We start from the raw sequence: 57,466 nt of genomic DNA, 5'->3' as shown, positions 1-57,466 counted from the left end.
GCCGGATGGTCGGTGAAACGGCTGGCATGTACGCCTCCGTTGGTCGCCAACGCGCCGTCCTCAAGCCGGGCAGTGTAGGACACCGTGCCCCAGTCGCCCTCCCGGGCAAGCTCGGCCACCACTTCCTCACACTCGCCCCGAACGACCAGGTCGACGCCGAGCTTGCGCAGGGTCGGCGCCGGCGTGGCCGAGCCGTGCGGTCCGACCGCCACCGTTCGGCCGCCGCGTCCCGCGACGTGAGCCAGGAACTCCGCTGGCACGCGAAGTTCGGGCGGAGCGCATCGCCAGAACAGGTAGGTGGGCGCCGTCGTCACCACCGACATGTCAGGAGCGAAGGCGGCGACCCGCTCCGCCAGCAGCGCGTTGTCGAGGTTCTGCAACTGCCCGTCGAGCATCAGGACCTCGTGACCATCTGCCTCCAGCAGCGCTTTGGAGTAGCCGAGTTCCAAAGGCAGATGCGGCTGCCGGCAGCCGAAATAGATGCTGTGCGCGTATGTCCAGTGCGGATTGACCAAGGCGACTTTCATGCGACGTACCTCGTGACTTCCGCTTGCGGCGTGAGACGATGCTGACGCAGCCAATCGGCAAGGTCGCGAATGCCATCGCGCCACGACACATGGGCCTTCCAGCCCAGCGCGGCTTCTATCTTGCGGGTGTCGGCGACGAAGAACGGTTGGTCGCCGGTGCGCTCCTGGTCGTAGCGAAGTGTGACCTCGTGGCCGGTCATGCCGGCGATCTCTGCCAGAAGCGTGCGCAGGCTTACGGCGTTTCGTGGCCCGCCGCCCAGGTTGAACGCCTGGCCCTTGAACTCGCCGATCCTGGCCAGCACGCCGCGATAGGCGGCCACGGCATCGGCAACGTGCAAGATGTCGCGCACCTGCCTGCCATTGCCGTAAATGGTGATCGGCCGGCCGCGGAGCGCGCTCAGCAGGAAATGGGCAACCCAGCCCTGGTCCTCGGTGCCGAACTGGCGCGGACCGTAGATGCAGCTCATGCGCAGCACGGCGGTCGGCAGGCCGTAGGAGTTGGCGTAGTCAAGCACATACTGGTCCGCGGCACCCTTGGAGCAGCCGTAGGGCGTGCAGAAATCAAGGCCGATCGTCTCGTCGACACCGCTGGTGGCGATCGTCTCGTCGCAAGGCTCGTAGCGATCGTCCACTTCCCTCACTGCAATCTGCGGCAGGCCGCCATAGACCTTGTTGGTGCTGGCGAAGATGACTGGGGCGCCAGTGCGGCGGGCCGCTTCGAGCACATGGAACGAGCCCCGCAGATTGATGTCGAGGTCTTCTCCAGGTTGAACAAGACTCGTGGTGACCGCTGTCTGTGCGGCCAGATGGAAGATCGCCTTGGCCGGGGCCAGAGCCGCAAGCATGGCGCCGGCGTCGCGCACGTCCACCGTCTTAACCGTGAGGCGGCTACCATGTTTTCCCGCAAGCCATTCGAGGTTCTGTTCGACGCCCGGCCGGCTTAGATTGTCGACAACCAGCACCGGCTCGCCATCCGACAAAAGGCTGTCGGCAAGGTTCGAACCGATGAAGCCGCTGCCGCCGACTATGGCCACCGGCGCCATGCGCGGATGCTGCGTCATGATACCAGCCCCCGCTCTTCCAGCTCCCGCTTCATGTCGGCGCCGCGGTCGACTGCGCCGGTGTTGCGAACCCAGATAACGAACTCGTCGAGTGCGTTTTCCAACCGGTGCCGGGGCTCGAAGCCGAGCAGCTCACGTGCCTTGGAAATGTCGGCGAAGCAGTTGCGGATATCGCCGGAGCGCGCCTTGCCGAGAATCTCGGGCGAGCGTCCTGACTGTCCCATCGCCTCGGCAAGCAGGCGCGCGACCTCGCTGATCGGGTAGGCGTGGCCGCTGCCGATGTTGATCGCGTGCCCGGCCGCCTGGCGCTGTTCCAACGCCAGCCGGAAGGCTCGGGCGACATCGAGCACATGGACAAAGTCGCGCTTCTGCCGGCCGTCCTCGAAAATCATCGGTCGCTTGCCGTTGGCAAGCCGCGAGGCGAAATTGGCGAGCACCCCGGTATATGGATTGGACAGCGCCTGCCCGGCGCCGAAGACGTTGAACAGGCGCAGCGCCACCGCGTCCATGCCGTAGGCTTGGCCGAAGATAAGCACGGCGCGTTCCTGCGCATATTTGGTCAATGCGTATATCGACGCGAGATCGGCCTGTTTTTCCTCGTCGGTGGGGATCGGTGAAAGCCTTTCGCCTTCGGCCGACAAGGGATCCCACTGGCCGCTCTTGATCTCGTCCGGCCTGCGACGTGCATTGTCGATGCGCCGTCCGTCCGGCGTTTCGTAAAGGCCCTCGCCATAGATGCTCATCGAAGACGCCACGACGATGCGTTCGACCGGCCGCTTGATCAATGCCTCGAGCAGGGTTGCGGTGCCGAGATCGTTGGTGCCGACATAGCGCGCGATCTCGTACATGGATTGCCCGACGCCGACCTCCGCCGCCAGGTGGATGACGGCATCGACATCGGAGACAGCCTCGGCCACCGCGTCCGGGTCGCGGACGTCACCCTTTATCAATTCGCTGCCGGCGGGCAGGCTGATCGCCTCGGCGCCATGCACCTGTTCCAGAAGGACATCCAGAACACGCACCGTATAGCCATGTTCGACGAGTTCCTGGGCGACGTGGCGGCCAATGAAGCCGCAGCCCCCCGTAACCAATACACGTTTCACGATAGCTCCCTTGCAGAGTAGGCGTTGGCGCCCCGAACTGCCGGGCAAAAGGTTTGTTCCCTGACTTCAACAAAGTTCCTTCCCGTTGAGGGCCAAAATGGGCGCCGTCTTCCCTTCCGGCACCGGGAACAATGCCGCATTTGCGCTGTTAGGCCGCCAATCAACCTGCACCGAGAAAGGGAACCGGCATGTCCGAGGCCAAGACGACCACCAATCACGATGAGATCCGCAAATGGGTGGAGGAGCGCGACGGCCATCCGGCCGTGGTGCGGACCGGAGGCAAGGGCGGCATCCTGAGGATCGACTTCGGCGAGCCCGAGGAGACGCTTGAGCCCGTGGAGTGGGACGAGTTCTTCCGGATCTTCGACGAGAATGACCTCGCCTTCCTGCACCAGGACAGAGCGGGCAGCGGTGGAACCAGCCGCTTCAACAAGTTCGTCGAGCGCGGTTCCAAGGGCTGAGCCCAAGGCCGCCCCGACAGTTTCGGAAGCCCGGGTCCCGGCAACACGTCAGGAGTGAGACATGACAGAGAAATCCAGGACAGCCGGTGCATCCCGGCGCCGCGTGGTTGGCGGCATGGCCGGCGGCGTGCTCGCGGCGATCACAAATCCGGTCCAGGCACAGCAGGCGAGCGCCGCCGCGGCTTCGGCTCCGGCAGGCCCGGTTTCGAAACAGGATCCGACCAAGCAATATCCCCAGCCGCCGTTCAAGGCGCAGCAGCAGGAATGGCCGGGCCTCGCCGGCAAGATGGAGCCGCGTCCAGACCTTAGCAGCCGCTGTCGCGATCGTCCTCGATGGCCGGATCGGCGACCTGATTGCAACGTATGTCGCCCTTGCCATGCCATGTCAGCGCTTTCATGGGATGCTCCTTCATCCGAACCTGCGCTTTTCAGAAATGACAGCTTTCCAGAAATGTCATTGGCGTGTCGCCGGGCTCAGCTTCTGCTGGCTGAGCCGGGTTCGGCCACGCGGCGATGCCGCTCGGCCAATATCCCTGCCGGCATGAAGCGGGAGCCGGCGACCTGCATCCTGTTGGTCCAGCCGCTAATGACCTGTTCTTCGCCGGCCATCAGGGCGTCGTAGCCGTCCCTGGCCACGTCGGCGGGATTGTCTTTCTCATCGGTTCCGATTTTCGTATCCATCATGTCGGCGCGTTCAAAAAAACGGGTCTGTGTGGCGCCTGGCATCAGCAGCGTGACCGTGACGCCGCTGTGCTTCAGCTCGTGACGAAGCGCGATCGCGAACGAATCGATGAATGCCTTGGTGCCGTTGTAGATGGCCTGGAAGGTGCCGGGCATGAAGCCCGCGATTGACCCGGTGAACAGGATCCGGCCGCGGCCCCGCCTCACCATCCGGGGGGTAAGTCGGTGCGCGAGGTGGACCGTGCCGGTGACGTTGGTGTCGATGACGCGGCGCACCTTGGCCCAATCCTGATCCACGAAGCCTCGGCCCAGCCCGCGTCCCGCGTTGAGGAACAGCAGGTCAATGTCACGGTCGCCGATCCTCGAGATCAGCTGGTCAATGCCGTCCTCGGTGGCAAGGTCCGCTTCCACCGCGTCGACGGCGACACCTCGAGATCGAAGCGCCTCGCCGACCTCCTCGATCGCCGGTTCATCGGCGACAATGACGAGATCATAGCCGTCTTTCGCGCACAGTTTCGCAAGTTCCTTGCCGATGCCGCTCGAGGCGCCTGTGACGACGGCGAGTTTCGCGTTTCGCATTCTGTCCTCTCGATTTGGAGTGTTGGCCAACCTGAAGTGCTTGGCCGAACAAGCAGCTGGCTCGAATGTTCCAAGCAACTGGAAGAGACACGCGGATCGTCTATGTGACGGAACCAATTTGGCCACGGCTGTCCCCGCGTCGGTGGGGAGCGCGGCCGTGGGGCTCTTTTCCGACCTGAAACAAGAAACTGAGCGAGGGCCGGTCAGGAGCCCGGCACAAAATCTTCCTGCCGGTGGAACATCGATCGGTGTCGACAGTTTTGTCCCGCCTCAGACACCGCGTCCCGATGTCTGTTGACATCTGTGGGCCACAGCCGACGGCCAGGTGCCACCGATATTCTCGCTGCGGTTTCAGGGCGGCTTGGGGCCGCCTTTCGCCGCGACAACTCTTGGTGAGCGTGCGCCGACAAACGACGACAGGAGCCAGTCATGAAACACCAGACACTCGAACAACTGGAATCAATAGCCGACATCACACCGCTTGCCCCGGTCCCGCTGACGACCAGAGCGCAGCGAATGGAGCGTTGGGCGGAAGTGCTCGACCAGCATCCGTCCCGTTGCCTCGCCGCGCTCTCTGGGACCGAACATCTGCACCCGGCGGTGCGGGAAGAGGCGCGGGCGGCTGGATCGCCGCTTACCGTTGCCTTCGAGGACCCGCTGCTGCGTGCATCCGGCTTGAAATCCGACACGTACGGAGAAGCCAAGCGTTTCTTCGAACTGTCGGATTGGGAATTGCACGACATCGTCTGCAGCTGCCATGTAGGTACAATGATGCAGGCAAACTGGGTTGCAGGCCGGGTCCGCAGGATTGTTGGCGGGAACAGGATTGTCGCTTGGCTGAGACGGCTGATGGTGAATTGACGTTTTCATGCGCCGCATGATTGAGGCTGCAACGGCACAGGTGACAGGCATGGGCTAATTGAGCAGGTCGGCGGCTTTATCGGCGGATATTTGCAGCAGGTAATTCAACCATCGTTCCGTCGAGATATCAGCAGGACGATCCCCGACTTCGCGGATGGCGAGTTCCAGTGTCGTTTCCACCAGCCGGTCCGCGGCACTGGCATCGCCAAGCATCAGGCGCGCTGCCAATCGAAGTTTGGGCAGCAGCGACAGGACATCGGCAGGTTCGTCGATTTGATCCTGTCGGGTCCCTGCGGGGAAAAGCGCCGCGATGATCTTTCTGCGATCGGCTGACTTCAAAAGATTGGCGGCGTGCTCAAGGCGGGAAGGGATGACGTTGCGGTCGTGGGCACTGAAGAAGACGAAGGGAACGCCACGTTCGACCAGGCGGTCGGCGATGGGAAAGACGGGGGTTCCATTCAAGTCTATGTCCAGTACGGCGGCATCCGCCTGCTCGGCATAAGGCCGGGCCTGCACAACGCTTTGGGCTGGCCCCAGGATGGTGGCCCCGAGCCCGGAGAAGTAACGCGCGAGGTCGTCGGCGACGACGAATTCGTCCTCGACGATGAGAACCTTCGCGCCGATAAGAAACTGCACCTCGGCCCTCCCGTTTAGGTCTCAACAGGCCTCGCCGGGACATCCAGCAGGCGTGTCACCGGATGACGGCACTGTAAGGACGGTAGCTTGCTGCCTGAGCGTTGATACCCTCGGTCGATTCAACGCCGCGCACCATGCGAGGTTCCAATTCTGTTGCAACGCTTCGGCTCAACCCGGCCTCCCTCGAACCCTGTGGCCCGCATGGGGAAAGCTGTGGCCGGACTTCAATCGTATGGACCACCGCGGGACCAGTCGCACGCAATGCTGTCGCCCGACATGGCTAAGGTGAGCTACGGCTTATGAAAAATCTTGCGCCTAAATTTCTGGCAGGCGCGAGAAAAAACGCATAGGGTAGCCTGCTGTCGCTGCCGCCTTATCTACCTTTGGGCTGCTCAGAGAAAGACGGCTTTCATGTCGCAAAAACCGAGACACCCCATTGTCGGCATTGGCGCGTCCGCTGGTGGCGTCCCCGCCATGGAAAGCTTCTTCCGAGGCCTGCCCGAGGGTTCCGGCATGGCTTTCATAATCATCACCCATCTCAGTCCCGAAAGGGAAAGCCTGCTCCACGAGGTGCTGGGGCGATACACCAGCATGCCGGTGGCGGTCGCGAAAGACGGGGTAGGAGCGGAGCCGGATCACGTCTATGTCATGCCGCAGAACGCCGTCCTGTCGATCAAGGACGGCACGTTGAAGCTCCATCAAACCAATGTGAGCAATCGGGAGCGCAAGCCCATCGACGTCTTCTTCAGCGCTCTGGCCGAGGACCAGGGCGAATACGCGGTCGGCGTTATTCTGTCAGGTGGCGACGGCGATGGAACCCTGGGCGCCAAGATGATCAAGGAGCACGGCGGCTTCGTGCTGGCTCAGGCCGGCGACGGCTCTGGCCCCCGCAACCCCGACATGCCGCAAAGCGCCATTTCCAGCGGCGTCGTCGATATTGCCGTTCCGGCGGAAGAGATGGGTGAGAAGCTCGTCGATTTTACACGCGGCTTCGGCGTGCTCGATCTGTTGAGCGAAGGCGACGGCAAGGTCCCGGCGGAGCACACCGACCGCGCCCGCGAGGAAATCTACGGCATACTGCGCGACCGCTCCGGCCACGATTTCTCCGGATACAAGACCAAGACCTTCATTCGTCGGGTCAAGCGGCGCATGCAGATCAACCAGATGAAGTCCATGAATGGCTACATTGACCTGCTGCGAAAGGATCCGCGCGAGGTCACGTCGCTGTTTCGCGACCTGCTCATCAACGTCACCAATTTCTTTCGCGACGCGGAAGCCTTCGATTCGCTGGAGCAGAAGGTCATTCCGACCTTGTTCGAGGGCAAAACCGCTTCCGACACGGTCAGGGTCTGGGTTCCGGGTTGCGCCACCGGCGAGGAGGTCTATTCGCTCGGCATCCTGCTGCGCGAGCATATGGACAAACTCTCGATGGTGCCCAAAATTCAATTGTTCGCGACCGACATCGATGAACCGGCGCTCACCGTTGCGCGCGCGGCACGCTATCCGGCCAACCTGCTCGAGGGCGTCTCGGAACAAAGAAGAGACCGCTTCTTCGTCCATGAAGGAGGCAGCTTCGTGCTGACCAGCGAAGTGCGTGAACTCTGCATCTTTTCGCCGCACAGCGTCGTCAAGGATCCGCCGTTTTCGCGCATGGATCTGGTTTCATGCCGCAATCTTCTGATCTATTTCGGGCCCGACGTTCAGAATCGGGTTCTCCCCATCTTCCATTACGCCTTGAAACCCGGCGGCTATCTTTTTCTTGGTACGTCGGAGAGCGTAGGCCAACACTCCGACCTCTTCTCCACCGTCGACAAGAAGCAGCGCATTTTCAGGGCCCGCAAGGACGTCGTGCCGAAATCGCGCCTTCCGCTGCTGGTAGGCGAGAACGTCAAAGGCGCTCACCTCTTCTCGGACGGAAGGATGGGGAAGGGCAGCGAGATCGGCAATGGCGCGTTCCGCCAGTCCGTTGAAGCGCAGGTCTTGGACCGCTATGCGCCGCCGCATGTGGTCGTCAACGCCGAAGGTGACGTGGCCTACTATTCCGCGCGGACCGGAAAATATCTCGAAGCCGCTCAAGGCATACCCAGCCGCCAATTGCTGAGCATGGCGCGGCGGGGGCTCCGGCTCGATCTGCGGGCGGCCTTGCGCGAGGCCGCCGCAGGCCGTCAAATCGTCATGCGCGAACACATCGCCATGGATGGCGAGGACGAGCGGGTGCAGTTGGTCAACATCATCGTCGAGCCACTGTCCGAACAGGGCTCGGGCGAGACGTTTTACCTTGTCCTGTTCCAGCCGGTCGGTCCGTCTCGCGACAAGGCCGAAGCCCAGCTCGGGAGTCAGAGCCCAGACGAAATCGCGCATATCGAGCGCGACCTGCGCGACACCCGCGAACGGCTGCAATCGACGATTGAAGAGTACGAAACGGCCTTGGAGGAGGTGAAGTCCTCCAACGAGGAACTGGTCTCGGTCAACGAAGAAGCCCAGTCGACCAACGAGGAGCTGGAGGCCTCGAAGGAGGAGATGCAGTCCCTCAACGAGGAGCTGAACACCATAAATGCTGAGCTCACGAACAAGATCGAGGAGCTCGACCACGCAAACAGCGACCTGAAGAACCTGTTCGAGAGCACGGAGATCGCAACCGTGTTTCTCGACCGCGATCTGGTGATCCGTACCTTCACGCCCGCGGCGTCTGCCTATTTCAACCTGCGCGCCTCCGACGTCGGGCGTCCGCTTACCGATCTGTCCAGCCAGTTGGATTATCCGGAAATGCACAACCAGATCCGGCGCGTGTTCCAGACGGGCGAGCCGATCGTTCATCACCTTGCGCGCGACACGCAGGGCCGCTTTCACATGGTCCGGCTCGTTCCCTATCGTGACAAAGACGGCCGCATCCAGGGCGTCGTGGTGACCCTCGTCGACGTCACGACGCTGGCCGAGGCAGAGGAGCATCAGAAGGTGCTGATCTCCGAACTCAACCACCGCGTGAAGAACATGCTGGCGGTCATTACCAGCATCGCAAACCGCACGGTCGAGAGTTCCACCACCAAGGAAGGTTTCGCAACAGCCCTGCTCGGCCGACTCAACGCGATGGCACGCGCCTATGGCGTGCTCTCGCGGGAGAACTGGACGGAGGTTTCGCTCGGCGAACTGCTCGCTCAGGAAGCAGCGGCCTTCGATCCGGAACGCTTCTCGCTCCATGGCCCGGCGCTTAAATTGAGGCCCCAGCAGGCTTTATCGATCGGCATGGTAATGCACGAACTCGCCACCAATGCGACGAAATACGGCGCGCTGAACAAGGAAGGCGGTGGGGTTGAGGTCGAATGGTCGGTGCATGAGCAGACACTTCAGCTCATCTGGCGCGAGATCGGAGGGCCGCCCGTCACGGAGCCGAAGGAAGGGGGCTTCGGCCTCTCCCTGGTTAGGGGCGAGATAGGCTATCGATTGGGCGGCACGGCTGAAACATTTTTCCATCCGCAGGGTTTGGAGGTGAGGATCTCGTTTCCGCTCGACCAAAAGGCCTGAACGCGACGACCCAATTGCGCATTCTTATTGTCGAGGACGAGTGGCTGATCGCCGAGGACCATGCGGCGATGATTAGAGCCGCCGGACACCTAGTCGTGGGACCGGCCGCTTCGGTCAAGGCTGCGATCGATTACATGGAAGGAGAAGAACTCGATGCCGCGCTTTTGGACGTTCAACTGAGCGGCGAGGTAAGCTATGGGCTGGCAGACACACTGCGTGAGAAAGTCATACCGTTCGCATTTGTGACCGGTTATTCCCCCTCCGAGATGCCGGCCCGATTTGCAGGGGTTCAGGTGCTGCAAAAACCTGTCGTGCCGGCAGTGCTGATCGCAGCGATCATGACACTCTTCGACCAGCAGTCCGCGGGAAAGCAGGAGGCTGGCTAAATGGATGGGAATTCCTGACGGTCAAACGTCCTTGCTCCCGTCCTTCGGTACGACCTTCCCGCTCCGGATTTCACGAGCGCGTCATTTGACGCGCTCTGTCCTTATTTCCTGCCTGGGCCGCTGCCCGATCCGGCCCGCGGCGGTCCGTTCGACGGCAACCGACTCCCATTCCAGCGACAGAGAAGACCCGGAGCAGGTCCTTCGATCGCCGAACATTCCAAGGACGCCAGGGCCACGAAGGGTGGTCGGCAACCTGGAACTTATGTGAGGGACCGACGCGAAGTCGATCCGGTCGTCCGGCACGCTTCCGGCTCGCCGCGACACCTCATGCCTCGACACCTCATCAAGAGATGGAACAGGGTCCAATTGAGGCCCGCCTGATCCCGGCGGGCCTTGCTCGCGCGTATCAGTTCCTGCCTTGGCCGGCATTGGCACACGGGCTACTTATTGCAATTCTGCATGTCCGACGTGGTATTGCCGCTGGCGGTGTTGTTGTCGGTGTCGCTGGCGCCGGTGTCCTTGCAACGGTCGGTCATTCCGTTGGAATTCGTCGTCGAATTGGTGGCATTGGTATCGGTAGTGCCGGTGCCGGTGCCGCTGCCGGTGCCGGTTCCAGTGCCCGCAGTGGTGCCGCCGGACCCAGTGTTTGTCCCGGTGCCACTCCCGGTGCCGTTGGATTGCGCCATGGCCGAAGTCGCAAGGATGATGGCAAATACCGATGCTGAGAGAAGTTTGATCATTGGGGTAGCTCCTACGTTGATCGCTCGATTGCGACATCGACCCAACCTTGATCCATCGGGGATGTTCCAGACAAAATTGGGATCGACATCGGGCCCGTTACCCTGTCCCGGCTGCCTCAGAACCATCAAGGCCTGCTGTCTTCGTCGTACAGGCGTTCCGTGGCCTGCTTGCTCGCCTGACGCTCGGCGGGTCCCCGCCGCCGCCGCATGAGCAACACAAAAGCGAGCAGGATTGCCAGCAAAACGGGGCCACCAGCTACGACGACCAGCCAAAGGTTACTCTCCAACATCGGGGCATCTCCTTACATTCCGGCCATGGCGGTTTGCATACCGGCCATGGCGGCGAGACGTGACACGCTCATCGAGCGCTATTCGTCGGCCCGCTGCCGGGGCTTATTGGCGGCTGTCGATCCGCGCTCGATGCGGCCTCATCCCTGAAGCGCGCCTTTCCCAACAGGCTGGGGCGTCGAATGTTCCAATTCCGACAACGGGCGCGCCCTCCGCAGCTGTGTCCTTTTACGTGCACACATCCAGGCCCCGTGCCGGCCAACGGCAAGCTCGACATGCGCGTTGTCTTCGCGCCGCACACGGCGCCCAAGGCGAAGGAGTTGAGGAATTGCGCGTCCATTGCGGGCGCTGCGGCGAAGCCGGTTGGCAATCAGCAGAAGGCGCAGGCCGTGGCGCCGGTTGCGCTGCCGCCGCCGACGGCCAGCAATGCGGGCGGCCTCGCCGTCCAGGCTTCGGGCGTGCCGACCCAATGCTCACCGAAGGCCGGAACTTGCGAGTTCGAGGTCAAGGTCACCAACACCAGCCCCAACCCCGTGACCGGCCCCTTGCGGGTCATACAACCTTGGCGGTCGGCACGCAGACCCAGGCAAAGAACCAGCCGTCATCCAGCAGCCTGCCGCCGGGACTGACGTGCCTGCCCGAAGGGAACTCGATTGCCAGCAGCCCGAACTCACTCTGGCGCCGGGCGAAAGCCGCACCATGCGGGTGCCCGGCCCCATTCCCTTCACGGACAAGCGAGGCGAGCTGGCTGGCGTGCCGCGATCCAACGGCAGCACTTGCCGAGCTACAGGCGCAGATCGCGGCAGGGTGATCGGGATCTACGACCCGGAATGAAAGCCGGAGGAGCAGTCGCAAAAGCGCCGCGGCCGCCCGCCGACGGCCATGAGCGCGAAGGCGCGTACCCAAATTCTGTACATTGACAGGACATCCACAGAGCCAGTCGGGACCCGTGAGCTTGGACAGGAAGTCTACACATCGCTCGCCCGGGGAGAGACGGGGCCGGGAATTGTTGCGGGCCTCTGCGTCGCATGCATCGCTCTCGTCGCCGATGCACTGCTGAAATCCGGTGCGGCTCGCGCCGCCAGACACGAGGGAGGGATGCATGTCTGAAGTCCGTCGCCTTTCGGCTAACGGCACTGCCCGCCAAGCGCCTGTTGCGCTGGAAGCAAAGGGGGTTTGGAAGGTGTTCGGCTCCGGCGCCAAGACCTTTGGTCGGCTCCCTGCGGCCGAACGCACCCCAGACGCGCTGGCGGCGGCCGACGTGATCGGCGCGGTGCAGGATGCATCTTTCCGCATTGTCCGCGGCGAGGTATTCGTCATCATGGGGCTATCGGGATCGGGAAAATCCACCCTTCTTCGTTGTCTCACCCGGCTGATCGAGTCCACCGAGGGCGAAATCCGCTATGATGGCGAGAATATCCTGGGGCTTGACGAGAAGTCGCTGGTGGAGCTTCGCCGTCGCCGCATGGGAATGGTGTTCCAGCATTTCGCGCTGCTGCCCAACCGGACCGTGCTCGGCAATGTCGCGTTTCCGCTGGAGGTCCAGGGAATGCCGCGGGTCAATGCCGAAACCCGCGCGGCCGAACTGATCGAAACTGTCGGGCTCAAGGGCCGGGGGGATCGTTTTCCCTCGGAACTTTCAGGCGGCCAGCAGCAGCGCGTCGGCATTGCCCGATCGCTGACCACCAATCCGGAATTCTGGTTCCTGGACGAGCCGTTTTCAGCGCTCGATCCGCTGATCCGAGCGGACCTCCAGGGCGAGGTGCAGCGGCTTCAGCAGACCCAGACACGCACGGTGGTCTTCGTCACCCACGATCTCGACGAAGCGATTCTCCTGGCGGACCGGATCGCGATCATGGAGGGCGGGAGGATCGTCCAGATCGGCACCCCGGAAGAACTGGTGATCCGGCCAGCGACCGACTATGTCCGCCGTTTCGTCGCCAAGGTGTCGCCTGCGCGGGTGGTTCGCGTGTCCTCTCTGATGGCACCCGCCGATGGAGGCAATGCCACCGCGGGTGTCAGGGCCGATGCGACGATCTTCGAGATAGCGCGTGAACTCGTCGCAGCAGAGGGGCCATTGCCTGTCCTGAATGTCGGCGGCAGTCAGGTCGGATATTTGGACCGACAGCGGGCGCTCGCAACACTTGCCGCAGGTGCCTGACTGTTTGCTCTGGCCGTAGGGTGCGTCGCCGACCAGAGCGTGCTTCGAAAGGGGTATATAAAGTTGGCGCGCATGCCCGCGGAAGGGCAGGGCCAAGACCATTAATCATAAGCTGTGCGATAACCGGATTTCCGGTTATCGCACAGCTCAGCAAACCACCTATTCTGCCGAGGCCTTTGCAGCCGGGGCGAAGAGCCCGGCTTCGTCAAGGATTCGACGGTACTTAAGGAGATCGAGCGCGAAGTCGCTGCGATATCTGATGATCAAGGCCGCGCGCCGCTCCGGATCCGATGTCGCATCGATCCCGCCAACTACAGCCGCAATCCTCTCAGAGAGCTGACGGAGCGCTTTCAACTCGTCGGCTTGATCCGCGAGGGCGCGAAGGTTGGCTGAGGTCGATTGGCCGATGCCTACCGGGACGGTTGGGCCAAGGTCAACGTACCCTTCGGGCAATGTGCCCTTCAAGTTTCGCACGGCCTTGAACTGGATGGCGTCGTAGATCTGGTCAACCGCCTGCTTGGCTCCGGCAACACGCGTTGGATGATCGGTGTCGGCCGCGACGTGCGGAAGAAGCTCGAGCTTGCCAGGAAACCGCTCGCTCAGCGGCAGATAGGGTACGAGAGGCCCCCGCAATGTGCCGTTGTCCGCATTGCTGAAGATGTCCGCATCTATCGAAGCATAGCTCACCTTGCCCGCCAGCAACGCCGCATCGAGGGCATCGATATCCACGAGCTCGCCGCGATCGTAGTTGATGAGCACCGCCCCGTCGGCGAGCCCGGAGAGCACTTCATGGTTGACCAGACCGGCATTGCTGAACTTGCCAGTTGACGCATCGAGGCGGCCAAGGCCGACATGCACCGAGAGGACGTTGGCGTCGATCGCTGCCTTCACCGGGCTGTCGGCGTATTCGAAACCCTCCGCTTCGATCCAGTCTCTATGAGCTTCACGGGCGTATACGCAAACGCGCATGCCAAACGCCTTCGCCAGCTTGGCCACCTCCCTGCCGATGTTGCCGTATCCCAGGACGGCGAGTTTCTGCCCTTCGAGTTTTGCTGTCGGGAAGTCCTTCAGGTCACGCCCCGTGTCGAAATTCCCGGCCACCGTCCTGCCATGCAGTTCATCGACCGGAAGATTGGGAACGACCTTGATAAGGGCCTTCATGACCATCTGGGCCGTGGCGCGGCTGTTGATGCCCGGGGTGTTCATCAGCGGCGCGACACCGCCGACACCGTCAGGGCCGCCCCACGAGGCAGAGCCCATGTTTCCCGTTCCGGCGCCAATCCTCACGCCGCCAAGCGGAAACACCGACTGCTTGGGAATGAAAGTGGCCGCCGTGATCAGGGCATCGTACTCTCCCTGGGCCGTACATCCCAGAAGCTCGGCTTCCGTGCTTAGCCCCGGCTGATAGAAGAAGTGGATACTCCCTCCTTCCAGTGCGCTTCGATCCTGGAGCGGACCAAAGTGGAATTCGCCTCCCTTCTCACGGATGTAGGCCGCGATCTCACTGCAGTCGGGCGAGCCGTCCTTCCCCATTCGCAGGCCGAGCAAATCGGCGATCAGGACCGTGTAGGCGCGCTTCGGATCATCTTTCCTGGCCAAGCCGTCGGCGGAGGCGGCGCGGTCGAACCGCTCGCCTTGCGCCGCGAGTTCCTCTTCGAGGACGGCGATCTTAGCCCTGCGGTAGGCATAGGCGAGGTTGTCGAGAAGAAGGCGGACATCCTCGGCATCGCGGATGCCCCCGATCCATGCCCGGTAGTCGCCAGGCATGCCAGGGAATGCGTTCACATATCGGGCAGCGTCCAGGCCCTTCTCGTGTTCGCCATTCACGTGCGTAATTCCCTCGTAGCCAAGAAGCTGCTTCGAGCGTGCAATGATCCGGGCGTGGATCTGCTTGTCGGCGATATCGGGGTCGTTGACTTTCAGAAGAACGACGGCCGCCCCGCGCTTTTCGGGCTCTTTGACGGTGAAGCTCAGGAGGGAGCTGTTGTCGATCCAATCCGAGATTACCCGGCGGTTTTCCACCGAGCGGCGGTTCATGTCGCTTGCCGATCCGACACGCTTGGCAGTTTGAAGAAGGCCGAACGTGGTTTCAGCGAATGCGAGCGCGCTGTATGTGTTGATCACTCCGCCGAGCATGCGGTGCTGGCCCGCGTCGTAGAAGGGGCCGATCGCCCACGACCTCTTTCCGCTGATCGGGAGCTTCGCGTCGACGGGCGGTGCCAGCTTCAGCTGGCGGGGGATAGCCCATGCAGGGTCGTTCAGGTTGTCCTCGATGAGCTTCAATGCCTGGGGGGTGAATGAAATGACGAAGTACCCTGAGATGCCGCCGATCGCTTTCTGGAACGGCATGAACACGCAGCACTTCGCGAGGACTTCCCGCACGAGATCTTCGCCCCAAGGCATCGCCCCGAGCATGGACGTTGCGTCGAACACGGCGTGGCGGTTTTCAGGATCGCCATCGAGCCACTTCAGAAGTTCCTCAACCTCGGATCGGCTATAGGAGTTCGCGCCCGTGGTCTCGTGCCCGACGCCGACGAAGAGAGTCGTCCCGAGAGCCTCGAGCTCGGCCGCAGCAGGGATCGACCCTTCGACGGTCGCGAACTGAATTCTGTCGGCGCTGCCGTTCTTCGCAAACTTCTGGAGTTCGAGAACCTGCGTCGCCCAGGACTGCCTGAAGAATCCAGCGCCGTCGGACTCGGCGGCTTCCGGCTTCGTAGTGTCGACATAGACGCGCTGCTTGGCGTCGTTCGGGTTCATGAGATGCAAGACCGCGACCGTAAAGCCGCTGTGCCCTCCACCTAGTCCCACGGCCATCGGATTCTGCTTCGGAAATTCGAAGTATTGATGGATGGAGCGCATCATGTCGGTTAGAATCTTGTCTGCCGGATAGCCTCGATGCATGCTGCGGCCAATCTCAGCCGTCGTGAACGGACCAAGGTCGTTGCCCTTGTCGTCGAGCTTGCGGTAGTTGGCCTCCAACCAGGCATCGAACTCGACCCGACGCAGCCTTCCCGCAACCTCGTCGATGGTCGCGTCCGTAATAGGACCCACTCCGAAGAAGGGATTCGACGGGGCCTTTGGGGGGCCTGAGCGAGTGATGTTCCTCTCGCGGTCAAGTTGTTCCTTCATCTCAGCAATAGTCGACATGCGGGAGCTATCCTCTCTGTGAGACCCTGTTTGTGCTCGCAAATGCGCGGTTCGTGCCGGGTATTACCGTGCCAACAGCGCACCACGTTTCGCGGCGGCATGGATACCCGTCTGCTGGCGGATGCGAGCTAGATCGTAAATGTCCGTTTGTGGCTGCGATGCTTGCGACAATCACACCACCAGTTTGAGACATCTGCCCGGATTCTTTCGCCGGGTCGCCTGATCTGTGATCAGCGACCGCCCATCCGCTGGGCCTCGCCTCAGCTCGAACCCGCTGACCTGTACTTGCTGGGAGGCTGGCCGAACGTCTTGTGAAAGAGTCTCGCGAAGTGCGAAGCATTTTCAAAGCCGACCTCGATCGCAATCTCGATCATCGGAGCTCTCGTCTGCATGAGAAGCTGCTTTGCTCGTTCCAGACGGACCCTCTTATAGGCGTTTGCCGGAGATAGGGCCGTCTTGTCTCTGAAGAGACGCTCGAGTTGCCTTCGGGACAAGCCGATCAACCCGGCCACTTTGGCAATGGAAATCGTGTTTTCTACGTGGTTTTCCATGATAATGAGTGCCGCCTTGAGCCTAGGGTCCTGGCAGTCAATGAAAGGGGGTCGGCGGGGCTGGATGTCGATGGCCGAGCGTGCCTTTTCGATCTGCAATACTTCAAGCGCATTTCTCTCGGCGTCCCGGCTGATATGCCGCCTGACGATTGACGCCGCCATATCAGCCGCGCTGCTCCCACCGGCACAAGAACCCCTGCTGCGGTCAAGGTTGAAGAGCCGATCCGCCCTGACCTCGTGATCCGGGAAACGCTGGCGGAAAGCCTGGAAGTGAAGCCAGCTTACACAGGTCCGATGGTGTTTCATGAGGCCAGCTTCAGCCAGAATGAATGTTCCCGTGCAAATACCAATCAGTGGAACCCTCTTGGCTGCGGCATTCTTGAGGTAGCCGATCGTGGGGATGTCAACCGGGTATTCGCAGTTCAGAAGACCGCCGACCACGACGATGTAGTTGAATTGACTGGGGTCAACGAAGTCGGATGTCGGCGCGACCTGAACTCCGCAACTTGACGTAACCAGATTTCTCGTGCTGGCCAGCACCTGCCAATCGGCCCGCACCCTGCCGGATTTATCCGACTCGTCGCTGGCCAGTCTAAGGGTGTCGACGAAGAGCGCGAATGCGGAAAGAGTGAACGAACGGGCCAGGATAAAGCCGATCTTCAGTCGGTCGATTCCGGGAATTTCATCCGCTGGTTTCATTTTGCGCCTGATCTTTTCTTACTTGGCCGACAGCGCCCTGGCTTCTCGAAAGAGTGCTTTCGGGCCAGCGCCGATCGATCTACCGACTGCGGTCGTTCCCGGATGGTTCACAACGATTTGACAGTCGAAATGTGCGCACCATTGCATTACGCGTCGGATAACATCGGATGGTACCCCCCAGCTTTGCGTCCGCCACTGCATCATGCGTCGGTCCCAATCTATTTGAGCTGGAAACCGTGGGCCAGGGGATCACGATCATCCACGAATATGGTGTTGTGGCCGATGATCCGTGCCCAGCCGCCGACGCTCGGCCGAATCCCTTTGAAAGGTCCAACATCAATCTCTGCCTCAACACGGCCCTCGAACACCGTGCCAATCAGGCTTTCCTGGCGGAAGGCCTGGCCAACTTTCAGGCGCCCCTTGCCATGCAGTTGCGCCATGCGCGCCGACGTTCCCGTACCGCCCGGCGAACGGTCGATCGCCTTGTCGCCATAGAACACCGCGCCACGGCCATCGGCATCGCTGCCCGAAGGCCTGTCGCACCAGATGGCGTGATGCACGCCGCTGATCCTCTCGTCCTCGGGATGGACCGGATTGCAGACGGGTGCCAAGGCGTCGCGCAGACGCCGACTGAGGTCGATGATGTCGCTCGCCGACATGCCGTCCAACCCCTGCCAAAATTCCTGCGGCTCGATAACCGCGTAGAAATTGCCGCCGTAAGCAATGTCGACGACGAGCGGGCCGAGCCCTGGAACATCGACGCTGACATCGGCCGCATGGAGATAGCTCGCGACGTTGAACATCCGCACGGACTCTACGAACTCGCCTGGCTTCTCATACTGGATATCCACTCTTCCCGCCGGTGTCTCGATCGAGAGCCTGCCCGGGACACGCGGCGTAACGAGCCCCTCTTCCAGAGCCGCGGTCACTAGGCCGATCGTACCGGCGCCGCACATCGGCAGGCAGCCGCTGACTTCGATGAAGATGACGGCGAGATCGCAGTCCTCGCGGTATGCGGGATAGATGATGGCGCCCGACATGATGTCGTGCCCGCGCGGCTCGAACATGAGAGCCTGGCGGATCCAGTCATGCTCGCGCATGAACAGCTCGCGGCGCTCGGCGATCGGGGCGTGTGGCAGCAAGGGACCGCCGCCGACGACGAGCCGAACCGGATTGCCGCATGTGTGGGCATCTATGCAGAAGAAGCTGCGGCGCATGATCTTACATTTCCTCCCCTCAGGCGGTCTTTGCCGCGCCGGGTGCGCGGCTGCGCTGCAGAGCGCCCCTCGAAAACCTGTCAAGGAAGATGGCGATTGCGACGATCGATAGACCGGCCCGCAGGCCGAGGCCCATCTCCATGCGGGTCAAACCACGGGTCACTTCCGCGCCGAGGCCACCCGCGCCGACCAGTCCGGCCAGCACCACCATCGCCAACGAGAGGAGGATGCATTGGTTGAGGCCGACAATGAGGGTCGGAGTCGCGGATGGGATTTCGATCTTGAAGAGAATGGATCGCGGCGAAGCGCCCGTGGCCTGCCCAAGTTCCAGCAGGTCTTTCGGAACCTGGTTGAAGGCGAGCGTCGTCAGGCGCAGCATCGGCGGAATGCCGTAGACGATCGTGGCGATGATCGCCGGAACGCGGCCGAGGCTGAAGATCATGACCGCCGGGATGAGATAGACCCATGGCGGCACGGTCTGCATGATGTCGAGCACCGGCCGGATCGCGGCCTCGAACTTCTTGTAGCGCGAGGCCATGATGCCGAGTGGGAAGGCGGCCGAGACTGAGATGATCACCGCCACCGTCACCAGCGCCAGCGTCTGCATCGACGCGGCCCAGAAGCCGGCTAGCAGGCAGAAGGCAAGTGCGATGGCAGTGACGATCGCAACCCGGATGCCAACGAGAAAGAAAGCAAGCGCCACGGCCACGACGATCGTCACATAGGCAGGCGGATAGAGCAGGGCGGCCTCGATTCCGCTCAAGACAGCCTCGATCAATCTGGCCACGGCATCGAAGAACGGATGGAAATTGGTGTTCAGCCAATCCACGGCGGGGGCGAGGTAAGCCCCCGGCGAAAAGCTGGGCAGAGCGAAATTCATCTTGTGACTCCCTTGGCTCGGCGGGCTGCGCTCTGCGTGAGCCTGTCGAGCACCATGGTCAGGATGACGATGGCGATCGCGGCATTGATCGAGGTGGCGATGTCGAGCGTGCGCACGGCCGAATAGATTGTCTCGCCGAGACCGCCCGAACCGACGATGCCGGCGATGACGACCATGCCGAATGCCATCATCAGGCTCTGGTTGATGCCCGCCATCACGCTTGGAATGGCGAAAGGAAGCCTGATCTTCACGAACATCTGCCACGGGGTCAGGCCGGTCGCGTGTCCCAACTCCACGAATTCGCGTGGCGTCATGCGGATGCCGAGCGCGGTGAGCCGGATGGCCGGCGGCATGGCGACGATGAAGGTGGCGACGAGCGCGGTCGCCGGCCCGTAGCCCAGCAGCGCGATCGCCGGCAGAAGGTAGATATAAGGCGGCAGGGTCTGGATCAGGTCGAGTATCGGCTCGAGGAAGCGATCGAATGCACGCACGAATCCTGCCACGATGCCGATCGGAATGCCGAACAGCAGCGCCAGCATGGTGGCGGTGATCACCAGGGCGAGCGTGCTCATCGTTTCGGCCCAGAGACCCATCACCGCGCACAAGACGAGGGCAAGACCGGCGAGCACGCCGGCGAAACTGTTGATCAACCGCCACGCGACCAGCGCCGCGACGATCGCGATCACATAAAACGGTGCGAGCTGCAGCAGCCAGAGGACTCCGTTATAGGTTCCTTCAAGCACTGCCCTCAGCGTTTCGAACAGCCAGTCGCCATTGTCGCTGATCCAGCCGAGAGCCGTGTCCGTCCAACTGTCGAACGTGTCGGTTATGGTCGAGATGTCCATGATGCTCCTCCCGAGCTATGCAGCGACCAGCTCTCCGGTGGGCTTGCCGGCGACACCACGCAATAAGCCGCGGATAGTGACGATGCCGACGACAGTCCCGTCCTCGACCACAGCTACCGCATCGCGATCGGACTGCGTGGTCAGATCGATGAGCTCACCGATGTCGGCTTCGGGTGAAGTCCGGGGAAGCGCGTTCACGTCGCATTGCGGCTGCGCGCTTTTGAACTCGCTCACGGGCACCATCACCGAGTGCGCCTTGACCAGATGAATCCTGGAAATGCCCGCGACGAAATCGGAGACGTAGTCGTCCGCGGGTTTGGTCACGATGTCCTCGGCCGTCCCGATCTGGACGATGACGCCGTCCTTCATGATGGCGATGCGGTCGCCGATGCGGATGGCTTCCTCGAGATCGTGCGTGATGAATACCGCGGACTTGCCCAGCGACTTGGTCAACTCGCGGAACTCGTCCTGCAATTGGCGGCGGATGAGCGGGTCGAGCGCGCTGAACGGCTCGTCCATGAGGATGATTTCCGGGTCGGCCGCCAGCGCCCGGGCGAGGCCTACGCGCTGCTGCATGCCGCCGGACAGTTCCGAGGGATAGCGCGAGGTCCAATCGGCAAGCCCAACCTTTTCCAGCGCCGCGCGGGCGATTTTGTTTCGCTCTTCCTTGGCAATGCCTCGCACCTCGAGGCCGAAGCCGGCATTTTCGAGGACCGTGCGGTGCGGCAGGAGCGCCACGCTCTGAAAGACCATGCCGATATTCCGGGCACGCATGTCGCGCAGCTCGGCGGCATTGAGCTTCGCAATCTCCTTTCCCTTGACGGTGATATTGCCGAGGCTCGGCTCGATCAGGCGATTGAGCAGTCGGATCAGCGTCGACTTGCCGCTTCCCGAGAGGCCCATGACGCAGAAGATCTCGCCGCGGCCGACCTGGAACGTGGCATCGGCGACGCCGACCACGCAGTTGAATTCCTGCAGCACCTGCTTCTTGGAAAGCCCGCGCTCCAAGATGGCTTTGACGGCGGCTGGCGCGCGGCTCCCGAAAACCTTCCACACGGATTTGCAGTCGACGAGAACTTCGTTGGGGGCATTCAAGGCAGTGTTCATTGCATTCCCCATCGGCCACAAATGGCCATCGTGTTTTGAAGGCGGGCAGCCGGTTCGGCGGCCCGCCATGCCAGCGTCACTCGCTCTTGATGTTTTCCCAGCGCTTCAGGAGATCGGCATGAGCTTCAGTCCAGGCCTTGACGGCTTCATCCATCTTCTTGCCGTCGCTGACCGCTCCGTTGATCGCGGTGATATCGGCGAGCGGCACATAGACTGAGGCGATGACCTCGCGAGCATGCGGATGGTCAGCCGAGAAACCCTTCCTGGCGATCCAGTAATAGCTCTGCGGCGGCGGGAAGACACCCTTGGGGTCCTTCAGGAACTTCACCGGAAATTTTTGCATCATCCAGGACGGCTCCCAGATCGTGACGGCGATCCATTCCTTGCGATCGATGGCCGATTTCAGGGCGGCCGTCATGGCGGCCGTGCTGCCTTCGACCAGCTGCAGCTTCAGGCCGTAGTCCTTCACCGCCTTGGCAGCGTCGCGCATCAGGCCCGAGCCAGGTTCGATGCCCACGATCTTGCCGCCGAACTTGTCGGCGTTGTCGTTCAGCTGATCCGTCGAATCGATTGTCACGTAGTTCGGCACCGCAATGGCCTGGTACAGGCCGTGCGACACCGGGGAGACCTTCTCGAGACGCTTCTTGTTCTTGTCCCAATAATCCTGGGCGACATAGTCGGTCTGCGAGGCGAGCAGTTGAATGTCGCCCTTGGTCAGCGCGGCGTAGGCGATGCCCCATTCGGAGAAGTCGACCACCTTGACAGTGTAGCCTGCGTCTTCCAGCACCTTCTTGGTGATGCCAGTGATGGGAGTGAGATCCTCCCACGACATCGTCCCCATAGTGATGGTCTTTTCCTCGGCCTGGGCCGAAAACATGGTCATCCCGACCATCGCGGCAGCGCAGAGCGCTTTCCACAACGTCTTCATGTTCCTCACTCCTTAGTTTTCGTTTCCATTCCCATTTTGAAGACTTTGCGCCTGCTCAGCCTTCACATTGCGCGGCCAGAGCTCATCCCTCGCGGCCAGCACGCAATTCCTGCAGTCGGATCACCGTGTTCACGCCCAGCCACGTAAGCGGCTCGGGGGGAAGCCGTGCGGGCTGAGGCTGATCCGAATATCTGTCGAGCATGCCCGAGCGGGTGCCGGTCGCGAGGTCCGCGGCCATGACGCCAGCGAGCGTGCTTTTGACGGTGCCAAGGCCGTTCTCGCAGCACGCCGAATAGAGGCCTTCTTCGATCTCGCCGAAGGCGGGCACGTGATTGCGGCTGAGGCAAAGCCTCCCGGCCCAGACATATTCGAACGGCACGTCCTTGAGGTCCGGGAACCTGGCATTGAGCGATGCCCGTTGCTCGGACGCGATCCCGTCCAGGCGTTTTTCGCTGACCCGGACGGGCCAGTCATAGGTGAACCGGGTGCGGATCACGATCCGCGAGAGGCCGTCGCTGCTTATCTTCCTGACGGTGGCGCCCATCGGGTCGGCGGGAAGCAACGCCCACCGGTCCTTTCCCGTCGACTTCGCGGTGAAAGGGGCAGTCATCGACGCATAGGTGAAGATGTGCATCAGGCGGCCGCGGAAGTAACCGAAATCATCGATATGGCCGTTGACGCCGAGGATCACTTTCGGCGCGGTGACGCTTCCGGTGCGCGACACCGCCTTCCAGGCCCCCGCAGCCCGGGTGAGCTTGAGCACCGGCGAATGCTCGAACATGTCGACTTTCGAGGCCAGTCCGGCGGCGAGCCCGCGGATGTAGTCGGCGGGCTGGATCATCACGGCGCCGGGCGTGTAGAGGCCGCCGAGGTAGTAGGACGATCCGGTGATCTCCCCCATCTCGTCCGAACTCAGCAAGCGATGCTCTTCGCCGATCGCCTTGAGCGAGCGGCCGTAATTGGCATTGAGCGTCATGCCGCGCTCGGTCGCCGCCGCATTGATCTTGCCCGACGGATCGAAGGTGCGCGCGGACATGCCGTATTCCGCCGCCGCCTCGGCGGCGAAGGCGATCGCGAAACGGTTCTCGGCGATCTCCGCCTTTGTTTCGGCCTCGCCGGCGACGGAATATTCGCCCGACGACAAATTGTGCGGGGTGTCGATCATATAGCCGGAATTCCGGCCGGCGGGGCCTTTGGCGATCTCTCCGGCTTCCATGAGCACGATCCTGTCGCCGGGCCGCAGTTGAGCCAGCCGCCGCGCGGCGGAAAGGCCGGCGAAGCCGCCACCGATGATCAGCCAGTCCGCCTTGATATCGCCGTCAAGCGTGCGGACAGGGAAGCAGCGCCTGCTGATCGCCTCCCAGCCCGAGGTTCCGGATTCAGCCGGAAGCCGCTTGACGACGAGATCGCTCACCGGATGGTCTCGTCGACGGAACGGTCGGAGAGATCGATCCAGACCGTCTTCAGCTCACAGTAATTGTCATGCGCGAAGACCGACTTGTCGCGCCCGCCGAAGCCGGATTCCTTGTAGCCGCCGAACGGCGTGGTTGCGTCGCCTTCACCGAAGCAGTTGACCGTGACCACGCCGGCCCGAATTTCGCGCGAAAGCTTGATCGCCTTGCGCAAGCTTGCTGTGTAGACGGATGCGGTGAGCCCGTAATTCGTATCGTTGGCAAGCGCGATCGCCTCGGCCAGCGAATTGAAGGTCGTGACCGAAAGGATCGGCCCGAATATTTCCTCCTGGAAGAGGCGGCTCGCAGGTGTCACCCCGTCGACGACGGTCGGCTCCATGTACGCGCCCTTGTGCGTGGCACCGCCATGGGCGATCGAGAGCTTCTCGGCCTTCACGGCGGCGAGGAAGGACTTCACCTTCTCGAAATGGTTCTTGCTGACCAGCGCACCGATGCGATTTTCCGGGTCGAGCGGATCGCCCATCTTCCATTCCCGCATGTAGGCGCCGATGCGCTGCAGCAGCTCGTCCTTGACCTTGGCGTGGACGATGAGCCGCGACGTCGCCGAGCAGTTCTCGCCCATGTTCCAGAACGCGCCGTTGACCACCTGCTCGGCGACAAGGTCGAGGTCCTCGGCATCCTCGAGAACCACTGCAGGGTTTTTGCCGCCGCATTCCAGCACGACGCGCTTGAGGTTGGAGTCGGCGGCGTAGCGCAGGAAACGGCGGCCTGTCGGCGTCGATCCGGTGAAGGCCACCATGTCGACGCCCATATGCATACCGATCGGTTCGCCCACGTCCTTGCCGCCGCCGGGGACGACATTGAAGACGCCGGGCGGGACGCCGGCCTCATGGGCGAGCTCGGCGACACGCAGCGTGGTCAGCGTCGTCTCCTGCGCCGGCTTGACGATCACCGAGCAGCCGGCGGCCAGCGCCGGGCCGATCTTCCAGGCCAGCATCAAGAGCGGAAAATTCCAGGGCAGGACACAGCCGACGACGCCGACCGGCTCGCGCACCACCATGGTCAGCGCCTTAGAGCCGACGGGCGCGGTGTTGTCGTAGAGCTTGTCGATCAGCTCGGCGTGCCAGCGGATGGTATGAATGGTATCGGGAACATCGACCGTCTGGCATTCGCGGATCGGCTTGCCGCTGTCGAGGCTTTCCATGACCGCCAGCTCGTGGCGGTTGCGTTCGAGCAGCTTGGCGAACTTCAGCAGCGCTGCCTTGCGCTCGCCTGGCGCGAGGTGCTGCCAGCGCCCATCGTCGAAAGCCTCCCTGGCTTTTGCCACGGCAAAGTCGACGTCACTGGCATCGCACGCGGCGATCTCGGCGAGAACCTCGCCCGTTGCCGGATTGGTCGTCTTGAAGGTCTTGCCGGAATTCGCCGGACGAAACGCCCCGTCGATGAAGGCGTTGGTCGGGAATTGCAGCTCCGCGGCGAGTGCCTTGTATTCGGCGGCGGTCAAAGGCTCATGCATGGTTGGCTCCCGACGTGATCTGGGCGACCGTGCGCTTCAGCGTGGCGACGACAGTCTGCAGGGATCGCTTTTCTTCAGAATTCAAAGGCCGCAGCGGCGCGCGCACGCCGCCTGTCTTCAGGCCGATCAGCTCGCATCCGTGCTTGATCGACTGGACGAACTTTCCGCATTCGAGGAAGTCCATCAGCGGCAGCATCGCGCTCATGATGGCGCGGCCCTTGTCGAAGTTCTTTTCGAGCACGCAGGCCTCGTAGAGCGCGACATGCTCGCGCGGCAGGAAGTTCGAGCCGGCGCAGACCCAGCTCCTGGCGCCCCAGGCGAAGAATTCCAGCGCCTGATCGTCCCAGCCGCAGGAAAGCGCGATGTGCGGAAACTTGCGGGCTAGCCGGTGGAGGTTGCCCATGTCGCCGGAGCTTTCCTTGATGGCGACGACGTTCCGGGACTTCCCAACGCGGGAGAAATACTCCTCGCCCATCATCACGCCCATACGAGCAGGATAGTTGTAGAGCATGATCGGAAGGTTGGCCGCGCGGTCGACGGTGAGCGCATGCACCGCATTCTCGCGCTCCGTCGGCAGGGCGTATGGCGGTGAGGATACAAGGATCGCGTCGGCGCCGATCTCCTTCGCCGACTTGGCGTATTCGACCGAGTCCTCGGTCCTGATGGCGCCCGTGCCGATGATCAGCGGAAGGCGGGTGCCGATCACTTGCTTGGCGTAAGCGCCGAGATCGAAGCGCTCCTGCGCGGTTTGGGCATAATATTCACCGGTCGATCCGCCGACGATGATGCCGTGCACCTTGGCTTCGATGAGTGACTCCAGAACGTCCGCGAAAGCGGCGTGATCGATTTGACCGTCCGGGCCGAGCGGAGTGACCGCCGGCGTGTAGATGCCCTCGAATTTCAAGACAAATCTCCATCGTGGAGTGGCCATTTCCGACCAAAGCGTCATTCAGCCAAGGGGGAACTGTCTGCGAACTCTCCGGTGAGAATCCCCAGCGCCCGAAACCGGTCGATCGCATTTGATGCCGCGCAGGATTGCACAGCGGAGAGCCGGAGTCAACGGATTGTATTATTTGAGTACACAAATTTTATACGGATAAAACACACGCGACAGAAGGTGTGAACCGGAGCGCCGTCCGGAGAAATGCGACAGCGGTCCTGCCGCTGGCAAAGCCGACCAGCCCGCGAGGAGAGAACCGCTCGCGACCGAGCCGGCGTGTCAGATCAGAACTGAAGCGCGAGGTGCGCCTTTAGGGACCGGCAGACGTGCCTTGTGGATGCTGAGGCAACCTTCGCGAGCAAGGCCTGCCATACCCCGACCGACAGGCCAGACGAGCTATGAAGCGGCAAAGGGCCGATCTGAAAATCGCGGCGATGCCGTCAGTTATCGCCGACCAAGGCATCTGCCTTCATGCCCTGTGGCGCGATGAACATCTCCATGTTCTCGCGTGACAATTCCCAGTGTTCGAACACCAAGTCGACGACGGCATCCTCGTCATGACCGCTGATGGCCGAGATGAAACAATCGTGGTGTTCGACTGCAATTCTGAGGCGCTTGCGCATGTCATCATTGCGCGGGCGGAAGAAGGTATGGCCGATACGGGCATGATCGATCAGCAGGCGGCCGAGGCTGGGCTGCAGATAGACGTTGCCGGACATCTCGCCGATGATCTCATGAAACCTGTTGTTCTCGACCACCATGGAAAGTGGGTCGCCTGACTTGCTCGCGTCGCGGAAACGCTCCTGCGTGTCCTTCAAGTCCGACATCTGTGAAGGCTTGAAATTCTGCACCGCCAGCCGGCCGATAGCGGCGTAGACCATAGGGGCTACCAAGAAGAATTGTCGAAGGGTCGAATGGTTCATAGGGACGACCCGGGCGCCCCGGTTCGCGCGAATTTCGATGTAGCCTTCGCCTTCCAGCCGACGAAAGATTTCCCTCACCGGGGTGCGCGACAAGCCATAGCGCTCGCTCAGCGCCACCTCATCCAGGTCCTCGTCCGGATCGAGTTCCATCGTCAGGATGCGGCGCTTCAGATCGTCGTAGAGACTGCCCTTGCTTCCCTTCATCGCGCACCTTCGGAATCATCTCTGCCAGTCGATCATGCTCGCACAGAGTCGCATGGGCTCCTGCGTGAGTCAACGGATTGTATTTTCCTCGTACACAATATGGCCGGAGAGCGAGGTCTGTTCCGATGCGCCGACGTTTGCATCCGCATCATCTTATTTCCCTATCCGCCTGAATTGCTGGGGTGTCATCGAAAAGTGCTTCTTGAAACAGCTGCAGAAATGCGCCGTATCGCTGAAGCCAGTCTCATATGCAATTTCGGTGACGCTGCGCCGTCGGCTCGCCAGCAGCTCACGCGCGGCGAGAAGACGTATCCGCCGCCAGAATATGGCTGGTGCGGTTTGCAGATCTGCCAGGAAAGCCCGATTCAGGCGTGTCTTAGAGGTGTTCAGAGAACGCGCGAGCTCGTCGATCGAGCACGGCGCGTCGATACGCGTCTCCATCACCTTCACGGCCTCCACAGTCAGCAGCGACGCCGCCCCGAGCGCCTCCTCGTAAGGTTTCGTTCTGAGGGCGATGCGAGGCTCCTCGGGTTTGAAGAGGAGATAGTTGAGGGCCTTTTGAGCTCTGCCGACATTGCTGTAGTGCGCAATGAGGAAGGCCGCGACCTCAATGGCCACGATGCTCCCCGGACAGGTGAGGATGTTGCCATCAATAACATAGTTCTGGTTGGTGACGGGGCTGACATTCTGAAACCTGGCCACGAATTCGCCCAGGGTATCGAAGTGCAAAGCGCATTCCCGATTGTTGAGAAGGCCCGCCTGTGCCAGAACGAAGCTGCCTGTGCACAAACCAATGATGGGGATGCCACGTTGGTCCGCAGCCTGCAGATAGTCATACGTCCTTTGCGGGATTCCCCCCATGTCTCGCACGAGGCCGCCGCATACGGCAACGCAGTCATATCTGCCTGGATCATCCAGATTTCCGTTCGGAACCATCTGCAGGCCGCAGCTCGCACGCACCGGATGCTGCCCTGCTGAAATGAAGTCCCACGAAAAATAAACCTGGCGGCTCTGATCCTCCCGGTCGGCAGCCAGTCGAATGGCATCCACGAAGCTCGCCATCGGGGTCAGCGTGAAGCTCGGGCATAGGATGATGCCGATCTTCAGGTAGGGAAGTCCTACGCGATCAGGTGCCTTCAGCGCGGTCGTCAAAGCTAGCCCCTCCTTGCGGATCCGTCCAATTCTTATGAAAAACGTATCGAAATCACAATTCGTGAATTTCGCGAACCGCTAATGTTCGGTCATCCCAATCAGGTGAGCGCTCACGGCGCGGAAACCAAAGATGACGCTGAAGTCGGCATTCCCGAAAATTCTCGAGCCGCTCCAGCTGCGCCACAAGACGCTGCGCAACCGGATCAATTTTGGTGCCCATACCGCCAACATGGCCGACGACGGTCTGCCTGGAGCGCGGCACCTGGGCTACTACCTGGAGCGGGCCAGGGGAGGCGCGGCCATGATCGTGGTCGAGCCGATGCCGGTCCACCGCACGGCTCGGTTGACTCGGGGCAATTTTCGCCACGACGACGATGCGGTGGTCCCCGGCTTCAGGGCGATCACCGATGCATGCAAGGCCGAAGGCGCGGTTATGGTCCACCAGCTTTACCACGTCGGCCAGCATGGGGATTACGACAATTCCTACTCGGCGAACTGGTCACCATCGGGCCTGCCGTCCTACCACGATGGAGACGGCAGCCATCGGATGCGGGAAGCTGAGATCGAGGAGATAATTGAGAGCTTCGTTCGCGCCGCTGTCCGAGCCAGGGAGTGCGGCTTCGACGGCGTGGAATTGTTCGGCCCCTATAATTCGCTCATCGAACAATTCTGGTTGCCATGGTCGAACCGGCGCGAAGACCGGTGGGGCGGCTCCTTCGAAAACAGGATGCGTTTCTCGACCGAGATTACCTCGCGCATTCGTGCGGCGGTTGGTGACGAGTTCATCATCGGTCTCGCCTCGAGCATCGATGCCTCGGTCGATGTCGGGATGAATACGGAACTGCTCCAGGAGATCGCCGCCTATCATGATACGCGCGCCCTGATCGATTACATCAGTTGCGGCACGGGCAGCTACTTCGACCACTCCGCCGTCATGCCGACCTTCTTGTTTGCCGACAAACTGGGCGCCCCCAACGCCCAGGCGTTGAAAGAGGTCTGCAAACACACTCGCGTCCAGGCGGAAAGTCACATCCGCACGCCGGAGAACGCCAACGAGGTTATCTCGTCGCGTCAGGCCGACATGATCAGCGTTGTGCGCGGCCAGATCGCGGATCCGCACTGGGTGAACAAAGTGGCGAGTGGCCGCGACACTGACATTCGCGGCTGCATCTCATGCAACCAGATGTGCTGGGGCAGACGCTCGAGGGACTACTGGATCTCGTGCCTCGTCAATCCTTCAGCTGGCCGCGAATTCGAATGGGGTGGCGACAGCTTCGCAAGGGTCGAGACACCTAAGCGCGTGCTGGTGGTGGGAGGCGGCCCGGCCGGTCTCGAAGCGGCTCGCGTCGCCGCCGAGCGCGGTCATAGCGTGACGCTCGCCGAGGCAGGCCCGCAACTCGGCGGGCAGTTCAGGCTCGCTGGCCTGCAAGCGCGCCGGTCTCAAATCCTGGAACTGATTGACTGGTACGAACGACAGTTGACCAGGCTGGGCGTAAGCCTGCTCTTCAATACCCCGCTTGATGCCCACGAGATTACCGGTCGCGACTTCGAGGAAATCGTCATCGCAACGGGCTCCCAGCCTTCGGGCACGGGGTTCCAGCGTGGCCTGCCTGGGCAAGACCGCCTTCCGGGTGTTGACTTGCCCAATGTCTGGTCCGTCGAGGACGTGATGACGAGGACAGCACGCTTGGGCGATCATGTGCTGCTCATCGACGACACAGGTGACTGGCGAGGTCTCGGCACCGCTCTCGAAATCGTGGCGCGTGGCCATCGCGTCACCGTCGTCACGTCCTGGCCTGTGCTCGGACGTTACCTGCAGCGGACGGAAAGCGACGGCGTCGCTCGCGCACGCCTGAAAAATGCAGGCGGCTGCTGGATAACTGACGCTGTGGTCAAGCAATGGCACGGGGACGGAGCGACTGTCAGGAGCCATCTCGATGGGACCGAAACGGTCATAAAGGCCGATACCCTGGTCCTTGCAACCACCAACGTCTCAGATACGTGGGTGCTGGATGAACTTGAAGAGCAGGTACCCGCGCTGAGACCGAAGGTCATCGGCGACGCATTGGCGCCGCGGCTCGCCGTGGCGGCAATCTACGAGGGGAGGGTGCTCGGCCAATCCATCTAGACTGCCAGACACTGACCATCTTCAACTGGCCATTCGCGGAAGTTGAGGAGACGCAACCGTCCCGAATCGGAGGCCGCTCGCCGATGCCCAGGGATCCCACGGTTGGTTGCGCAAATGCGTGAGAGACAAGAAATCAACAACAGGGAGCACTCGAAATGAAGTTTTTCAAAAGCGGAGGAACCCGCGTGCCAAAGGCGATCACGCCCATGGCGAAGGACGTTCGTGATGGCCACATGGACCGGCGCGAATTCCTTGCGATAGCCAGTGCGTTCGGCGCATCGACCGCGGTCGCTTACGGCATGGTCGGCCTGGCCGCGCCGGTGCCCGCGTTCGCCGCAGAAGGCAAGAAGGGCGGAACGCTCCGCGTTGCCATGGTGGTAAAGCAGCAGAAGGACCCGCGTACCTATGATTGGGTCGAGATGGCCAATATCAGTCGCACCTGGCTGGAGCCGCTGGTCCGCTACACCCGCGAATTCACTTTCGAACCGGTGCTTCTGGAGAGTTGGGAAGTCAACAGCGACGCCACCGAATACCTGCTTCATGTCCGCAAGGGGGTGACCTGGAACAACGGCGACCCATTCAATGCCGACGATGTCGTCCACAATTTCAGCCGCTGGTGCGACAAGAAGGCTGAGGGCAATTCGATGGCGGCACGTGTCAACAGCCTGGTTGACCCGAATACGGGCAAGGTGCGCGAGGGCGCCGTTACCAAGGTCGATGACTATACGGTCAAGCTCTCGCCGAGCGACCCGGATATCGCGCTCATTGCCGGTCTCACCGACTACCCGGCCTTGGTCGTGCACAGGAATTTCGACGCAGATGGCGCCAATCCGATCACGAAGCCGATTGGAACCGGTGCATTCGAGCTCGTCTCCTACGACGTCGGCCAGAAGGCAGTGCTGAAGCGGCGCGAGAGCGGAAAATGGTGGGGCGGAGAAGCACTGCTGGACGGGGTCGAGTTCATCGACTACGGGACCGATCCAAATGCAATGGTGAGTGCGTTCGAGTCCGGTGAGGTTGACCTCAATAATGAAACCGGAGCGGACTATGTCGAGATTTTAGACAAGCTTGGACTTCACCAGACGGAGATCCAGACCGCGACCACACTGGTTGCCCGCACCAACGTCACGCAGAAGCCGTATGACGATAAGCGCGTGCGCAACGCGCTCCAGATGGCCGTTGACAACAACGTTGTGCTTCAACTCGGCTATGCCGGGCGCGGCACGGTGGGCGAGAACCATTTTGTCAGCCCGATTCACCCCGAATACTACCCTCTGCCCAAGAAAGCGCGCGACGCGGCTGGCGCGAAAAAACTCATAGCGGAGGCGGGTCAGGCGGATTTCGAGCACGAATTGATCACCGTCGACGATGATTGGAACAAGAGCACTGGGGATGCGATCGCCGCCCAGCTTCGCGACGCGGGCATTAAGGTCAAGCGCAGGGTAATGCCCGGGTCGACCTTCTGGAACGATTGGACGAAGTATCCTTACTCCGTGACCGTTTGGTACATGCGTCCGCTTGGCGTCCAGGTTCTGGCACTGGCCTTCCGTACCGGCGAGGCGTGGAACGAGACGGGTTACTCCAATCCGGAGTTCGACAAGAAGCTCAAGGAGGCCCTGTCGGTGAGCGCCCCCGAGAAGCGGCGTGAGGTGATGAAGGACATCGAGACCATGATTCAGGACTCGGGGATCATCATCCAACCCTATTGGCAGAAGCTCTACAATCACATGAGCAAGAAGGTGAAGAACTATTCCATTCACCCGACCTTCCAGATGGATCTGCAGAAGGTCTGGCTAGAACAGGCCTGACGCATTCAAGCCTCAGCCCAAACGGCTAGCTGGCGGCCGCGGAATTTGCCTCTTCGGATGGAGATTTTCGCGGTCGTCACGGATGTTTCCCCCCCGAGGAACATCCAAAACCATCGGAGCCGTCATTTTTTGGCCGGCCGAACTGACCACTCCAACTATGCCAGCCACCACAGCCGTGGGTCTCAACTGCGGCCACGCTGATCGAGCATGAAGCATAGCGATGTGCTTGCCGGTCACGCGCTGCCGGCGCAGCGCCATGATCGCATCCGCCACCGCGGCTTCGGTTCGCCCTGGGCTTGTCTTGGGCCGCGAGGAACGGTCGAGCGTGCAGGCGCTTCCCTCGATCCGGAAGCACTCCACCCAGCGCGCCACCACCTTCGCCGTCACCCCGTATGTCCGCGCCGCATCGGCTTTGGAAGGACGGCCTCCAATAGCGTCACGGGCCATTTCCTCGACGCAGCGGCGTCGGACGGGCATTCTTGTGGATGTTCAGTCGGTCCTCCGAGAATCACTGAAGCTTCGACAACCTCAGTTTTCTTGGTCGGGGCCGAACAGACAACCTCCTGAAGGCTCACAGCTAGTACGAGGTGGGCGACGCCGACATGCCGACCTTGATCGCGCGGTCTCTCAGCGACAGATGCCGACAACACGAATGGAGCAGAAGGTTTGTACGAGACTGGTGGAGTATGCGACACCCGATCGGTCTATGCGGAACCGCGCATGATCAACTTGGCTTCGAGTCGTATGACTTCCGATCCGCCATCAAGCGCTTGAGGGTCATCCCCGATCCGCGCGAAAAGCATGTCAACCCCGGCGGCGGCGATGCCCCGATAGTCCTGCGCCACTGTCGTCAGCGGCGGGCATGTGAAGCGGCTCAGTGGATGGTCGTCATGACCCGCGACGCGCAATCCGCCGTCCTCTTCACGTCCGACCGGCCGCTTGCGCTCGTAGGCAGCGGCGATGACGCCGAAAGCGAGGCGGTCGTTGGCGCATAGAACCGTCCGGGTGGGGAAGCCGCCACTGTCAAGGATACGGCCGGCTTCCCGGTAGCCTAGTTCCTCGAAATCCCAGCCCCCGGCTCGGATCGGCAGCATGATGGGCTCAATCTTGAGCCGCTCCATGGTTGCGATATACGCCGCCCGGCGCTCCAGCGCGTTCTGATTGACCGCCGGCATTTCCAGGAAACAGGGATGCTCTCCCGTGCGGCACAGATACTCGGTGATGTCGCCGATGCTCTGTCGGTTGTCGGTTCCGACGAACGGTTGATCGGCATTGACGCGATTGTCGAGGAACACGATCGGCACTGAATTCACGAGGCTGGCCAACAGGGTCGTATCGGTTTCGAAACCCAGCGGCGCCATCAGCACGCCGGCAATGTTGAGCGACATCAGCGTGCGCATTGCGCGCGCTTCGAGCTTGCGCTCGCCGTGCGAGGACAGAACCATCGCCCAGTACCCTTCGGCAAGGCAGCGCATTTCGATCTGACGAACGACCTCCGCGTAGAACGGATCGGAAATGTGGGGAACGATGACGCCAATATTCTTCGGCTGCTTCCGGTTCATGCTGACAGCGAAAATGTTGGGCCGGTAGTCGTAATCCTTCAGCGCCTTTTCGATCCGCGCCCGGGTTGAAGGTTTCACGCTGTCGGGATTATCGAAATATTTCGAGACCGTCGGCCGCGACAGACCACTGGCGGTCGCAAACTCTTCCATGGTCCTGATCTTCGGCTCGCTCATGTTCGACTTCCCGCGCTTGACACGCCCGCAAAAGGGCGAACAGGATTTTTCATGCGTAAATTTATTTTTTTACAAAGACAACCCATAAAAGCGGTCGGGGAGCGATCATTCCCGCTCATGGCCGATCGATAACGGCAAAGGCCGTGTAATGCCTCGTGCATCTATCAATTTATTTTTTATCGCGTGTAAAAAAATAAATTGACACGAAGAAGGAGACATGACATTTAAAGCTGCAGCTCGGGTTCCGGGCTGAATTCTCGCCATGGAGGTTGCTGCCTGGCGGCGGCAAGCAGGCGGGAAACGCATCGTTCATGTTCAGATCAACAACGAGCCGGCCAGCACCGGCTCCATTCGGAGGAAATCATGTTTCGTAAAACGCTCGGCCGCATTCTTCTGTCCGGAGCAGCCCTCGCCATGATGGCGGGCGTCGCTTCCGCTGAAGGCATCGGCGCATCGCTTCTGACCCAGCAGCACCCATTCTACATTTCACTCGCCAACGCGATGAAGAAGGAGGCCGATGCGGAGAAGGTGCCGCTCGAAATCGCCATCGCCAATCAGGATCTCAGCAAGCAGCTTGCCGATGTCGAGGACTTCATCACCAAGGGCGTGAGCGTCATCATCATCTCCCCGGTGGACAGCAAAGGCGTGCGCGCGGCCATCACCAAGGCCGAGAAGGCAGGCATCAAGGTCATCACCGTGGACATCCCGGCCAATGCCGCGGAAGTGACTTCCTTCGTCGGCACCGACAATTTCGCCGGCGGCGAAAAGGCAGCCGAGCTCATGGCGAAGTCCATTGGCGACAAGGGCAATGTCGCCATCATCGACTACCCGACCGTCCAGTCAGTGGTGGACCGCGTCGAGGGCTTCAAGAAGGGCCTTGAGAAGCACCCTGACGTCAAGATTGTCGCGATCCAGCCTGGCATCACCCGTCCGGAAGCGCTGGCTGCCGCGCAGAACATGCTGCAGGCCAATCCCGACATCGTCGGCATCTTCGGCTTCGGCGACGACGCGGCCCTCGCCGCGGCGGCTGCCGTCAAGGCGGCCAAGCTCGAGGCCCAGGTCAAGGTGATCGGCTTTGACGGCATGGAAGAGGCCCGCAACGCTGTGAAGAACGACCCGGTGATGGTAGGCGTCATCGCCCAATATCCGGACGAGATGGGCAAGGTCGCGGTCGAGACCGCGGCCAAGGTGATCAAGGGCGAGACCGTTCCGGCCAAGCAGCCGATCGTTCCGGGCGTCGTCACCAAGGATGGTGAAACCAAGTAGCCAGTTCGACGGCGGCGGCTGGGAGGTTTGTCGCCGTTACCTTCTCCGAGCGATGGTCCGGTCAGCCAATTGCCGGCACCATCGCGCCTGGAGAAAGGAAAAGTGGTTCCGCTCGCCATGTCACCGGCGGGCGAGCCGCAAGGCAGAGGAGGAGCAACTCGTGACAGTCATCAACCCAAATGCCGATACCGATGCGTCGCGCGCCGCCGACACGGTGCTCGAAATTCGCGATATCGCGAAATCATTCGGCCCGATCGTGGCGCTCAAGCGTATGAACCTGACCGTGCGGCGTGGGCGCGTGCACACGTTGCTCGGTGAAAACGGTGCCGGCAAGTCCACCCTGATGAAGATCCTTGCCGGTGTCTTCAAGCCTACGTCAGGCAGCATCGTCCTGAACGGAAAACCCTATGTGCCGCAAAATCCCCGCGACGCCCGCGCGCACGGCATTTCCATCGTCTTCCAGGAACTCAGCCTTTGCCGCAACTTGTCGGTAGCGGAGAATATTTTCGCCAGCCACGAGCCGAGCCATTTCGGCTTCATCCGCGACCGCGAGTTGAATGCGGCCGCCCAACAGCTCATCCGCGACCTCGGCCTGCCGGTCGACGTACGAGCCAAGCTCGGCGACCTTTCGATCGCCCAGCGCCAGCTTGTGGAGATCGCCAAGGGCCTCAGCCTGCCCGCCGACGTGATCATCCTCGATGAGCCGACCTCGTCGCTTTCGGACAGCGAGGCCGAGATCCTGTTCACGATCATCGACCGGCTGAAGGCGCGCGGCAAGGCCGTCATCTACATCTCGCACCGCATGGAAGAGATCATGCGGCTATCCGACGACATCACCGTCGTGCGCGACGGTGAGTATGTGACCACCACCGAGAAGAGCCAGACCAGCATCGACCGGCTGATCGCCCTGATGGTCGGACGCGAGATGAACAACATCTACCCACCGCGCCAGGCGCCGCGTCCCGCTGCTGAAACGCCTGCGATGCTGGCGACCAGGAACCTCACCGTTCCGGGCAAGTTTCGGGATGTCTCGATCGACGTCAAACCCGGCGAAGTCGTCGGTCTGTTCGGCCTCGTCGGCTCGGGCCGCTCCGATGTCATGAAGGCTCTGTTCGGCATGTACCAGCCGCAGGGCGAAATCGTCCTTGACGGCAAACCGCTGGCGCTTGCCTCTCCGACGGAGGCGATCCGCAACGGCATCGCTTTCGTGACCGAGAACCGCAAGGAAGAAGGCCTGGTGCTGCCTCATAGCGTGGAGCGCAACATCAACATGGTGGCGCTCGGCCAGCTTGCGGGGCCTCTCGGCCTGATGCGCAGTTCGGCCGAGCGCGAGGCCGCCAAGAGCGAGGTGCGACGCCTGGCCATCAAGACCGCATCGATCGACACCATTGCCGGCTCGCTGAGCGGTGGCAACCAGCAGAAGATCGTGCTGGCCAAATGGCTCCTGATCAAGCCGCGGGTGCTGATCCTGGACGAGCCGACCCGCGGCGTCGATGTCGGCGCCAAATTCGAGATCTACCGCATCATCCGCGAGCTTGCGGCCAACGGCGCCGCGATCCTGATGGTTTCCTCCGAGCTTCCTGAAGTTCTGGGCCTCAGCGACCGCGTCGTGGTGATGCATAACAAGCAACTGGCCGCCGTGCTCGAAGCCGATGGCCTCACACCGGAAACCGTCATGAACTACGCAGCGGGGATGCACGCATGAGCAACGTCCAAGACATTCAGAAGAAGGCCGCGGATGCCGAGGTCCGCCGCTCGTTTCTCAGGTCGCCGATGGTGCGCCAATATGGCGGCATCATCATCTCCCTGGCCGTGCTCTGCGTCGTGTTCTCGGTGCTGAACCCGCGCTTCCTGGCCTTCAACAATTTCATGAACATCGTGCAGCAGGTGGCCGTCATTGCGGTCGCAGCCTACGGCATGACCTATGTCATCCTGCTGGGCGACATCGACCTGTCCATCGGCTCCATCATCGCCGTCGCCGGCATGGTGGCCGCGCAAGCCTTCGGCATGGGCTTCGGTTTCCTGCCGACGGTGCTCCTGACCTTGGCTGCCGGCGCGCTGATGGGCGCGCTCAACGGCGCGTTGTCGGCCAAGCTTATGCTACCATCCTTCATCGTGACGGTAGCCACGATGGGCATCTACCGCGGCGCGGTCAGCCTGCCGACCAATGGCGCGCCGGCAATGATCGACAACGAGGCATGGCTCTCGATCGGCGCCGACAGCTGGCTGGGCATCCCGATCATCATCTGGATCATGGCCGTCCTGTTCGTGATCAACCACGTCGTGCTGTCCAAGTCGATCTTCGGGCGGCAGATCTACCTGACCGGCGGCAACAGAGAGGCGGCGATCTATTCCGGCATCCGCGTCGACCGCGTCAAGATCATCGTCTTCATGATCTCGGGCGTCATGGCCGCGATCAGCGGCATGCTTCTCTCCTCGCGCCTGTCCTCGGCTCAGACCAACGCCGGCATGGGCTACGAGCTCGACGCCATCGCCGCCGTGGTCCTGGGTGGCACCTCGCTTGCCGGCGGCATCGGCACGATGATCGGCACCATTCTCGGCGCTCTCATCATCGGGGTCATCAACAACGGCATGAACATGTTGTCGGTCCCTTACTTCTTCCAGCTCATCGTCAAGGGCGTTGTCATTCTCGTCGCCGTCTGGCTCGATGTGCGCAGCAAGTCCGCCAGCACGTGATTGGGTGAAACATGAAGAAGATCATCACGATAGGCGAAATCCTCGTCGAGATCATGGCCGTCGAGTCGGGCCATGGCTTCACCGCCCCGATTCAACTCGTCGGCCCCTTCGCCTCCGGCGCGCCGGCGATCTTCATCGATCAGGCGGCGAAGCTCGGCCAACCCTGCGGCATTGTCAGCGCCGTCGGCAAGGACGATTTCGGCACGCTCAACGTCGAGCGTTTGCGCCGTGACGGCGTCGATGTCTCGGCCATCGGCATCCATCCAACCGCGGCCACCGGCAGCGCCTTCGTGCGCTACCGGCCGGACGGTAATCGCGACTTCATCTACAACATCCGCCACAGCGCCTGCAGCGCCATCGGCCTCACGTCGGAGGCGGAAAGGCTCATCGACGGCGCCGACCACCTGCATATCATGGGCTCGGCGCTGTTCTTCGACGGCATCGTGACCGCCATCTTCGAGGCCACCTCGCGCATCAAGGCCAAGGGCGGCACGGTTTCCTTCGACCCCAACATCCGCAAGGAAATGCTCGAACTGCCCGGCATGCGTGAAGCACTCGCCCATGCGCTGGAGAATACCGACCTGTTCATGCCGAGCGGCCAGGAAATCTTCCTTTTTACCAAATCGACCGACGAGAAGGCCGCGGTCGCGGACCTGCTCGACCGCGGCATCAAGGCCGTGGTGGTCAAGCGTGGCGCGCAGGGCGCCAGCTACTTCGACAGGTCTGGCGAAGCCTTCGCTCCGGCGTTCAAGGTGGAGGAAGTCGACCCGACCGGCGCCGGCGATAGTTTTGGCGCGGCCTTTGTGACGTGCTGGCTGCGCGGCATGGAACCGCGCAAGGCGTTGATCGTCGCCAACGCCATCGGCGCGCGGGCGGTAAGTGTCAAAGGGCCGATGGAAGGCACGTCCACCATGGGCGAAATCGAAGCGTTTCTGAACGAGCATGGAGTTCCGGCATGAGCACCGACATCCTGAGCGGCCTGCCCGCACGCCACGCGAGCGGACAGCGTAGCGGCATCACCTCGATCTGTTCCGCCCATCCGCTCGTCGTGGAGGCCGCTCTCCTGGAGGGAATCGCGACCGGCTCACCTGTGCTGATCGAAGCCACCTGCAATCAGGTCAACCAGGAAGGCGGTTATACCGGCATGACGCCCGCCGACTTCCGCCGTTTCGTCGAGGCCATTGCCGCTCGGCTGGGATTTGACGCCGGGCGCCTGATTCTAGGAGGCGATCACCTTGGCCCCAATCCATGGAAGCACCTGCCGTCCGGGGAAGCGATGCAGCGCGCCGAAGTCATGATGGATGCCTTTGTGCGCGCCGGCTTTACGAAGATCCATCTCGACACGTCGATGGGTTGCGCGGGTGAGCCGGTGGCGCTGCCCGACGCCCTGACCGCCGAGCGCGCCGCGCGCCTGGCGAAGGTCGCTGAAAGGGCGGCGGCCGAAGCCGGCTACGACCTGCCGGTCTACATCGTCGGCACCGAGGTGCCGATCCCCGGTGGGGCGATGGAGGCGCTCGATCACCTGGAACTTACCAAGCCGGAAGCCGCGCTCGAAACCATCGAGGTTCACCGCAGGGCCTTCGCCGCGCTCGGGCTACAGGATGCCTTCTCGCGCGCCATCGGCGCGGTGGTGCAGCCGGGCGTCGAATTCGGCAACGAGAATGTCGTCGTCTACGACGGTGCCAAGGCTGTCGCCTTGCGCGGCGTCCTCAAGCAGATGCCGCAATTCGTCTTCGAGGCACATTCGACCGATTATCAGCCGCAGGAGGCGCTTTCCGCTTTGGTTCGCGACGGCTTCGCGATCCTCAAGGTTGGCCCCGGCCTGACCTTTGCGCTGCGCGAGGCGCTCTATGGCCTCGACCAGATCGCGGCCTTCCTGGACCGTCTGCCGGAGGAGGAAACTCTGCGCGGCAAGATGGAACGGCTGTTGCTGGCCGAGCCCAGGAACTGGGATAAATACTATCATGGCGATGCGCAGGAACAGCGCCTGCAGCGCCATTTCTCCTACAGCGACCGCATCCGCTATTACTGGCCCCATCCGCAGGCATTGGCCGCGGTCGACGCCCTGCTTCAGCGGCTGGACGGCCGCCCAATCCCCGAGACGCTGATCAGCCAGTATCTCGGCACGCTCTATCCCGCGGTTGCGGCGGGCAAGGTGAAAGCGACTCCAAAAGCGCTAATGGTGGAAGCGGTGCGCAACGTTGTGCGCAGTTACAACCACGCGTCATCACCAACTGCAAAGGTCTTATCTAGTCGGCCATAGCCGGAGGGACATCAAAGGTCGAATGCCTCGCTTGCGGATATCGGCGAAGCGTTGATAGCGGAGCGCGCATAGGATGCGCGATCAAGCGACAGACTTCGTCGGCCCGTGTCGTGACAATGGCGCGTATCTGACGGTAGTTGCCTCGATGCCCGGCTGTCCCAGCGCGCAGAGGCTACAAGGCTGTGCGGAGGCTTCACTGAGCGGTCCATCCGTGTCCACCGCGTCGCCTAACGGGGGCGGTCACGCCGTCGCCGACATCAGCCGCAAACTAAAATCCCCATAGCCATCAACTGTGGCCCGCGGGTTCCTGCATGAGAGGCTTTCGTACGCCTCACGGCACCCGAAACCCTTCAGCATGTCGGTCGTAAGGGCGACTGTGCCTATTGCCCAAAGCAGACAATTTTGGTGGCCACTCTGGAGGTCGCGATGTCGCAGGAGCAGCATTTGCCTAACTTGCTTCGCAACCGACCACTCGCCACCGACAGTTGGCAGCACCCAGCAACTCTCACTCCGCTGCCTGAAATCTTGCTGCCCCGAGGATGACACGAATCTCTGCACGGCAGGAGCCGCAATTGGTGCCGGCCTTCAGCGCCCCGCCGATGGCTTCGACGGTGGTGCAACCGGCCGCCACCGCTGCAACGATCTGGTTGGCTCCGATGTTGAAACAGGAGCAGACGGTGGCACCGGCATCGGGCCGTTCGACACCGGCGCGGCCGGCGACGATCGTGAAGCGGTCGCGCTGGCTGGCGTGGGTCGCTTCCAATTGTTCAACAGCCCAGCTGCGCGACACCGCGACCGGAGCGGGCGCGACGAAAAAGGCGCCCACGAGGCGCTCACCGTCGAAGGCGGCGATGCGGTGCTGGCCGGCGTCCCGGTCGTGATAGGCGAGCATTTCGGCCAAGGGGGCATCGAAGAGTGACCCGGCGAAGGCAGTCCAGTCGGCAGCGGCGTCGGCAAAGGCCAGCTCGACCCGCCATCCGCCCCGGCATCTGGCAACCGCCCAGTAGCTTGCGTCAATCAGTTCCGGCTTCTGCCGCATCACCGCGAAGCCAAAGGTCCTTGCGGCAAATTTCTCGATGCAAACTGCGACATGTTTCAACGCGGGCTGGCCTGAAACCGGATCGACGAGCGGCGCGATGAGTGCGTCGAGCCGGCCCCTAGCGGCGAACTGGTCGGTCCAATGCATCGGCGCGAACACACTGCCCTGGCGCTGGCGGGGCGTGATCAGGGCACGGACCAGCACTTCGCCGCGCGGGCTGGAAATCCGCACGATATCGGCGTCGCCGAAGCCGTGGTGCAGCGCATCCGCGGGATGGATTTCGACAAACGGCTCGGCGATGTGCTGTGACAGGCGCGGGCTTTTACCCGTCCGCGTCATGGTGTGCCAGTGGTCGCGGATGCGGCCAGTGTTGAGGATGAGCGGGTAGTCGGCGGTGGTGCGGACTTCCGTCGCGGCGCGAATAGCGATGAAGCGCGCTTTGCGGTCGAGGGTGTAGAAATTGCCGCTGGTGAAGAAACGTGTGCTGGTTCGGGTGCTTTGGCGCGGCGTTGGCCATTGAAATGGCGCTAGCGCGTCGTAGTCCTCAACATCGATCGCAGCATAAGCGCCGATATCGAAATCACGCTCGCCATCATTTTCGAACCCCGACAGCGCGGCATGTTCGACAAAAACTTCCGCCGGGGTCTCATGCGAAAACGCCTCGTCAAAACCCATCCGTTTCGCCACCTCGACGATAATCCGCCAATCCGACCGCGCCTCGCCGGGCGCGGCTAAAAAAGCGCGCTGGCGCGAGATGCGGCGTTCGGAATTGGTGACCGTACCGTCCTTTTCGCCCCAGGCGGTGGCCGGCAGGGATACATGGGCGTGACGCACTGTGTCGGTCTCTGCCAGCACATCCGAAACCACGACGAATGGGCATGCCTTGATCGCGGCTTCGACGGCATCGGCATCCGGCATGGAATCGACCGGGTTGGTGGCCATGATCCACAGTGCCTTGATGCGCCCGTCGGCCACCGCCTCGAACATGTCGACCGCCTTCAGGCCGGGTTTGTGGGCGACGGCGGGCGCCTTCCAGAAACGCCGCACCCGCTCACGATGCTCGGGGTTTTCGATCTCCATATGAGCAGCGAGCATATTGGCCAGGCCGCCAACTTCGCGGCCGCCCATGGCATTGGGCTGGCCGGTCACCGAGAACGGTCCTGTCCCCGGCTTGCCGATGCGGCCGGTGGCAAGATGGCAGTTGATGATGGCGTTGACCTTGTCGGTGCCCGACGTCGACTGATTGACGCCCTGGCTGTAGACAGTGACGGTCTTCTGCGTCGCGGCGAACAGGCTGTAGAAACGGACGAGCTCTTCCTCGCTCAGGCCCGTGGCGGCGGTGACGGCCGCAAGATCGAGCGCCGAGGCCGCGAAAAGCGCCTGCCCGAAGCCGGTCGTGTGCGTGGTGATGTAGGCGCGGTCCAGCGCATTTTGCTGGCCGAGATGAGCAAGCAGCCCGGTGAACAACGCGACGTCACCATCCGGCGCGATGGCCAGATGCATGTCGGCGATATCGGAGGTCATGGTGCGGCGCGGATCGACCAGCACGATCTTCATGTCAGGCCGCTTTTCCCGCGCCGCGGCAATGCGCTGGTAGAGCACGGGATGGCACCAGGCGAGGTTGGAGCCGACCAGAACGATCAGGTCGGCGAGTTCGAGATCCTCGTAGGTGCCGGGCACGGTGTCGGCGCCGAAGGCGCGGCGGTGGCCGGCGACGGAGGAGGCCATGCAGAGGCGTGAATTGGTGTCGATGTTGGCCGAGCCGATGAAGCCTTTCATCAGCTTGTTGGCGAGGTAATAATCCTCGGTCAGTAACTGGCCCGAGACATAGAAGGCCACCGCATCAGGACCATGCTCAGCGATCGTTTGCGAAAAAGTCGAGGCGACAAGGTTGAGTGCTTCATCCCAGCCCGCGCGCCGGCCGTGGATTTCGGGATGGAGCAGCCTGTCGTCGAGGCCAATGGTCTCGGCCAGTGCGGAGCCCTTGGAACAGAGCCTGCCGAAATTAGCGGGATGGTCGGGGTCGCCACGGACGGTGACTTGTCCATCCGTGGCGACCTTCGCCAGCACGCCGCAACCCACCCCGCAATAGGGGCAAGTGGTACTCACCTCGCGCGCTGCGTCGATTTCCATGGGTTCAGGCCGCGCGGCTCGCCAGCGCTGCCAGCGCGATGAACAACTGTCCGTCCTCGGTCTTCACCTGGATAGTGCGCACCGCGCCCTCGTCGGCGCCGACCGCCTTGCCTGTCTCCAGCGAGATCACCCAATTGTGCAAGGGACAGGTTACCGCCGCGCCATGCACGATGCCTTGGCTCAGCGGCCCGCCCTTGTGTGGACAATGGTCGTCGATGGCGAAGACCGCGTCGTCTGCGGTGCGAAAGACGGCAATCTTGCCTTGTGGCGTCGCGACACAGCGCGCGCCGCGGCGCGGGATGTCGGAGAGCGTGCCGATAGCGATCCACTCCATGATTGTCACTCCGCCGCCTGCGCAAATCCAACCGAAGCCATCGGCCGGAATTCGTGCTTGTCCTTGCCGGAGACGCGCTCCGACCACGGATCGACCTGGGCGAATTTCTGGGAAAAGACGAAGCGCTCGTAATAGGCCTGGCGCCTGTCCGCATCGTCCATGATCTGGCGCTTGATCTCGGCGATGCCGATGCGCTTGGCCCATTTGTAGATGCGCTCGGGATAGCGGCCCTGCTCGCGGTACATCTGCGTCAGCGCCACGATATGCTGCAGCGCCTCGTCCTCGGTCCTGACCATGCCGAGCACTTCGGTGCCTTTGATATCGAGGCCGGCGGCACCAGCAAAATGGATCTCGTAGCCACTGTCGACGCAGATGACGCCGACATCCTTGCAGGTCGCCTCGGCGCAATTCCTCGGACAGCCCGACACCGCCATCTTGACCTTGGCCGGCGTCCACGAACCCCACATGAATTTTTCGATGCGGATGCCGAGCCCTGTCGAATCCTGCGTGCCGAAACGGCACCAGTCGGAACCGACGCAGGTTTTCACCGTGCGCAGGCCCTTAGCGTAGGCATGACCGGACACGAAGCCAGCCTGGCCGAGATCGGCCCATACCGCCGGCAGGTCCTCCTTGCGGATGCCCAGCATGTCGATGCGCTGGCCGCCCGTGACCTTGACCATCGGGATCTCGAACTTGTCGACGACATCGGCAATGGCGCGCAGTTCCGCAGCATTGGTCACACCGCCCCACATGCGCGGCACCACCGAATAGGTGCCGTCCTTCTGGATGTTGGCGTGGACGCGCTCGTTGATGAAGCGCGACTGGTAGTCGTCGGCATAGTCGCTTGGCCAGTCACACACGAGATAGTAGTTGAGCGCCGGCCGGCACTTGGCGCAGCCGCAAGAGGTCTGCCACTCCAGCTCCTGCATGACGGCCGGAATGGCCTTGAGGTGCTTTGCCTTGATCAGCCGACGCACTTCGTCGTGGCCAAGCGTGGTGCAGGAGCACATGGGCTGCACGGCTGCCGGGTTGTATTTGTCGCCGATGGTCAGCACCATCAGCTTCTCGACCAGCCCGGTGCAGGAGCCGCAGGACGCCGACGCCTTGGTGTGGGCGCGCACATCGTCGAGCGAGGTCAGGCCCTTGGCCATAATCGCTGTGGTGATCTTGCTTTTACAAACGCCGTTGCAGCCGCAGATTTCCGCATCATCCGGCAAGGCTGCAACGGCCGCCATAGGGTCCAGCGGGGCACCCCCCTGGTAGGACTGGCCGAAGATCAACGTGTCGCGCATCTCCGATATGTCGGTCTGCTTCTTCTTGAGATCGTTGAACCAGGCGCCATCGGCTGTCTCACCGTAAAGCACTGTGCCGATGATGCGGTCATCCTTCAGCACCAGGCGTTTGTAGACGCCGGCCGATGCATCGCGCAGCACGATCTCCTGGCGGTCGTCGCCGTCGGCGAAGTCGCCGAGCGAGAACAGCTCGATGCCGGTGACCTTGAGCTTGGTCGGCGTGTCCATGTGGACGAAGGCGGCGGTCTCGTCGCCGGCAAGCTGGGAGGCTGCGACGCGCGCCATCTCATAGAGCGGCGCCACCAGCCCGTAGACCATGCCGTTGACCTCGGCGCATTCGCCGATGGCGTAGATGTCGGGGTCGTTGCTGCGCATCCCGGCATCGACGACGATGCCGCGATTGATGGCAATGCCCGCCTCCTTGGCGATCGCCGCATTCGGCCGGATGCCGACAGCCATCACCACCAGTGTTGCCGGAATGATGGTGCCGTCGGCGAGCTCGACCTGTTCGACCTTGCCGTTGCCCGTGATCGCTTGCGTGTTGGCCTTGGTGATGACCTTGATGCCACGCTCTTCGACCGCGCGCTGCAGGAGATAGCCGGCGGCAGGATCGAGCTGGCGCTCCATCAGCGTCGGCATGACATGCAGCACTGTGACATCCATGCCCTGTGCGTTGAGGCCGGCTGCTGCCTCGAGCCCCAGCAGGCCGCCGCCGATAACCACCGCCTTGGCCCGCGACTGTGCGGCCAGCATCATCGCCCGGACATCGTCGAGGTCGCGATAGGTCAGCACGCCCGGCAGGTTGTGCCCGGGCACCGGAATGATGAACGGCACCGAGCCGGTGGCGATGACGAGCTTGTCATAGGGCTCGGTGACGCCATGGTCCGAAGTGACGGTCCTCGCCGGGCGGTCGATGGTGACGATTCGGTGGCCCTTGTAGAGGGTGATGCCGTTCTTGATGTACCAGCCGTCGCCATGGATGATGATTTCCTCATAGGCCTTTTCGCCCGACAGAACCGGCGACAGCATGATGCGATCGTAGTTCACCCGGGGCTCGGCGTTGAAGATGGTGACCTGGTAGCGGCCGGGCGCCTTTTCCAGCAGATGCTCCAGCATGCGCCCGGGGGCCATGCCGTTGCCGATGATGACGAGTTTCTCGGTCATGTCGTGATCCGCTCCGCTGTCACTCTGCCGCGTAGGAAAGGCTTGAAGCACTGGCGGCCGCCGCACGCTCCATGCGCCGGATGCTGACGTGCATCCAGGCCAGGCAGGAAACGACGATCAGGAAGAGCAGCATGAAGCAGCTCGACCAGACGCCGGTGAGATCGTTCAGCGCACCGAAGGCGATCGGCAGGATGAAGCCGCCGAGCCCGCCGATCATGCCGACAACGCCGCCGACCGCGCCGACACTCTGCGGATAGTAGGCCGGGATGTGCTTGTAGACCGCCGCCTTGCCGAGGCTCATGAAGAAGCCGAGCACGCTGGCGACGGCGATGAAGGCGAGCGGGCCGATCTCGAAATGGAAGGTGATCGGCCCGCTGATGCCGCGCACCACATAGTCTGCCGAGGGGAGAGACAGAACGAGGGCGGCGACGGCACACACGGTAAAGGTCCAGTAGAGCACGGTGCGCGCGCCGATGCGGTCGGAGAGCACGCCGCCATAGGCGCGGAAGACGCTCGCAGGGATGGAATAGGCTGCGCCGATCATGCCGGCGGTGGCGATGCCGAAGCCGTAGACGCCGATCAGATAACGCGGCAGCCACAGCGACAGCGCGACGAACGCGCCGAAGGAGAAGAAGTAGTAGAAGGCGAAGCGCCAGACCTGCAGGTTCTTCAGCGGGGCAAATTCCTGCCAGAAACCTCTCACAGCTGCTGCCTTGCCGGCACGGCGCTCACGGATGACCGGATCGTCGCCGGTCGTGAACCAGAAGATGGCCGCCATGACGACGAGTGCCGCCGCCCAGATCAGCGCCACCAACTGCCAACCCCAGGCGAGCAGGACGAACGGCGCTAGGAATTTGGTGACTGCGGCGCCGACGTTGCCGACACCGAAAATGCCGAGCGCGGTGCCCTGCTTGCCGGACGGGAAGAAGCGCGAGACATAGGCGACACCGACGGCAAAAGACCCGCCCGCGAGCCCGACGCCGAGCGCCGCGACCAGCATCTGCCCGTAAGTATGCGCAAAGGCGAGCAGGAAGGTTGCAACCGCCGCCGCAAGCATGGTTGCGGTATAGACAAGCCGCCCGCCAAAGCGGTCGGTCCACACGCCGAGCACCATGCGCACCAGCGAGCCGGTGAGGATCGGCGTACCGACCAGCAGGCCGAATTCCGTCTCGTTCAGTCCGAGCTCCTGTTTTATGCGCACGCCGATGATGGAAAAGATCGTCCACACCGCGAAGCAGACGGTGAAGGCGATGGTGGACATCACGAGTGCTTGCCGCGGGGTGTTGTCCTGGCTGGAGGTGGCTGGGAGATTTGCGGTCATCGTCGGCTCCGGTTTGCGGCGTGGGAGGCGCCGCGCATTGCGTTGATGAGAAGCGCGCGGTCAGCGCGACGGGGCTTGTGCAGTCACTACGGGGCGCGTGACCGTGGTTTTGGGCTCATTGGGAAACAGAAACAGCGCCGCGGCAACGAGCGCGGCCGTCAGCGCGCTGCTCAGCAGGAAGTCGCGGCGGGCGAAATCCTTGAAAGATGTTATTCCGATCCGTTTGGTCATCATTGTCTCCGGCCGGCCGCCGCTTGGGTCGGCACCGTCGATTGCGTGTTCGGGTCCAAAACAAAGAAGCTGCCGGCCAGGCCTCGCGCGTCCGTACATCCGGGATCGCGTCGTGACCTGAGCGGCAGCTTTGCCTGTGGCGCCCGCCATTGGACGCCGATTACTTTGCCCAGAAGGGCTCGGCTACTTCAAAGCAGGAACCGTGCCAGTTTCTGTTGGGATGAAAAAACTCTGTAGAATCAATGACAATCGGTCACGGCTAACGTTTCTGCCGACGCGGTATGCAGTTCAAACATTGGTCAATGGCGCAATCAAGCGCACAATTTTTGTGCAATGCACAAGAATGCCACGGAAATGATCAGGGTTCAGCATGGGCAGATTTCTGGCGAGCGATGTAGTCTTCGATCTCGTCGGGATCGAAGATCTGGCCATCGAAGAAACCGTCGGGGCCGAGCACGAGGCTCGCCCCTGCCGAACCGACCGGCGTCGCGGCCTTCAGCGCGCCCTCGACCTTGGCGTTGGCGCCAGGCAGCGCCACGCCGAGCGGCTTCAGCGCCGCGCGGTAGAGGTCGGGCCGGTAGCAGTCGCGGGCAATGGCCAGGTTTTGCGGCGTATGCGCCAACTGCCCCCAGCGCACCATCTGCGTGTAAAACCACAGCGCATGGCTCTTCCAGGGAAAGTTCGCCGCCTTGTCGAAGGGCACGAAGAAGTCCTCGACACGCCGCTCGGCGCCGCCGCCCAACGGGAGATGGCCGGTCAGAACCGGCATCTGCACCGCCGGCGGCAGGCCGAGGAAGCCCGGCTGCGCCATCACAGCGGCCAATTCGCCATGGTTTGCCGGGTCCTGGCACCAGCGCGCCGCGTGATGCAGCGCGCGCAAAAGTGCGGCCAGTGCCTCGGGATTTTGCTCCGCCCAGGCCTTGCGCGCGCCAAGCACCTTTTCCGGGCTGTTACGCCATATCTGCGCCTTGACGGTGACGATATGGCCGGTGCCGGCGGCAACCGCGGCGCTGTTCCAGGGCTCACCGACGCAGTAGCCGTCAATGCGCCCAGTGGCCAACGCGTCGGCCATGAAAGGCGGTGGCACGATGACGATTTCGATCTCGCGCCGGGGATCGACGCCACAGGCGGCAAGCCAGTAGCGCAGTTCGTAATTATGTCCCGAATGCGGGTGCACGACGGCGAAGCGAAGCGGCTCGCGGCCAGCGGCCGCGCGCTCGCGGATAAAGGCGCCGAGTGCTGCTCCGGCGCGTGCCGGATCGAGATCCGATACGGCGCCATGCGCCGCCATGCCGGCCCAGACGGCGTTGGCAATGGTGACGCAATTGCCGCCAAGCCCCAGCGAGAAGGGCACTATGGTCTCGGAAGCGAGCGGGCTCAGTCCGAGATTGCAGGCGAGCGGCATCGGCCCCAGCATATGGGCGACATCGAAATGGCCGATGGCGATGCGGTCACGGATGTTGGCCCAGGAGGTCTCGCGATGCAGCGTCAGGTCTATGCCCTCGCGCGCGGCAAAGCCGAGCTCGCCGGCTGCCACCAGCACGGCGCTGTCGAAAAGCGGCATGAGGCCGGCGGTGATCTGGTACGCAGCGCTCATGCTCATTCGTCCTCCGCCGGTCCCAGCAGCCCTGCGGCTGTCACCAGGCTCTGGGCGATCTCGCTGATCTTGCGGTTCTGGTTCATCGCTGTCTTGCGAAGCAGCGTGTAGGCGGCCTCTTCCGTCAGGCCGCGCGACTTCATCAATATGCCCTTGGCGCGGTCGATCAGCTTGCGGTTTTCGAGTTCGCTGCGCGCTTCTTCCAGCTCGCGCGCCATGCGCGAGAAGGCGTTGAAGCGGCTCACCGCCATGTCGAGGATCGGCTTGACGCGCTCCTGCCTGAGGCCATCGACGACATAGGCCGATACGCCGGCCTCGACCGCCGCTTCGATCGAGGCCTGGTCGGAACGGTCGACGAACATGGCGATCGGCCGCTTCACCGCGCGCGACAGCTGGAACATGTTCTCCAGCATGTCACGGTTCGGGTTTTCGAGGTCGATGACGATGACATCCGGCTCGATCTCGGCGATGTGCCGCGCAATGCCGACGACATCATGGATGACGGTGACCCGCTCATGCCCGGCCTCGCGCAAGCCGGCCTCGATGATCGAGGCTCGGATGCGGTTTTCGTCGATGACCAGGACGGTGAGGGGGGATCGGACCATGCCTCAATATCGCCAAGCTGCGAAATTGTGCAATGCGGGATAGCGCGATGTCAGCAATGCGCCGAAGCGGTCTCTCGTTGTTGCCTTTCGAGAACGACGGCTCTTGGCGCTGCTTGCTCGTTCCGTGCGTGCTATTGAACGCGGGGACTCAACGCCTTGTACGACGGTCAGCCTCGCTGAGGGGCGGCGGCCGCTCTGGGTCAATTCACGTCGACGCTCCAAGGGTACATGAAGGTCCGCTTTCGACATTCCGAGCTTTGAAGCTGCAAGTCCGCTTCCGGCCCAAAGGCGACATCAGAACATCTGCTCTGCAAAGACCGCTTCGGGCGCATTTGCGACGTTCGTTGGCACCACAAGGTAGCAGGCTCGGCCCTGAAATCATTGAAGATTTTTCGGACAGGGCGCCACCAAAGGCTCATGTTTTTATTGTGGTTTCAAATAGCTTATAAGTAGGTTGGTAGCGGGAGAGGGACTTGAACCCCCGACCCCAGGATTATGATTCCCGTGCTCTAACCAACTGAGCTACCCCGCCAGGGCGGCAGAAGGCCTGAAATCCGCCTTCAATCTAAAGGCAGTTCGAGGCGTTCGCCAAGGTCGCGCGGATATAAGGTTGCGAGGGCGAGCCTGTCAAGCTTCGAAGCATTCTATATCGGCGCATATTCTCATTGCCGAAAAAGCTTTGCCGCGTGGCCATTTGGTTGCAACCGCCGGGGTTGAGTTCGAAGAGGCACGTCGCTATGTCTCGGCCACGAGTTTTTAGAGTTTGAAACAGATGAAGCCGCGCATTGCAGTCCTCGGTTGCGGATACTGGGGCAGCAACCACATCCGCACCCTCAAGGCGCTCGGCGCGCTGCATGCGGTTTCCGACGCCAACCGGGCCCGCGCCGAAGGCTTTGCCAGCGAACAGGACTGCCTGGCGATCCAGCCCGACCAGCTGTTCGTCCGCGACGATATCGACGCCATCGTCATGGCCTTGCCGCCGCAGTTCCATGCCGATCTTTCCGTGCGCGCCGTCGAGAGCGGCAAGGACGTGCTGGTGGAAAAGCCGATCGCCCTGACGGTGCCGGACGCCGAGCGCTCCGTGCAAGCGGCCAAGGACAATGGCCGCGTCTTCATGGTTGGCCATGTCCTGCGTTTCCACCCCGCCTTCGAGACGCTGAAGGGGCTGATCGACAAAGGCGAGCTCGGCGAGGTCCGCTACATCCATTCGCACCGGCTCGGCCTCGGCAAGTTCCATACCGAGAACGATGCGCTGTGGGACCTGGCGCCGCACGATCTGTCGATGATCCTGGCGATCACCGGCACGGAGCCGATCGAGGTGCGCGGCGAGGGCGCGGCGCTGCTCGATAGCCTCAGCGATTTCGCGCATCTGCACATGCGCTTTCCCAATGGCCTGCGCAGCCATCTTTTCACGTCGCGGCTCAACCCCTATCGCGAGCGGCGGCTGACCGTGGTCGGCACCAAGGCGATGGCGGTGTTCGACGATGTCGAGCCGTGGGAACGCAAGCTTGCCGTCTATCGCCACGCGGTCTGGCAGGACAGCGGCCAATGGGCGTTCACCACCAACGAGCCCTCCTATGTCGCGGTCGCGCAAGGCATGCCGCTGACGCGCGAGCTGGAGCATTTCATCCAGTGCATCGAGACGCGGGCCGAACCGCGCACCAGCGGCGAGGAAGCGATCAGGGTGCTGCGCATCCTGACGGCGGGCACGGTCACCCACACCAAGTCCAGATCCTGAGACCGTTTGGAAATTCTACCCTGGCGGCCAGAGCGGATTTCGCACGGCCTCTGAGAGGATAGAATCCTATTCGGCGGGAACCTGCGCAGGCTGCGCGGCAAGCCGGCTCAGCATGGCTTCGGCCTCTGCGCCGCGCTCGGAACGCTCGATGAAGCCGCCGCCGAAGACGCGGGCCTCGTTGCCGTCGTCGGAATAGAGCACGCAAGCCTGTCCGGGCGCGATGCCGGACTCGCCATCGGCCAGTTCGACCGAGGTCACGCCGGCCTCATGGCGCAGCACCGCGGGGCGTGGCGGCCTGGTCGAGCGCACCTTGGCGAACAGCTCGAGGCCGCCGGCCGGAATTTCGGCGAGCTGCCCGTCGCCAAGCCAGTTCATGTTGCGCAGGTAGATCTTGTGCGTCTCCAGCACTTCGCGCGGGCCGACCACGACACGCGCCCGTTCGGCGTCGAGATGGACGACATAGAGGGGCTCGCCGGACGCGATGCCGATGCCGCGGCGCTGGCCGATCGTGTAGCGCAGGATGCCTTCATGGCGGCCAAGCACGCGGCCGTCGATGTGGACGATGTCGCCCGGATTGGCGGCCGCCGGCTTCAGCTTGGCGATAATGTCGGAATATTTTCCCTGCGGCACGAAGCAGATGTCCTGGCTGTCCTGCTTGGCGGCCACCGTGAGCCCCATCTCCTCGGCAATGGCGCGGACCTGCGGCTTGGACAGGCCACCGAGCGGAAAGCGCAGATAGTCGATCTGCGCCTGCGTGGTGGCGAACAGGAAATAACTCTGGTCGCGGTCAGCATCGACCGGCCGGAACAGCGCACGGTGGGCGCCATTGGCGCCGGAGCGGATATAGTGGCCAGTGGCGAGCGCATCGGCGCCCAGCTCCTTGGCGGTGGCCAGGAGATCGGCGAACTTCACCGTCTGGTTGCAGGAGACGCAAGGGATGGGGGTTTCGCCGGCGACGTAGCTTTCGGCGAAGGGGTCGATGACGGCCTTGCGGAAGCGCTCCTCATAATCGAGCACGTAGTGGGGAATTCCCAGTGTCTCGGAGACGCGGCGGGCATCGTCGATGTCCTGCCCGGCGCAGCAGGAACCGGCCCGGTGCGTCGCAGCACCATGATCGTAAAGCTGCAGGGTGACGCCGACGACATCGTAGCCCTCGCGCTTCAGCAGGCCGGCGACCACGGACGAATCCACGCCGCCCGACATGGCGACGACGATGCGGGTGTTTTCGGGATGTCCGGGAAGATCGAGACTGTTCATGATGCTTTCATTCTGCGCGACGCCTGAATGTCAATGTCGAGAATATAGGTCAAGCTTTCCCACGGCGCCAGCTGCGGGGCGATTCACTGGACTGGCCAATGCCGGGAGCGGACAGGTTTCCCCAGCCGATTCAAGGCTTGCAGCCGGATGTTTCAAATGCTTGCGAAAAGACTAACGCCGCGTTCACGATCCTTACCTAGTCATTACGGACTGCTTAGGCAATTTTTAAAGCTGTGGCGGTAACGTGGCGGGGATTGGGTCTTTGATGTTTTTGTAGAGAGTACGATGACCGATCTGGTTAGACCTAGAGTTAAATATGTTATCGGGCCCGACGGCAGCCCACTTACGATCGCCGATCTGCCGCCGACGAACACGCGTCGCTGGGTTATCCGGCGCAAGGCGGAAGTGGTTGCGGCGGTGCGCGGCGGGCTTTTGAGCCTCGAAGAGGCATGCCAGCGTTACAAGCTGACCACCGAGGAATTCCTGTCCTGGCAGGCGTCGATCGACGAATACGGCCTCGCCGGGCTGCGCACCACGCGCATCCAGCAATACCGGCACTGACTGTAGAGAGTTTGGAAAAAGGGCGCGGACTCCGCGCTCTTTTGTTTTCCATCGCGATTCTTCATTCCTGGAAGCGCGCCTTCTGGCGGTCAGACCGCCAGCACCACCTTGCCAATCGGCTTGGTGGCCAGGAAAGCGTGGGCGGCACCGGCCTGCTCAAGCGGAAAGCGCTTCGCCACATGGACGGTGAGCTTTCCGGCATCGATCAACCGGCCGAGTTCCAGGAGGGCTTCGCGGTCGGGCACGACCGACATGCGCTCGACCCGGATGCCCTCAGCGCTGGCCTTCGCCTTCGCGGCATCGCTGACATTGAGCAGCGACACCAGCACGCCGCCGCGCCTGAGCACTTTCAACGAGCGCTCGGTCTGGTCACCGCCCACCGTCTCCAGCACCAGGTCGACGTCACGAACTTTCTCAGTGAAATCACCGCTGGTGTAGTCGATCACCTCGTCGGCGCCGAGCTTGCGGACAAAGTCGAGCTTGTCAGGGCTGGCCGTCGAGGCGACCCAGGCGCCGCGCGCCTTGGCGATCTGCACCGCCAGATGGCCGACGCCGCCGGCACCCGCATGCACCAGCACGCGCTGGCCGGATTTCAGCCCACCATGGCGGACAAGGCCTTGCCAGGCGGTGAGGCCGGCCAGCGGCAATGCGCCGGCCTGGGGGTGGTCGGCGCTCTTCGGCTTCAACGCTATCTCATTGGCGGGCACGGCCGCCAGCTCGGCATAAGCCGCCGCCTGCTTGGGGAAGCGCGGCATGCCGAACACCTCGTGGCCGACCTTAAGGCCGATGACACCAGGCCCCAGTGTCTCGACCGTTCCGGAAATATCCCAGCCGAGGATGAAGGGCGGTTCGCCAAGCAGCTTATAACGGCCGGCGCGCACGGCGCCATCGACCGGATTGATGCCGGCTGCCCGGACGCGGACCAGCACTTCGCCCGCCTTCGGCGTCGGATCTGGCTGATCGGCAATGACGAGCACGTCGGGTCCGCCAACGGAATTCTGGATAACGGCACGCATGGGATGTCTCCTGCTGGTATGGTGCCACTATCATTTGGAAAGTAATGTTCTGTTGTCCAGTATGCACCTTTTCGATATATAGGCACCTCATGGATAGTGACCTTGACACCCCCTTCGGCTATGACGCGTTCCGGCGGACTTGTCCTTCGCACACCGTGCTCGAAATGCTGGCCAGCAAATGGGTGTATCTGGTGGTCTGCGCGCTGCGCAAAGGCCGTCACCGTAATGGCGAGCTTGCCCGCAAGCTCGAAGGCATTACGCCCAAGATGCTGACGCAGACGCTGCGCGTGCTGGAGCGTGACGGCCTTGTGCGGCGCGAGGTTTTTGCCGTCATTCCGCCGCGCGTCGAATATGAATTGACCGAGCTTGGCCAGAACCTGGCGGGGCTGCTCACCCAGATCAGGTCATGGGCCGAACAGCACACGCCGGACATCAAGGATGCCCGTGCAAAGGCGATTGCCGCGAATGAAGGGGAATGGGCCGCTTAGATCGGAAATCTTCCGCGGCAATTCGGCCGGAGCCGGTTCGAAGTCGCCGCTCGAGAACCGCGCGGAGCCGCGCGCCGGCGGGCGCGCTCGACGATATGGTCGGCCGGTTCAGCCGATCATCGCGCTGCGGCCGCCGGTTTCGGCGTCGCGGATCTTGGTGTCGCGCGATTCCAGCATTTCAGCCTTGGAAAGCTCCGCTTCAGCTTCGCCGAGTAATGATTCGGCAGTGCTTCGCTGTTGGGCGAGGTCGCTCTGCGAGTTTCTGAGGTTGTCGCGGCGCAAGCGCGCCGCCTTGGCGAAGGTCGGATAGGCGAAATGATTGATGTCGGTGATGCCGGCTTTCTTTTCCTCGGCGGTGATCTGAAGCTCCAGTTCGACAGCCATGCGCTCGAACTCGGCGATCATCATGTCGAGTTGCAGCAGCTGCCGCCGCTTCTCATTCACCTGAAACTGTTTCAGCCGAACGAGGTTTTCACGTGACTTCATGATTCGGTACTCCCGGAAACGCACACCCGCACATATCGTCCAAACCACTTGGAAAGGCCCAAGCTCTGCCCGTGTCCACCGGCTTTCCCCGCACTATGGGAAACAAAACCCTAAAGTTTTTTGCCGACGGTAACCATTCGTTTACGGGCATTGTTAATCATACGGGTCAGGGCTTAAGGCCGGGTAAAAATTCCGGCCGCCGAAGCGAAGGCGCGTCGATGAGTCCCTGGAGTCGCTTAGTCCAGGTTGTTAATGTGTTGCATTAGGAATTTGGGTCCGTGATTCATTATTGGATTCAAGAGGGTGTAGCAAGAGGTTAAAAAATCTGATACCGTCATGGACGAGAAATTAGGTTTTGTTAACCATTCGATGGCAGCCTCTGTAAAGGCAACCACTGCTCCGGGTTCAGGACGGGTCGTGAAATGGTCCGGCGGCAGAAAAGGGGAATGAAATGCGTGTTCTGCTGATAGAAGATGACAGTGCAACCGCACAAAGCATCGAGCTGATGCTGAAATCGGAAAGTTTCAACGTCTATACGACCGACCTCGGTGAAGAGGGCGTCGATCTGGGCAAGCTCTACGACTATGACATCATCCTTCTCGACCTCAACCTGCCCGATATGTCCGGCTACGAGGTCTTGAGAACGCTCCGCCTCTCCAAGGTGAAGACGCCCATCCTCATCCTTTCCGGCATGGCCGGCATCGAGGACAAGGTGCGCGGCCTCGGTTTCGGCGCCGACGACTATATGACCAAGCCGTTCCATAAGGACGAGCTGGTGGCGCGCATCCACGCCATCGTGCGGCGCTCCAAAGGTCACGCCCAGTCGGTCATCACCACCGGCGACCTGGTGGTCAACCTTGACGCCAAGACCGTCGAAGTCGGCGGCCAGCGCGTGCACCTCACCGGCAAGGAATACCAGATGCTGGAGCTGCTCTCGCTGCGCAAGGGCACCACGCTCACCAAGGAAATGTTCCTCAACCACCTCTATGGCGGCATGGACGAGCCGGAACTGAAGATCATCGACGTCTTCATCTGCAAGCTGCGCAAGAAGCTCGATGCCGCGTCCGGTGGCCAGAACTACATCGAGACGGTCTGGGGCCGCGGCTATGTGCTGCGCGAGCCCGAAGACATCCGCGTCAGCGCCTGAGCGGCGAGCGCCGTCCGAATATCCAATTCGACAAAAAACCCGGCTCCGGCCGGGTTTTTTGCGTCCTTAGCCGGTGATAGGTGGGATCGGCACTAAGGGTGGGCTGCTGCCGTATCAGGCGGCGATCTTCAGCGTGCGGAAGCGCTCGAGCAGCTGCGGGCGATTGAAGGGCTTCAGCAGATAGCCCTGGGCGCCGGCGCGCTTGGCCCGCATGATCGACGCGATATCGAGCTCGACCAGCGAGATCAGGATCTGCGGCTTTATCGGGCTTTCCATGGCGCGCACGCGGCGGATGAGGTCAACCGCCTGCACATCCGGCAGGGCGCCGTCGACGACGATGATGTCGGGCATGTCGGCGGCGCACATCTCCAGCGCGTCAAGCCCGCTGGCTGCCTCGATGACCACCATGTCGGAACCGCCCAGGATGCGTTTTGCAACTTTCCTGATGACGCTTGAATCGTCGACGAACATGCAGCGTTTCATTTTCCGGGTCCTCTTTGCCCTGGGGCAATCCGGTCGTGTCGGGGCACCTGGCGTGCACCCTAGACCGATCCGGTAAAGAAGCCGAAAAGCCTTTGGGTAAAATTTTTGCAAAGATGCCATCCGGCTGGCTTTTCTTTGCGGATGCTTGG

48 protein-coding genes, 1 tRNA gene and 2 pseudogenes (1 of these 51 only partly in view) are annotated in these 57,466 nt (G+C 62.2%); 16 read left to right on the top strand and 35 right to left on the bottom strand.

Annotated elements, in window-relative coordinates:
* The 3 genes in view from FJW03_RS18135 to FJW03_RS18125 are tightly spaced (each overlapping or abutting the next) and all read right to left on the bottom strand, a layout consistent with a single transcriptional unit that may run on beyond the window.
* A protein-coding gene (locus FJW03_RS18135) for a TIGR04295 family B12-binding domain-containing radical SAM protein (protein ID WP_140759673.1) crosses the window boundary here: on the bottom strand, positions 1-527 show its 5' end (the start). The gene continues 766 nt to the left of window position 1, outside the view; the window shows 527 of its 1,293 coding nt (coding positions 1-527); the start codon lies at positions 525-527; its stop codon lies beyond the left edge, outside the window.
* The gene (locus FJW03_RS18130) at positions 524-1,588 is read right to left on the bottom strand and encodes an NAD-dependent epimerase/dehydratase family protein (protein ID WP_181173096.1); all 1,065 of its coding nucleotides are present in this window, start codon (positions 1,586-1,588) and stop codon (positions 524-526) included. The genes FJW03_RS18135 and FJW03_RS18130 overlap by 4 nt, the downstream gene beginning before the upstream one ends.
* Positions 1,585-2,691 (bottom strand): NAD-dependent epimerase/dehydratase family protein, encoded by a 1,107-nt coding sequence (locus FJW03_RS18125; protein WP_140759679.1) that lies wholly within the window; start codon positions 2,689-2,691, stop codon positions 1,585-1,587. Before FJW03_RS18125 ends, FJW03_RS18130 begins: the two co-directional genes overlap by 4 nt.
* A gap of 188 nt (positions 2,692-2,879) precedes the next feature.
* On the opposite strand from FJW03_RS18125, the gene FJW03_RS18120 reads away from it, so the two are divergent.
* Positions 2,880-3,152: a hypothetical protein gene (locus tag FJW03_RS18120; protein WP_140607125.1), complete on the top strand. Its 273-nt coding sequence runs from the start codon at positions 2,880-2,882 to the stop codon at positions 3,150-3,152.
* 314 nt (positions 3,153-3,466) lie between these two features.
* On the opposite strand, the pseudogene FJW03_RS18115 reads toward FJW03_RS18120, so the two are convergent.
* Both FJW03_RS18115 and FJW03_RS18110 read right to left on the bottom strand, forming a co-directional pair.
* Positions 3,467-3,550, bottom strand: a pseudogene (locus FJW03_RS18115) (oxidoreductase); the annotation flags it as partial.
* 76 nt (positions 3,551-3,626) lie between these two features.
* Positions 3,627-4,412, bottom strand: a complete 786-nt coding sequence (locus tag FJW03_RS18110; RefSeq protein ID WP_140759682.1) for an SDR family NAD(P)-dependent oxidoreductase — start codon at positions 4,410-4,412, stop codon at positions 3,627-3,629.
* 429 nt (positions 4,413-4,841) lie between these two features.
* On the opposite strand from FJW03_RS18110, the gene FJW03_RS18105 reads away from it, so the two are divergent.
* Positions 4,842-5,273 (top strand): hypothetical protein, encoded by a 432-nt coding sequence (locus FJW03_RS18105; protein WP_140607119.1) that lies wholly within the window; start codon positions 4,842-4,844, stop codon positions 5,271-5,273.
* 54 nt (positions 5,274-5,327) lie between these two features.
* Here the strand turns inward: FJW03_RS18105 and FJW03_RS18100 are convergent, their stop codons facing one another.
* Positions 5,328-5,909: a response regulator gene (locus tag FJW03_RS18100; protein ID WP_140607118.1), complete on the bottom strand. Its 582-nt coding sequence runs from the start codon at positions 5,907-5,909 to the stop codon at positions 5,328-5,330.
* 411 nt (positions 5,910-6,320) lie between these two features.
* Between FJW03_RS18100 and FJW03_RS18095 the strand changes: the two genes are divergently transcribed.
* Together FJW03_RS18095 and FJW03_RS18090 are read left to right on the top strand one after the other, a co-directional pair.
* The gene (locus tag FJW03_RS18095; protein ID WP_140759685.1) at positions 6,321-9,431 is read left to right on the top strand and encodes a CheR family methyltransferase; all 3,111 of its coding nucleotides are present in this window, start codon (positions 6,321-6,323) and stop codon (positions 9,429-9,431) included.
* A gap of 14 nt (positions 9,432-9,445) precedes the next feature.
* Positions 9,446-9,817: a response regulator gene (locus FJW03_RS18090; RefSeq protein WP_226890396.1), complete on the top strand. Its 372-nt coding sequence runs from the start codon at positions 9,446-9,448 to the stop codon at positions 9,815-9,817.
* Positions 9,818-10,257: 440 nt separating this feature from the next.
* Here the strand turns inward: FJW03_RS18090 and FJW03_RS18085 are convergent, their stop codons facing one another.
* The 3 genes from FJW03_RS18085 to FJW03_RS18075 all read right to left on the bottom strand — a co-directional run bounded on the left by FJW03_RS18085 (position 10,258) and on the right by FJW03_RS18075 (position 11,401).
* Positions 10,258-10,557, bottom strand: coding sequence for a hypothetical protein (locus tag FJW03_RS18085; protein ID WP_181173097.1), 300 nt, complete (start codon positions 10,555-10,557; stop codon positions 10,258-10,260).
* Positions 10,558-10,682: 125 nt separating this feature from the next.
* Positions 10,683-10,847 carry a hypothetical protein gene (locus tag FJW03_RS18080; RefSeq protein ID WP_226890395.1) on the bottom strand — a complete coding sequence of 55 codons (165 nt, stop codon included), beginning with the start codon at positions 10,845-10,847 and terminating at the stop codon, positions 10,683-10,685.
* A gap of 368 nt (positions 10,848-11,215) precedes the next feature.
* Positions 11,216-11,401, bottom strand: a complete 186-nt coding sequence (locus FJW03_RS18075; protein ID WP_181173098.1) for a hypothetical protein — start codon at positions 11,399-11,401, stop codon at positions 11,216-11,218.
* Positions 11,402-11,947: 546 nt separating this feature from the next.
* On the opposite strand from FJW03_RS18075, the gene FJW03_RS18070 reads away from it, so the two are divergent.
* Positions 11,948-13,006: an ATP-binding cassette domain-containing protein gene (locus FJW03_RS18070; protein ID WP_140759945.1), complete on the top strand. Its 1,059-nt coding sequence runs from the start codon at positions 11,948-11,950 to the stop codon at positions 13,004-13,006.
* 159 nt (positions 13,007-13,165) lie between these two features.
* Here the strand turns inward: FJW03_RS18070 and FJW03_RS18065 are convergent, their stop codons facing one another.
* The 12 genes from FJW03_RS18065 to FJW03_RS18010 all read right to left on the bottom strand — a co-directional run bounded on the left by FJW03_RS18065 (position 13,166) and on the right by FJW03_RS18010 (position 28,527).
* Positions 13,166-16,153 carry an NAD(P)-dependent oxidoreductase gene (locus tag FJW03_RS18065; protein ID WP_140759692.1) on the bottom strand — a complete coding sequence of 996 codons (2,988 nt, stop codon included), beginning with the start codon at positions 16,151-16,153 and terminating at the stop codon, positions 13,166-13,168.
* Between the two features lie 260 nt (positions 16,154-16,413).
* Positions 16,414-17,403: a GlxA family transcriptional regulator gene (locus FJW03_RS18060; RefSeq protein WP_140759695.1), complete on the bottom strand. Its 990-nt coding sequence runs from the start codon at positions 17,401-17,403 to the stop codon at positions 16,414-16,416.
* 218 nt (positions 17,404-17,621) lie between these two features.
* The gene (locus FJW03_RS18055) at positions 17,622-18,620 is read right to left on the bottom strand and encodes a 4-hydroxyproline epimerase (RefSeq protein WP_140759698.1); all 999 of its coding nucleotides are present in this window, start codon (positions 18,618-18,620) and stop codon (positions 17,622-17,624) included.
* A 19-nt stretch (positions 18,621-18,639) separates the two neighbouring features.
* Complete coding sequence (locus FJW03_RS18050) at positions 18,640-19,500, bottom strand: ABC transporter permease (protein ID WP_140759701.1); 861 nt, start codon at positions 19,498-19,500, stop codon at positions 18,640-18,642.
* Complete coding sequence (locus FJW03_RS18045; RefSeq protein ID WP_140690167.1) at positions 19,497-20,345, bottom strand: ABC transporter permease; 849 nt, start codon at positions 20,343-20,345, stop codon at positions 19,497-19,499. The genes FJW03_RS18050 and FJW03_RS18045 overlap by 4 nt, the downstream gene beginning before the upstream one ends.
* Before the next feature lie 15 nt (positions 20,346-20,360).
* A complete protein-coding gene (locus FJW03_RS18040; RefSeq protein WP_140759704.1) occupies positions 20,361-21,452 on the bottom strand; it encodes a quaternary amine ABC transporter ATP-binding protein in 1,092 nt (363 codons plus the stop codon).
* Between the two features lie 76 nt (positions 21,453-21,528).
* Positions 21,529-22,380, bottom strand: a complete 852-nt coding sequence (locus FJW03_RS18035) for a glycine betaine ABC transporter substrate-binding protein (protein ID WP_140690163.1) — start codon at positions 22,378-22,380, stop codon at positions 21,529-21,531.
* Positions 22,381-22,462: 82 nt separating this feature from the next.
* On the bottom strand, positions 22,463-23,794 hold the full coding sequence (locus FJW03_RS18030) for an NAD(P)/FAD-dependent oxidoreductase (RefSeq protein WP_140759707.1): 1,332 nt from the start codon (positions 23,792-23,794) through the stop codon (positions 22,463-22,465).
* Positions 23,791-25,308, bottom strand: a complete 1,518-nt coding sequence (locus FJW03_RS18025) for an aldehyde dehydrogenase (protein ID WP_140759710.1) — start codon at positions 25,306-25,308, stop codon at positions 23,791-23,793. The genes FJW03_RS18030 and FJW03_RS18025 overlap by 4 nt, the downstream gene beginning before the upstream one ends.
* Positions 25,301-26,212, bottom strand: coding sequence for a dihydrodipicolinate synthase family protein (locus FJW03_RS18020; RefSeq protein WP_140690156.1), 912 nt, complete (start codon positions 26,210-26,212; stop codon positions 25,301-25,303). Before FJW03_RS18020 ends, FJW03_RS18025 begins: the two co-directional genes overlap by 8 nt.
* 476 nt (positions 26,213-26,688) lie before the next feature.
* Positions 26,689-27,375, bottom strand: a complete 687-nt coding sequence (locus tag FJW03_RS18015) for a GntR family transcriptional regulator (protein WP_140759713.1) — start codon at positions 27,373-27,375, stop codon at positions 26,689-26,691.
* A 153-nt stretch (positions 27,376-27,528) separates the two neighbouring features.
* Positions 27,529-28,527 (bottom strand): GlxA family transcriptional regulator, encoded by a 999-nt coding sequence (locus FJW03_RS18010; protein WP_140759716.1) that lies wholly within the window; start codon positions 28,525-28,527, stop codon positions 27,529-27,531.
* A 130-nt stretch (positions 28,528-28,657) separates the two neighbouring features.
* On the opposite strand from FJW03_RS18010, the gene FJW03_RS18005 reads away from it, so the two are divergent.
* Both FJW03_RS18005 and FJW03_RS18000 read left to right on the top strand, forming a co-directional pair.
* Positions 28,658-30,655 (top strand): FAD-dependent oxidoreductase, encoded by a 1,998-nt coding sequence (locus FJW03_RS18005; protein WP_140759719.1) that lies wholly within the window; start codon positions 28,658-28,660, stop codon positions 30,653-30,655.
* A gap of 155 nt (positions 30,656-30,810) precedes the next feature.
* A complete protein-coding gene (locus tag FJW03_RS18000; protein WP_140759722.1) occupies positions 30,811-32,463 on the top strand; it encodes an ABC transporter substrate-binding protein in 1,653 nt (550 codons plus the stop codon).
* Between the two features lie 213 nt (positions 32,464-32,676).
* On the opposite strand, the pseudogene FJW03_RS17995 reads toward FJW03_RS18000, so the two are convergent.
* Both FJW03_RS17995 and FJW03_RS17990 read right to left on the bottom strand, forming a co-directional pair.
* Positions 32,677-32,956, bottom strand: a pseudogene (locus FJW03_RS17995) (leucine zipper domain-containing protein); the annotation flags it as partial.
* Positions 32,957-33,167: 211 nt separating this feature from the next.
* Positions 33,168-34,199, bottom strand: coding sequence for a LacI family DNA-binding transcriptional regulator (locus FJW03_RS17990; RefSeq protein WP_140759728.1), 1,032 nt, complete (start codon positions 34,197-34,199; stop codon positions 33,168-33,170).
* Between the two features lie 363 nt (positions 34,200-34,562).
* On the opposite strand from FJW03_RS17990, the gene FJW03_RS17985 reads away from it, so the two are divergent.
* The 5 genes from FJW03_RS17985 (at position 34,563) to FJW03_RS17965 (ending at position 40,425) form a co-directional block, all read left to right on the top strand.
* On the top strand, positions 34,563-35,465 hold the full coding sequence (locus tag FJW03_RS17985) for a substrate-binding domain-containing protein (RefSeq protein ID WP_140759731.1): 903 nt from the start codon (positions 34,563-34,565) through the stop codon (positions 35,463-35,465).
* Positions 35,466-35,625: 160 nt separating this feature from the next.
* Positions 35,626-37,170 (top strand): sugar ABC transporter ATP-binding protein, encoded by a 1,545-nt coding sequence (locus FJW03_RS17980; RefSeq protein WP_226890393.1) that lies wholly within the window; start codon positions 35,626-35,628, stop codon positions 37,168-37,170.
* Positions 37,167-38,162, top strand: a complete 996-nt coding sequence (locus FJW03_RS17975) for an ABC transporter permease (protein ID WP_140759737.1) — start codon at positions 37,167-37,169, stop codon at positions 38,160-38,162. Before FJW03_RS17980 ends, FJW03_RS17975 begins: the two co-directional genes overlap by 4 nt.
* Positions 38,163-38,173: 11 nt before the next feature.
* A complete protein-coding gene (locus tag FJW03_RS17970; protein WP_140759740.1) occupies positions 38,174-39,121 on the top strand; it encodes a sugar kinase in 948 nt (315 codons plus the stop codon).
* Entirely contained in the window at positions 39,118-40,425 is a 1,308-nt protein-coding gene (locus FJW03_RS17965; RefSeq protein WP_140759743.1) for a D-tagatose-bisphosphate aldolase, class II, non-catalytic subunit, read from the top strand. The genes FJW03_RS17970 and FJW03_RS17965 overlap by 4 nt, the downstream gene beginning before the upstream one ends.
* 505 nt (positions 40,426-40,930) lie before the next feature.
* On the opposite strand, the gene FJW03_RS17960 is transcribed toward FJW03_RS17965, so the two are convergent.
* The 8 genes from FJW03_RS17960 to FJW03_RS17925 form a co-directional block, all read right to left on the bottom strand.
* Positions 40,931-43,597 carry a nitrate reductase gene (locus FJW03_RS17960; RefSeq protein ID WP_140759746.1) on the bottom strand — a complete coding sequence of 889 codons (2,667 nt, stop codon included), beginning with the start codon at positions 43,595-43,597 and terminating at the stop codon, positions 40,931-40,933.
* Between the two features lie 4 nt (positions 43,598-43,601).
* On the bottom strand, positions 43,602-43,931 hold the full coding sequence (gene nirD, locus FJW03_RS17955) for a nitrite reductase small subunit NirD (RefSeq protein WP_140607100.1): 330 nt from the start codon (positions 43,929-43,931) through the stop codon (positions 43,602-43,604).
* 5 nt (positions 43,932-43,936) lie between these two features.
* Positions 43,937-46,387, bottom strand: a complete 2,451-nt coding sequence (gene nirB, locus FJW03_RS17950; protein ID WP_140759749.1) for a nitrite reductase large subunit NirB — start codon at positions 46,385-46,387, stop codon at positions 43,937-43,939.
* Positions 46,388-46,406: 19 nt separating this feature from the next.
* Complete coding sequence (locus FJW03_RS17945; protein ID WP_140759752.1) at positions 46,407-47,708, bottom strand: MFS transporter; 1,302 nt, start codon at positions 47,706-47,708, stop codon at positions 46,407-46,409.
* 60 nt (positions 47,709-47,768) lie between these two features.
* Positions 47,769-47,939 (bottom strand): hypothetical protein, encoded by a 171-nt coding sequence (locus FJW03_RS17940; protein ID WP_181165486.1) that lies wholly within the window; start codon positions 47,937-47,939, stop codon positions 47,769-47,771.
* Between the two features lie 358 nt (positions 47,940-48,297).
* Positions 48,298-49,536 (bottom strand): CmpA/NrtA family ABC transporter substrate-binding protein, encoded by a 1,239-nt coding sequence (locus FJW03_RS17935; RefSeq protein WP_181173100.1) that lies wholly within the window; start codon positions 49,534-49,536, stop codon positions 48,298-48,300.
* 2 nt (positions 49,537-49,538) lie between these two features.
* The gene (locus FJW03_RS17930; RefSeq protein WP_140690119.1) at positions 49,539-50,141 is read right to left on the bottom strand and encodes an ANTAR domain-containing response regulator; all 603 of its coding nucleotides are present in this window, start codon (positions 50,139-50,141) and stop codon (positions 49,539-49,541) included.
* A gap of 455 nt (positions 50,142-50,596) precedes the next feature.
* A tRNA-Met gene (locus tag FJW03_RS17925) sits at positions 50,597-50,673 on the bottom strand.
* 240 nt (positions 50,674-50,913) lie between these two features.
* Here FJW03_RS17925 and FJW03_RS17920 point away from each other — a divergent pair.
* The gene (locus FJW03_RS17920) at positions 50,914-51,879 is read left to right on the top strand and encodes a Gfo/Idh/MocA family protein (protein WP_140607095.1); all 966 of its coding nucleotides are present in this window, start codon (positions 50,914-50,916) and stop codon (positions 51,877-51,879) included.
* A gap of 66 nt (positions 51,880-51,945) precedes the next feature.
* Here FJW03_RS17920 and mnmA read toward each other — a convergent pair whose 3' ends face one another.
* Positions 51,946-53,136: a tRNA 2-thiouridine(34) synthase MnmA gene (mnmA, locus tag FJW03_RS17915; protein ID WP_140759758.1), complete on the bottom strand. Its 1,191-nt coding sequence runs from the start codon at positions 53,134-53,136 to the stop codon at positions 51,946-51,948.
* 285 nt (positions 53,137-53,421) lie between these two features.
* Here mnmA and FJW03_RS17910 point away from each other — a divergent pair, with 285 nt between their 5' ends.
* Positions 53,422-53,697 carry a DUF1153 domain-containing protein gene (locus tag FJW03_RS17910; protein WP_006203587.1) on the top strand — a complete coding sequence of 92 codons (276 nt, stop codon included), beginning with the start codon at positions 53,422-53,424 and terminating at the stop codon, positions 53,695-53,697.
* A gap of 89 nt (positions 53,698-53,786) precedes the next feature.
* Here FJW03_RS17910 and FJW03_RS17905 read toward each other — a convergent pair whose 3' ends face one another.
* Positions 53,787-54,713 carry an NADP-dependent oxidoreductase gene (locus FJW03_RS17905; protein WP_140759761.1) on the bottom strand — a complete coding sequence of 309 codons (927 nt, stop codon included), beginning with the start codon at positions 54,711-54,713 and terminating at the stop codon, positions 53,787-53,789.
* Between the two features lie 89 nt (positions 54,714-54,802).
* Between FJW03_RS17905 and FJW03_RS17900 the strand changes: the two genes are divergently transcribed.
* Entirely contained in the window at positions 54,803-55,201 is a 399-nt protein-coding gene (locus tag FJW03_RS17900; protein ID WP_140607092.1) for a winged helix-turn-helix transcriptional regulator, read from the top strand.
* A 108-nt stretch (positions 55,202-55,309) separates the two neighbouring features.
* Here the strand turns inward: FJW03_RS17900 and FJW03_RS17895 are convergent, their stop codons facing one another.
* Positions 55,310-55,687 (bottom strand): flagellar export protein FliJ, encoded by a 378-nt coding sequence (locus tag FJW03_RS17895; RefSeq protein ID WP_140607091.1) that lies wholly within the window; start codon positions 55,685-55,687, stop codon positions 55,310-55,312.
* 451 nt (positions 55,688-56,138) lie between these two features.
* Here FJW03_RS17895 and ctrA point away from each other — a divergent pair, with 451 nt between their 5' ends.
* On the top strand, positions 56,139-56,834 hold the full coding sequence (gene ctrA / locus FJW03_RS17890) for a response regulator transcription factor CtrA (protein WP_006203583.1): 696 nt from the start codon (positions 56,139-56,141) through the stop codon (positions 56,832-56,834).
* Positions 56,835-56,948: 114 nt separating this feature from the next.
* On the opposite strand, the gene FJW03_RS17885 is transcribed toward ctrA, so the two are convergent.
* Positions 56,949-57,317, bottom strand: a complete 369-nt coding sequence (locus FJW03_RS17885; RefSeq protein ID WP_140607090.1) for a response regulator — start codon at positions 57,315-57,317, stop codon at positions 56,949-56,951.
* Between the last annotated feature and the right edge of the window lie 149 nt (positions 57,318-57,466).

Origin of the sequence: Mesorhizobium sp. B4-1-4, assembly GCF_006439395.2 — a bacterium.
Classification (GTDB): domain Bacteria; phylum Pseudomonadota; class Alphaproteobacteria; order Rhizobiales; family Rhizobiaceae; genus Mesorhizobium.
This window is presented reverse-complemented; position numbering and strand designations above follow the sequence as displayed.

Excerpts from the sequence above, each read along its gene's own strand:
- FJW03_RS18130 (WP_181173096.1), bottom strand. The coding sequence starts at position 1,588 with ATGACGCAGCATCCGCGCATGGCGCCGGTGGCCATAGTCGGCGGCAGC.
- FJW03_RS18120 (WP_140607125.1), top strand. The coding sequence starts at position 2,880 with ATGTCCGAGGCCAAGACGACCACCAATCACGATGAGATCCGCAAATGG.
- FJW03_RS18110 (WP_140759682.1), bottom strand. The coding sequence starts at position 4,412 with ATGCGAAACGCGAAACTCGCCGTCGTCACAGGCGCCTCGAGCGGCATC.
- FJW03_RS18105 (WP_140607119.1), top strand. The coding sequence starts at position 4,842 with ATGAAACACCAGACACTCGAACAACTGGAATCAATAGCCGACATCACA.
- FJW03_RS18095 (WP_140759685.1), top strand. The coding sequence starts at position 6,321 with ATGTCGCAAAAACCGAGACACCCCATTGTCGGCATTGGCGCGTCCGCT.
- FJW03_RS18085 (WP_181173097.1), bottom strand. The coding sequence starts at position 10,557 with ATGATCAAACTTCTCTCAGCATCGGTATTTGCCATCATCCTTGCGACT.
- FJW03_RS18080 (WP_226890395.1), bottom strand. The coding sequence starts at position 10,847 with ATGTTGGAGAGTAACCTTTGGCTGGTCGTCGTAGCTGGTGGCCCCGTT.
- FJW03_RS18075 (WP_181173098.1), bottom strand. The coding sequence starts at position 11,401 with ATGACCCGCAAGGGGCCGGTCACGGGGTTGGGGCTGGTGTTGGTGACC.
- FJW03_RS18070 (WP_140759945.1), top strand. The coding sequence starts at position 11,948 with ATGTCTGAAGTCCGTCGCCTTTCGGCTAACGGCACTGCCCGCCAAGCG.
- FJW03_RS18065 (WP_140759692.1), bottom strand. The coding sequence starts at position 16,153 with ATGTCGACTATTGCTGAGATGAAGGAACAACTTGACCGCGAGAGGAAC.
- FJW03_RS18060 (WP_140759695.1), bottom strand. The coding sequence starts at position 17,403 with ATGAAACCAGCGGATGAAATTCCCGGAATCGACCGACTGAAGATCGGC.
- FJW03_RS18055 (WP_140759698.1), bottom strand. The coding sequence starts at position 18,620 with ATGCGCCGCAGCTTCTTCTGCATAGATGCCCACACATGCGGCAATCCG.
- FJW03_RS18050 (WP_140759701.1), bottom strand. The coding sequence starts at position 19,500 with ATGAATTTCGCTCTGCCCAGCTTTTCGCCGGGGGCTTACCTCGCCCCC.
- FJW03_RS18045 (WP_140690167.1), bottom strand. The coding sequence starts at position 20,345 with ATGGACATCTCGACCATAACCGACACGTTCGACAGTTGGACGGACACG.
- FJW03_RS18040 (WP_140759704.1), bottom strand. The coding sequence starts at position 21,452 with ATGAACACTGCCTTGAATGCCCCCAACGAAGTTCTCGTCGACTGCAAA.
- FJW03_RS18035 (WP_140690163.1), bottom strand. The coding sequence starts at position 22,380 with ATGAAGACGTTGTGGAAAGCGCTCTGCGCTGCCGCGATGGTCGGGATG.
- FJW03_RS18025 (WP_140759710.1), bottom strand. The coding sequence starts at position 25,308 with ATGCATGAGCCTTTGACCGCCGCCGAATACAAGGCACTCGCCGCGGAG.
- FJW03_RS18015 (WP_140759713.1), bottom strand. The coding sequence starts at position 27,375 with ATGAAGGGAAGCAAGGGCAGTCTCTACGACGATCTGAAGCGCCGCATC.
- FJW03_RS18005 (WP_140759719.1), top strand. The coding sequence starts at position 28,658 with ATGACGCTGAAGTCGGCATTCCCGAAAATTCTCGAGCCGCTCCAGCTG.
- FJW03_RS18000 (WP_140759722.1), top strand. The coding sequence starts at position 30,811 with ATGAAGTTTTTCAAAAGCGGAGGAACCCGCGTGCCAAAGGCGATCACG.
- FJW03_RS17990 (WP_140759728.1), bottom strand. The coding sequence starts at position 34,199 with ATGAGCGAGCCGAAGATCAGGACCATGGAAGAGTTTGCGACCGCCAGT.
- FJW03_RS17985 (WP_140759731.1), top strand. The coding sequence starts at position 34,563 with ATGTTTCGTAAAACGCTCGGCCGCATTCTTCTGTCCGGAGCAGCCCTC.
- FJW03_RS17975 (WP_140759737.1), top strand. The coding sequence starts at position 37,167 with ATGAGCAACGTCCAAGACATTCAGAAGAAGGCCGCGGATGCCGAGGTC.
- FJW03_RS17970 (WP_140759740.1), top strand. The coding sequence starts at position 38,174 with ATGAAGAAGATCATCACGATAGGCGAAATCCTCGTCGAGATCATGGCC.
- FJW03_RS17965 (WP_140759743.1), top strand. The coding sequence starts at position 39,118 with ATGAGCACCGACATCCTGAGCGGCCTGCCCGCACGCCACGCGAGCGGA.
- FJW03_RS17960 (WP_140759746.1), bottom strand. The coding sequence starts at position 43,597 with ATGGAAATCGACGCAGCGCGCGAGGTGAGTACCACTTGCCCCTATTGC.
- nirD (WP_140607100.1), bottom strand. The coding sequence starts at position 43,931 with ATGGAGTGGATCGCTATCGGCACGCTCTCCGACATCCCGCGCCGCGGC.
- nirB (WP_140759749.1), bottom strand. The coding sequence starts at position 46,387 with ATGACCGAGAAACTCGTCATCATCGGCAACGGCATGGCCCCCGGGCGC.
- FJW03_RS17945 (WP_140759752.1), bottom strand. The coding sequence starts at position 47,708 with ATGACCGCAAATCTCCCAGCCACCTCCAGCCAGGACAACACCCCGCGG.
- FJW03_RS17940 (WP_181165486.1), bottom strand. The coding sequence starts at position 47,939 with ATGACCAAACGGATCGGAATAACATCTTTCAAGGATTTCGCCCGCCGC.
- FJW03_RS17935 (WP_181173100.1), bottom strand. The coding sequence starts at position 49,536 with ATGAGCGCTGCGTACCAGATCACCGCCGGCCTCATGCCGCTTTTCGAC.
- FJW03_RS17930 (WP_140690119.1), bottom strand. The coding sequence starts at position 50,141 with ATGGTCCGATCCCCCCTCACCGTCCTGGTCATCGACGAAAACCGCATC.
- FJW03_RS17920 (WP_140607095.1), top strand. The coding sequence starts at position 50,914 with ATGAAGCCGCGCATTGCAGTCCTCGGTTGCGGATACTGGGGCAGCAAC.
- mnmA (WP_140759758.1), bottom strand. The coding sequence starts at position 53,136 with ATGAACAGTCTCGATCTTCCCGGACATCCCGAAAACACCCGCATCGTC.
- FJW03_RS17910 (WP_006203587.1), top strand. The coding sequence starts at position 53,422 with ATGACCGATCTGGTTAGACCTAGAGTTAAATATGTTATCGGGCCCGAC.
- FJW03_RS17905 (WP_140759761.1), bottom strand. The coding sequence starts at position 54,713 with ATGCGTGCCGTTATCCAGAATTCCGTTGGCGGACCCGACGTGCTCGTC.
- FJW03_RS17900 (WP_140607092.1), top strand. The coding sequence starts at position 54,803 with ATGGATAGTGACCTTGACACCCCCTTCGGCTATGACGCGTTCCGGCGG.
- FJW03_RS17895 (WP_140607091.1), bottom strand. The coding sequence starts at position 55,687 with ATGAAGTCACGTGAAAACCTCGTTCGGCTGAAACAGTTTCAGGTGAAT.
- ctrA (WP_006203583.1), top strand. The coding sequence starts at position 56,139 with ATGCGTGTTCTGCTGATAGAAGATGACAGTGCAACCGCACAAAGCATC.
- FJW03_RS17885 (WP_140607090.1), bottom strand. The coding sequence starts at position 57,317 with ATGAAACGCTGCATGTTCGTCGACGATTCAAGCGTCATCAGGAAAGTT.